Origin of the sequence: Kribbella koreensis, from assembly GCF_039525325.1 — a bacterium.
Lineage (GTDB): Bacteria > Actinomycetota > Actinomycetes > Propionibacteriales > Kribbellaceae > Kribbella > Kribbella koreensis.
This window is the reverse complement of the sequence record NZ_BAAAHK010000009.1, coordinates 434,335-490,095: the sequence shown is the minus strand read 5'-3', so window position 1 is coordinate 490,095 and position 55,761 is coordinate 434,335. Positions and strand designations below refer to the sequence as shown.

At 66.6% G+C, this 55,761-nt stretch carries 57 protein-coding genes and 2 pseudogenes (1 of these 59 only partly in view); 29 read left to right on the top strand and 30 right to left on the bottom strand.

Annotation, left to right across the window (positions count from 1 at the left end):
- From narY to ABD116_RS21785, 4 genes and pseudogenes are all read right to left on the bottom strand, one after another.
- A pseudogene (narY, locus tag ABD116_RS21800) lies at positions 1-454 on the bottom strand (nitrate reductase subunit beta); the annotation flags it as partial.
- Positions 454-4,170: a nitrate reductase subunit alpha gene (locus ABD116_RS21795; protein ID WP_343973094.1), complete on the bottom strand. Its 3,717-nt coding sequence runs from the start codon at positions 4,168-4,170 to the stop codon at positions 454-456. The gene ABD116_RS21795 and the pseudogene narY, both read right to left, overlap by 1 nt.
- 35 nt (positions 4,171-4,205) lie before the next feature.
- Entirely contained in the window at positions 4,206-5,441 is a 1,236-nt protein-coding gene (locus ABD116_RS21790; protein ID WP_343973067.1) for an MFS transporter, read from the bottom strand.
- Between the two features lie 261 nt (positions 5,442-5,702).
- Positions 5,703-6,026 (bottom strand): ArsR/SmtB family transcription factor, encoded by a 324-nt coding sequence (locus tag ABD116_RS21785; protein WP_343973064.1) that lies wholly within the window; start codon positions 6,024-6,026, stop codon positions 5,703-5,705.
- An 81-nt stretch (positions 6,027-6,107) separates the two neighbouring features.
- Between ABD116_RS21785 and ABD116_RS21780 the strand changes: the two genes are divergently transcribed.
- Complete coding sequence (locus ABD116_RS21780) at positions 6,108-6,338, top strand: CBS domain-containing protein (RefSeq protein WP_343973062.1); 231 nt, start codon at positions 6,108-6,110, stop codon at positions 6,336-6,338.
- On the opposite strand, the gene ABD116_RS21775 is transcribed toward ABD116_RS21780, so the two are convergent.
- The 10 genes from ABD116_RS21775 to ABD116_RS21730 form a co-directional block, all read right to left on the bottom strand.
- Positions 6,316-6,750 carry a pyridoxamine 5'-phosphate oxidase family protein gene (locus ABD116_RS21775; RefSeq protein ID WP_343973059.1) on the bottom strand — a complete coding sequence of 145 codons (435 nt, stop codon included), beginning with the start codon at positions 6,748-6,750 and terminating at the stop codon, positions 6,316-6,318. The two genes, ABD116_RS21780 and ABD116_RS21775, sit on opposite strands and share 23 nt — an antisense overlap.
- Before the next feature lie 6 nt (positions 6,751-6,756).
- Complete coding sequence (locus tag ABD116_RS21770; RefSeq protein WP_343973057.1) at positions 6,757-7,020, bottom strand: hypothetical protein; 264 nt, start codon at positions 7,018-7,020, stop codon at positions 6,757-6,759.
- 71 nt (positions 7,021-7,091) lie between these two features.
- Positions 7,092-8,621, bottom strand: coding sequence for a hydrogenase large subunit (locus ABD116_RS21765; protein ID WP_343973054.1), 1,530 nt, complete (start codon positions 8,619-8,621; stop codon positions 7,092-7,094).
- Positions 8,618-10,135, bottom strand: coding sequence for a proton-conducting transporter transmembrane domain-containing protein (locus ABD116_RS21760; RefSeq protein WP_343973051.1), 1,518 nt, complete (start codon positions 10,133-10,135; stop codon positions 8,618-8,620). Before ABD116_RS21760 ends, ABD116_RS21765 begins: the two co-directional genes overlap by 4 nt.
- 24 nt (positions 10,136-10,159) lie before the next feature.
- Positions 10,160-10,819, bottom strand: coding sequence for a hypothetical protein (locus ABD116_RS21755; protein ID WP_343973048.1), 660 nt, complete (start codon positions 10,817-10,819; stop codon positions 10,160-10,162).
- Between the two features lie 11 nt (positions 10,820-10,830).
- Positions 10,831-11,787, bottom strand: a complete 957-nt coding sequence (locus ABD116_RS21750; RefSeq protein ID WP_343973045.1) for a respiratory chain complex I subunit 1 family protein — start codon at positions 11,785-11,787, stop codon at positions 10,831-10,833.
- Complete coding sequence (locus tag ABD116_RS21745) at positions 11,784-13,844, bottom strand: proton-conducting transporter transmembrane domain-containing protein (RefSeq protein ID WP_343973042.1); 2,061 nt, start codon at positions 13,842-13,844, stop codon at positions 11,784-11,786. Before ABD116_RS21745 ends, ABD116_RS21750 begins: the two co-directional genes overlap by 4 nt.
- Entirely contained in the window at positions 13,841-14,326 is a 486-nt protein-coding gene (locus tag ABD116_RS21740; protein WP_343973039.1) for an NADH-quinone oxidoreductase subunit B family protein, read from the bottom strand. The genes ABD116_RS21745 and ABD116_RS21740 overlap by 4 nt, the downstream gene beginning before the upstream one ends.
- The gene (locus tag ABD116_RS21735) at positions 14,323-14,691 is read right to left on the bottom strand and encodes an ArsR/SmtB family transcription factor (protein ID WP_343973036.1); all 369 of its coding nucleotides are present in this window, start codon (positions 14,689-14,691) and stop codon (positions 14,323-14,325) included. Before ABD116_RS21735 ends, ABD116_RS21740 begins: the two co-directional genes overlap by 4 nt.
- A 10-nt stretch (positions 14,692-14,701) precedes the next feature.
- Positions 14,702-15,157: a GAF domain-containing protein gene (locus ABD116_RS21730; RefSeq protein ID WP_343973033.1), complete on the bottom strand. Its 456-nt coding sequence runs from the start codon at positions 15,155-15,157 to the stop codon at positions 14,702-14,704.
- A gap of 158 nt (positions 15,158-15,315) precedes the next feature.
- Here ABD116_RS21730 and ABD116_RS21725 point away from each other — a divergent pair, with 158 nt between their 5' ends.
- The 3 genes from ABD116_RS21725 to ABD116_RS41835 all read left to right on the top strand — a co-directional run bounded on the left by ABD116_RS21725 (position 15,316) and on the right by ABD116_RS41835 (position 16,227).
- Positions 15,316-15,510, top strand: coding sequence for a hypothetical protein (locus tag ABD116_RS21725; protein WP_343973030.1), 195 nt, complete (start codon positions 15,316-15,318; stop codon positions 15,508-15,510).
- A 54-nt stretch (positions 15,511-15,564) separates the two neighbouring features.
- Positions 15,565-15,756: a hypothetical protein gene (locus tag ABD116_RS21720; protein WP_343973027.1), complete on the top strand. Its 192-nt coding sequence runs from the start codon at positions 15,565-15,567 to the stop codon at positions 15,754-15,756.
- Positions 15,757-16,050: 294 nt separating this feature from the next.
- The gene (locus tag ABD116_RS41835; protein WP_425552111.1) at positions 16,051-16,227 is read left to right on the top strand and encodes a pyridoxamine 5'-phosphate oxidase family protein; all 177 of its coding nucleotides are present in this window, start codon (positions 16,051-16,053) and stop codon (positions 16,225-16,227) included.
- Here ABD116_RS41835 and ABD116_RS21715 read toward each other — a convergent pair.
- Positions 16,145-17,068: a DUF389 domain-containing protein gene (locus ABD116_RS21715; protein ID WP_343973091.1), complete on the bottom strand. Its 924-nt coding sequence runs from the start codon at positions 17,066-17,068 to the stop codon at positions 16,145-16,147. The genes ABD116_RS41835 and ABD116_RS21715 overlap by 83 nt on opposite strands.
- A gap of 30 nt (positions 17,069-17,098) precedes the next feature.
- Complete coding sequence (locus ABD116_RS21710) at positions 17,099-17,293, bottom strand: hypothetical protein (protein ID WP_343973023.1); 195 nt, start codon at positions 17,291-17,293, stop codon at positions 17,099-17,101.
- Between ABD116_RS21710 and ABD116_RS21705 the strand changes: the two genes are divergently transcribed.
- The 3 genes and pseudogenes from ABD116_RS21705 to ABD116_RS21700 all read left to right on the top strand — a co-directional run bounded on the left by ABD116_RS21705 (position 17,280) and on the right by ABD116_RS21700 (position 17,952).
- The gene (locus tag ABD116_RS21705) at positions 17,280-17,612 is read left to right on the top strand and encodes a hypothetical protein (RefSeq protein ID WP_343973020.1); all 333 of its coding nucleotides are present in this window, start codon (positions 17,280-17,282) and stop codon (positions 17,610-17,612) included. The genes ABD116_RS21710 and ABD116_RS21705 overlap by 14 nt on opposite strands.
- A pseudogene (locus ABD116_RS41830) lies at positions 17,557-17,694 on the top strand (recombinase zinc ribbon domain-containing protein); the annotation flags it as partial. The gene ABD116_RS21705 and the pseudogene ABD116_RS41830, both read left to right, overlap by 56 nt.
- Before the next feature lie 6 nt (positions 17,695-17,700).
- Positions 17,701-17,952: a hypothetical protein gene (locus ABD116_RS21700; protein WP_343973017.1), complete on the top strand. Its 252-nt coding sequence runs from the start codon at positions 17,701-17,703 to the stop codon at positions 17,950-17,952.
- 600 nt (positions 17,953-18,552) lie between these two features.
- Here ABD116_RS21700 and ABD116_RS21695 read toward each other — a convergent pair.
- The gene (locus ABD116_RS21695; protein ID WP_343973014.1) at positions 18,553-18,690 is read right to left on the bottom strand and encodes a hypothetical protein; all 138 of its coding nucleotides are present in this window, start codon (positions 18,688-18,690) and stop codon (positions 18,553-18,555) included.
- A gap of 118 nt (positions 18,691-18,808) precedes the next feature.
- Here ABD116_RS21695 and ABD116_RS21690 point away from each other — a divergent pair, with 118 nt between their 5' ends.
- The 4 genes from ABD116_RS21690 to ABD116_RS21675 all read left to right on the top strand — a co-directional run bounded on the left by ABD116_RS21690 (position 18,809) and on the right by ABD116_RS21675 (position 26,924).
- Positions 18,809-21,802, top strand: a complete 2,994-nt coding sequence (locus ABD116_RS21690) for a DEAD/DEAH box helicase (protein WP_343973011.1) — start codon at positions 18,809-18,811, stop codon at positions 21,800-21,802.
- A gap of 184 nt (positions 21,803-21,986) precedes the next feature.
- Positions 21,987-23,225, top strand: a complete 1,239-nt coding sequence (locus ABD116_RS21685) for a hypothetical protein (RefSeq protein WP_343973008.1) — start codon at positions 21,987-21,989, stop codon at positions 23,223-23,225.
- Between the two features lie 422 nt (positions 23,226-23,647).
- Positions 23,648-24,613: an MGR2/ROMO1 family protein gene (locus ABD116_RS21680; protein ID WP_343973005.1), complete on the top strand. Its 966-nt coding sequence runs from the start codon at positions 23,648-23,650 to the stop codon at positions 24,611-24,613.
- Between the two features lie 127 nt (positions 24,614-24,740).
- Positions 24,741-26,924 (top strand): SGNH/GDSL hydrolase family protein, encoded by a 2,184-nt coding sequence (locus ABD116_RS21675; protein ID WP_343973002.1) that lies wholly within the window; start codon positions 24,741-24,743, stop codon positions 26,922-26,924.
- A gap of 189 nt (positions 26,925-27,113) precedes the next feature.
- On the opposite strand, the gene ABD116_RS21670 is transcribed toward ABD116_RS21675, so the two are convergent.
- Genes ABD116_RS21670 through ABD116_RS21660 form a run of 3 tightly spaced genes read right to left on the bottom strand, consistent with a single transcriptional unit; the run spans position 27,114 to position 29,337 of the window.
- Positions 27,114-27,548, bottom strand: coding sequence for a hypothetical protein (locus tag ABD116_RS21670; RefSeq protein WP_343973000.1), 435 nt, complete (start codon positions 27,546-27,548; stop codon positions 27,114-27,116).
- Positions 27,549-27,571: 23 nt separating this feature from the next.
- The gene (locus ABD116_RS21665; protein ID WP_343972997.1) at positions 27,572-28,396 is read right to left on the bottom strand and encodes an ABC transporter permease; all 825 of its coding nucleotides are present in this window, start codon (positions 28,394-28,396) and stop codon (positions 27,572-27,574) included.
- Positions 28,393-29,337, bottom strand: a complete 945-nt coding sequence (locus ABD116_RS21660; RefSeq protein WP_343972994.1) for an ABC transporter ATP-binding protein — start codon at positions 29,335-29,337, stop codon at positions 28,393-28,395. The genes ABD116_RS21665 and ABD116_RS21660 overlap by 4 nt, the downstream gene beginning before the upstream one ends.
- Positions 29,338-29,436: 99 nt before the next feature.
- Here ABD116_RS21660 and ABD116_RS21655 point away from each other — a divergent pair, with 99 nt between their 5' ends.
- The 3 genes from ABD116_RS21655 to ABD116_RS21645 are packed head-to-tail and all read left to right on the top strand — an operon-like array spanning position 29,437 to position 32,309.
- Entirely contained in the window at positions 29,437-30,114 is a 678-nt protein-coding gene (locus ABD116_RS21655) for a response regulator transcription factor (RefSeq protein ID WP_343972991.1), read from the top strand.
- A gap of 12 nt (positions 30,115-30,126) precedes the next feature.
- Entirely contained in the window at positions 30,127-31,464 is a 1,338-nt protein-coding gene (locus tag ABD116_RS21650) for a sensor histidine kinase (RefSeq protein ID WP_343972988.1), read from the top strand.
- Positions 31,465-31,520: 56 nt separating this feature from the next.
- Positions 31,521-32,309, top strand: coding sequence for a hypothetical protein (locus ABD116_RS21645; protein WP_343972985.1), 789 nt, complete (start codon positions 31,521-31,523; stop codon positions 32,307-32,309).
- A gap of 158 nt (positions 32,310-32,467) precedes the next feature.
- On the opposite strand, the gene ABD116_RS21640 is transcribed toward ABD116_RS21645, so the two are convergent.
- Positions 32,468-33,793 carry a sensor histidine kinase gene (locus ABD116_RS21640; protein WP_343972982.1) on the bottom strand — a complete coding sequence of 442 codons (1,326 nt, stop codon included), beginning with the start codon at positions 33,791-33,793 and terminating at the stop codon, positions 32,468-32,470.
- Positions 33,794-33,931: 138 nt separating this feature from the next.
- Between ABD116_RS21640 and ABD116_RS21635 the strand changes: the two genes are divergently transcribed.
- The 5 genes from ABD116_RS21635 to ABD116_RS21615 are packed head-to-tail and all read left to right on the top strand — an operon-like array spanning position 33,932 to position 39,452.
- A complete protein-coding gene (locus ABD116_RS21635) occupies positions 33,932-34,603 on the top strand; it encodes a hypothetical protein (protein ID WP_343972979.1) in 672 nt (223 codons plus the stop codon).
- Positions 34,567-35,307, top strand: a complete 741-nt coding sequence (locus ABD116_RS21630) for an ABC transporter ATP-binding protein (protein WP_343972976.1) — start codon at positions 34,567-34,569, stop codon at positions 35,305-35,307. The genes ABD116_RS21635 and ABD116_RS21630 overlap by 37 nt, the downstream gene beginning before the upstream one ends.
- On the top strand, positions 35,304-35,975 hold the full coding sequence (locus tag ABD116_RS21625; RefSeq protein WP_343972973.1) for an ABC transporter ATP-binding protein: 672 nt from the start codon (positions 35,304-35,306) through the stop codon (positions 35,973-35,975). Before ABD116_RS21630 ends, ABD116_RS21625 begins: the two co-directional genes overlap by 4 nt.
- Positions 35,972-38,632, top strand: a complete 2,661-nt coding sequence (locus tag ABD116_RS21620; RefSeq protein WP_343972970.1) for an FtsX-like permease family protein — start codon at positions 35,972-35,974, stop codon at positions 38,630-38,632. The genes ABD116_RS21625 and ABD116_RS21620 overlap by 4 nt, the downstream gene beginning before the upstream one ends.
- 40 nt (positions 38,633-38,672) lie before the next feature.
- Positions 38,673-39,452 carry a response regulator transcription factor gene (locus ABD116_RS21615; RefSeq protein ID WP_343972967.1) on the top strand — a complete coding sequence of 260 codons (780 nt, stop codon included), beginning with the start codon at positions 38,673-38,675 and terminating at the stop codon, positions 39,450-39,452.
- Here ABD116_RS21615 and ABD116_RS21610 read toward each other — a convergent pair.
- Positions 39,397-40,440, bottom strand: coding sequence for a hypothetical protein (locus ABD116_RS21610; protein WP_343972964.1), 1,044 nt, complete (start codon positions 40,438-40,440; stop codon positions 39,397-39,399). The two genes, ABD116_RS21615 and ABD116_RS21610, sit on opposite strands and share 56 nt — an antisense overlap.
- On the opposite strand from ABD116_RS21610, the gene ABD116_RS21605 reads away from it, so the two are divergent.
- From ABD116_RS21605 to ABD116_RS21585, 5 genes are all read left to right on the top strand, one after another.
- Positions 40,414-40,866, top strand: a complete 453-nt coding sequence (locus tag ABD116_RS21605; RefSeq protein WP_343972961.1) for a hypothetical protein — start codon at positions 40,414-40,416, stop codon at positions 40,864-40,866. The genes ABD116_RS21610 and ABD116_RS21605 overlap by 27 nt on opposite strands.
- 337 nt (positions 40,867-41,203) lie before the next feature.
- Positions 41,204-41,497, top strand: a complete 294-nt coding sequence (locus ABD116_RS21600; RefSeq protein WP_343972958.1) for a hypothetical protein — start codon at positions 41,204-41,206, stop codon at positions 41,495-41,497.
- A gap of 68 nt (positions 41,498-41,565) precedes the next feature.
- Positions 41,566-41,976 carry a GntR family transcriptional regulator gene (locus tag ABD116_RS21595; protein ID WP_343972955.1) on the top strand — a complete coding sequence of 137 codons (411 nt, stop codon included), beginning with the start codon at positions 41,566-41,568 and terminating at the stop codon, positions 41,974-41,976.
- The gene (locus ABD116_RS21590; protein ID WP_343972952.1) at positions 41,960-42,850 is read left to right on the top strand and encodes an ABC transporter ATP-binding protein; all 891 of its coding nucleotides are present in this window, start codon (positions 41,960-41,962) and stop codon (positions 42,848-42,850) included. The genes ABD116_RS21595 and ABD116_RS21590 overlap by 17 nt, the downstream gene beginning before the upstream one ends.
- On the top strand, positions 42,847-43,797 hold the full coding sequence (locus ABD116_RS21585; RefSeq protein ID WP_343972949.1) for a hypothetical protein: 951 nt from the start codon (positions 42,847-42,849) through the stop codon (positions 43,795-43,797). The genes ABD116_RS21590 and ABD116_RS21585 overlap by 4 nt, the downstream gene beginning before the upstream one ends.
- A 21-nt stretch (positions 43,798-43,818) precedes the next feature.
- Here ABD116_RS21585 and ABD116_RS21580 read toward each other — a convergent pair whose 3' ends face one another.
- Complete coding sequence (locus ABD116_RS21580; protein ID WP_343972946.1) at positions 43,819-44,490, bottom strand: DedA family protein; 672 nt, start codon at positions 44,488-44,490, stop codon at positions 43,819-43,821.
- A 680-nt stretch (positions 44,491-45,170) separates the two neighbouring features.
- Between ABD116_RS21580 and ABD116_RS21575 the strand changes: the two genes are divergently transcribed.
- Positions 45,171-45,908 carry a NucA/NucB deoxyribonuclease domain-containing protein gene (locus ABD116_RS21575; protein ID WP_343972943.1) on the top strand — a complete coding sequence of 246 codons (738 nt, stop codon included), beginning with the start codon at positions 45,171-45,173 and terminating at the stop codon, positions 45,906-45,908.
- A 46-nt stretch (positions 45,909-45,954) separates the two neighbouring features.
- Here the strand turns inward: ABD116_RS21575 and ABD116_RS21570 are convergent, their stop codons facing one another.
- The 5 genes from ABD116_RS21570 to efeO are packed head-to-tail and all read right to left on the bottom strand — an operon-like array spanning position 45,955 to position 51,111.
- Positions 45,955-47,208 (bottom strand): COG4705 family protein, encoded by a 1,254-nt coding sequence (locus ABD116_RS21570; protein WP_343972940.1) that lies wholly within the window; start codon positions 47,206-47,208, stop codon positions 45,955-45,957.
- A 49-nt stretch (positions 47,209-47,257) separates the two neighbouring features.
- A complete protein-coding gene (locus ABD116_RS21565; RefSeq protein WP_343972937.1) occupies positions 47,258-48,505 on the bottom strand; it encodes a sensor histidine kinase in 1,248 nt (415 codons plus the stop codon).
- On the bottom strand, positions 48,496-49,149 hold the full coding sequence (locus tag ABD116_RS21560; protein WP_343972935.1) for a response regulator transcription factor: 654 nt from the start codon (positions 49,147-49,149) through the stop codon (positions 48,496-48,498). The genes ABD116_RS21565 and ABD116_RS21560 overlap by 10 nt, the downstream gene beginning before the upstream one ends.
- A gap of 46 nt (positions 49,150-49,195) precedes the next feature.
- The gene (locus tag ABD116_RS21555; RefSeq protein WP_343972932.1) at positions 49,196-49,972 is read right to left on the bottom strand and encodes a GntR family transcriptional regulator; all 777 of its coding nucleotides are present in this window, start codon (positions 49,970-49,972) and stop codon (positions 49,196-49,198) included.
- Complete coding sequence (efeO, locus tag ABD116_RS21550; RefSeq protein ID WP_343972929.1) at positions 49,969-51,111, bottom strand: iron uptake system protein EfeO; 1,143 nt, start codon at positions 51,109-51,111, stop codon at positions 49,969-49,971. The genes ABD116_RS21555 and efeO overlap by 4 nt, the downstream gene beginning before the upstream one ends.
- Before the next feature lie 124 nt (positions 51,112-51,235).
- Here efeO and efeU point away from each other — a divergent pair, with 124 nt between their 5' ends.
- Genes efeU through ABD116_RS21530 form a run of 4 tightly spaced genes read left to right on the top strand, consistent with a single transcriptional unit; the run spans position 51,236 to position 54,734 of the window.
- Positions 51,236-52,075 carry an iron uptake transporter permease EfeU gene (efeU, locus tag ABD116_RS21545; protein ID WP_343972926.1) on the top strand — a complete coding sequence of 280 codons (840 nt, stop codon included), beginning with the start codon at positions 51,236-51,238 and terminating at the stop codon, positions 52,073-52,075.
- Positions 52,076-52,084: 9 nt separating this feature from the next.
- Positions 52,085-52,462 carry a BlaI/MecI/CopY family transcriptional regulator gene (locus ABD116_RS21540; RefSeq protein ID WP_343972923.1) on the top strand — a complete coding sequence of 126 codons (378 nt, stop codon included), beginning with the start codon at positions 52,085-52,087 and terminating at the stop codon, positions 52,460-52,462.
- Entirely contained in the window at positions 52,459-53,355 is an 897-nt protein-coding gene (locus ABD116_RS21535) for a M56 family metallopeptidase (protein WP_343972920.1), read from the top strand. Before ABD116_RS21540 ends, ABD116_RS21535 begins: the two co-directional genes overlap by 4 nt.
- Complete coding sequence (locus tag ABD116_RS21530) at positions 53,355-54,734, top strand: sensor histidine kinase (protein WP_343972917.1); 1,380 nt, start codon at positions 53,355-53,357, stop codon at positions 54,732-54,734. Before ABD116_RS21535 ends, ABD116_RS21530 begins: the two co-directional genes overlap by 1 nt.
- On the opposite strand, the gene ABD116_RS21525 is transcribed toward ABD116_RS21530, so the two are convergent.
- Together ABD116_RS21525 and ABD116_RS21520 are read right to left on the bottom strand one after the other, a co-directional pair.
- The gene (locus ABD116_RS21525; protein WP_343972914.1) at positions 54,712-55,392 is read right to left on the bottom strand and encodes a phosphatase PAP2 family protein; all 681 of its coding nucleotides are present in this window, start codon (positions 55,390-55,392) and stop codon (positions 54,712-54,714) included. The genes ABD116_RS21530 and ABD116_RS21525 overlap by 23 nt on opposite strands.
- On the bottom strand, positions 55,392-55,761 hold the 3' portion of the coding sequence (locus ABD116_RS21520) for a response regulator transcription factor (protein WP_343972911.1). The gene runs 308 nt beyond the window's last position; only the last 370 of its 678 coding nucleotides appear in the window; its start codon lies beyond the right edge, outside the window; it ends in the stop codon at positions 55,392-55,394. The genes ABD116_RS21525 and ABD116_RS21520 overlap by 1 nt, the downstream gene beginning before the upstream one ends.

Genomic DNA, 55,761 nt, shown 5'->3' with positions numbered 1-55,761 from the left:
TGGCGGTCGAGCCGCCGAGGTCGTCGTCCCAGTTGGCCGACCACTCGATCTTCAGGTTCTTGCCACTGATCAGCGACTTGGGCCGGGCGACCGGGGTGTGCTCCTGGGCCGGGGCGTCGGTGAGGGTGGAGTAGTCGTAGGTCCACGGCTCGTAGTACTCGTTGATCGAGGGCAGCTTGGGGTTGGAGAAGATCGTCAGCAGGTTCTTCAGCCGGCCGCCGCCCTTGAGCTTCATCCGGCCCCGCTTGGTGAGCTCCCAGCCGCCCTGCCACTTCTCCTGGTCCTCATAGGTGCGTGGGTAGCCGAGCCCGGGCCTGGTCTCGACATTGTTGAACCAGACGTACTCGGTGCCGGAGCGATTGGTCCAAGCCTGCTTACACGTGACGGAGCAGGTGTGACACCCGATGCATTTGTCGAGGTTCATCACCATCGCCATCTGCGCCATGACCTTCATCAGTACGTCACGTCCTGACTGCGCTTGCGGATGATGGTGACCTCGTCACGCTGGTTGCCGGTGGGCCCGAGGTAGTTGAAGGCGAAGGTCAGCTGGGCGTATCCGCCGATGAGGTGGGACGGCTTCACCAGCAGCCGGGTCAGCGAGTTGTGGATTCCTCCGCGCTTTCCGGAGGTCTCAGCCAGCGGTACGTCGATCAGCCGGTCCTGGGCGTGGTACATGTAGACCGTCCCCTCGGGCATCCGGTGCGAGACGATCGCCCGGGCCACCACGACGCCGTTGCGGTTGACCGCCTCGATCCAGTCGTTGTCCGCGATGCCGACCTTGGCCGCGTCGCGGTCGCTCATCCAGATGTTCTGGCCACCGCGGGACAGCGAGAGCATGAAGAGGTTGTCCTGGTACTCCGAGTGGATCGACCACTTGTTGTGCGGGGTCAGGTACCGCACCGTCAGCCCCTCGACCTGACCGGCCGACCCGTCGGAGAGGTTGCCGAGGGCCGGCTCCGCGAACAACGCCGCCATGTTCAGAGGCGGACGGTAGACGGGCAGGCCTTCGCCTAGTTCCGTCATCCAGTCATGGTCGAGGTAGAAGTGCATCCGCCCGGTGAGCGTGTGCCAGGGTTTCTTGCGCTCCACGTTGATGGTGAAGGGCGAGTAGCGTCGTCCGCCGGTCTCGGAGCCCGACCATTCCGGTGAGGTGATCACCGGGACGGGTGGGCCTTGGGTGTCGGCGAAGGTGATCTGCTTGCCCTGGTGTTCCTCGGCCAGGTCGGCCAGCCGGACGCCGGTGCGCTTCTCGAGAGTCTTGAAGCCCTGGGTCGCCAACTGCCCGTTGGTGGTGCCGGACATCGCCAGGATCGCTTCGCACACGTTGACGTCCTTCTTCAGTGACGGCCGGCCGTCGGCCACGCCGCCCCGGACGGCTCCGTTCTTGGCGCGCAGGTAGTCGACCTGCTTGCTCAGCTCGAAGGTGACGCCCTTGGTGGTCGCGCCGAGTGTGTCGACCAGTGGACCGAGGGAATTCATCTTCTCGGCGACCGCGCCGTAGTCACGGACGACCTCGACGAGTTTGGGCATCGTCACGCCCGGGATCGGCTCGCACTCGCCCTTCTTCCAGTCGCGGACGACGCCGTGCGGGGTGGCCATCGCGTCCGGGGTGTCGTGGGTGAGGGGTACCGCGACGACGTCCGTGCGGACGCCGAGATGGGTGGCGGCGAGCTCGCTGAACTTCGCCGCGATCGTCTGCCAGGCATCCCAGTCGGTCCGGGTCTGCCACGGTGGCGCGATGGCCGGATTGAAGGAGTGCACGAAGGGGTGCATGTCGGTGGTGTTGAGGTCGTGCTTCTCGTACCAGGTCGCGGCCGGCAGGACGACGTCGGAGAAGATCGTCGTACTGGTCTGGCGGAAGTCGATCGTCATCAGCAGGTCGAGCTTGCCCTCGGGTGCTTCGTCGCGCCAGGTGACGTCGACCGGCCGCTGCGCCGGCGGCGTCTCGGTGGCCCGGACCGAGGAGTCGGTGCCGAGCAGGTGCTTGAGGAAGTACTCGTTGCCTTTGCCGGACGAGCCGAGCAGGTTGGCCCGCCAGATCGACAGGATCCGCGGATAGTTGCCGGGGGCATCGGGATCCTCGCCGGCAAACGCGAGCTCACCGGACTTGAGTTGGTCGACGACGTACTCGCCGACCGGCCGGCCCGCTGCGGCCGCGTCGTCGCTGAGCTCGAGTGGGTTGCGATCGAAGGTCGGGTACGACGGCATCCAGCCCATCCGGGCGCTCTGCGCGATGACGTCGGCGGTCGACTTGCCCGCGAGTTGTCCCTTCCCTGTCGTGGCCGACAGCGTGTCGGCGCCGAACTGGTCGTAGCGGAACTGGTTGGTGTGGAGGTACCAGTAGGCGGTCTGGACCATGTTGCGCGGAGGCCGGTTCCAGTCGAGCGCGTTGGCGATCTGGGTGTACCCGGTGATCGGCCGGACCTTCTCCTGACCGACGTAGTGCGCCCAGCCGCCGCCGTTGACACCTTGGCAGCCGGTGAGGTTGGTGAGGGTGAGGAAGGAACGATAGATCGTGTCGGAGTGGAACCAGTGGTTCGTGCCCGCACCCATGACGATCATGGACCGGCCCTTGGAGTCCTCGGCGTTCTGGGCGAACTCGCGGCCGATCCGGGCGGCGGTAGCGGCCGGTACGCCGGTGATCATTTCCTGCCAGGCCGGTGTGTACGGCGATTGCGCGTCGTCGTAGCCCTTGTTGTCCCCGGTTGGCCAGCTCCCGGGGAGTGGTTGGCCTTGGTGGGTGCGGCTGACGCCGTACTGGGCCAGCAGGAGGTCGAAGACGGTGGTGACCAGGTGGCCGTCGATGCGACGCACGGGCACGCCTCGGGGGAGGTCGGCGGCGGCGCCGTCGGGAGTGTCGAAGCGTGGCATCCGGACGCTGACCGAGGCAGTCGCGGTGTCGAGGAGCGAGAGAACCGGGTCCACCTCGCCGAGGTCGAGGTTCCAGTTGCCGACCCCGGCCTCGCCGTACCGATGCCCCAGGCAACCATTGGGAACGACGGCGGCGCCGGTGCGGGAATCGATCAGGACGGTCTTGAAAGCGGCGTTCTCGTCAGCGGAATGGTCCGCGAGATCGGCGGCGGTGAGGAACTTGCCGGCCGTGTACTCGCCGTCGGCGGCCTCCTCCAAGCGGACCAGGTGCGGAAGATCGGTGTAGGTCTTCACGTACTCGGTGAAGTAGGGCGTCTGCCGGTCGACGAAGAACTCCCGGAGCACGACATGCCCCATCGCCATCGCGAGGGCGGCGTCGGTCCCGGGCTTGGCGGGCAGCCACTCGTCGGCGAACTTGACGTTGTCGGCAGAGTCCGGAGCGACCGCGACGACCTTCTGGCCGCGGTACCTCGCCTCGGTCATCCAGTGCGCGTCCGGCGTCCGGGTGACCGGCAGGTTGGAGCCCCACATGATGAGGTAGCCGGCGTTCCACCAGTCGCCGGACTCGGGCACGTCGGTCTGGTCGCCGAAGACCTGCGGGGAGGCGACCGGCAGATCGGCGTACCAGTCGTAGAAACTCAGCATCGAGCCGCCGATCAGGTTGACGAACCTGGCGCCGGAGGCGTGCGAGACCATCGACATCGCGGGGATCGGCGAGAAGCCGGCGACCCGGTCGGGACCGTACTTCTTGATCGTGTGGACATGGGCCGCGGCGACGATCTCGCTGGCCTCGTCCCAGCCGGCCCGGACCAGGCCACCTTTCCCGCGGGCGGATTTGTAGGCCTTGGCGCGCAGCGGATTCTCGACGATGTGCTCCCAGGCCTTCACCGGGTCGCCACCGTGCTGGGCCTTGGCCTCGCGGAACATCTCGAGCAGGACACCGCGCACATAGGGATAGCGCACCCGGGTGGGGGAGTAGGTGTACCAGGAGAACGCCGCGCCGCGAGGGCAGCCCCGCGGCTCATACTCCGGGGAGTCCGGGCCGACCGAGGGATAGTCGGTCTGCTGGGTCTCCCAGGTGATGATGCCGTCCTTGACGTACACCTTCCACGAGCACGAACCGGTGCAGTTCACCCCGTGCGTGGACCGCACCACCTTGTCGTGGCTCCAGCGGTCGCGGTAGAAGTCGTCGGCCTCGCGTCCGCCGGCCTTGGTGAGGGTTCGCAGGTCGTCGGAGACGGTCCCCCGGGTGAAGAACCTCCGGCTCCGGACGAGCGCTTCCGTGAGGGAGCCGTCCATCCCGGGAGCTGCCGTGGACTTCTTCCGCGAGGGGATCAATGTGACTCCTGTTTCCGAGGTTCGGTACGCCGGACGACGGTGAGCGTGAGGACCAGGGCCAGTACCGCGGTACCGCTGAGCAGCCACAGGCCGATGGCGTAGGACTCGGTACGGCCGTAGACGTAGCCCATGATCAGTGGCGGAACGAAGCCGCCCAGCCCGCCGGCGGCGCCGACGAGTCCGGTCACCCCGCCGACGCGGGACGGCTCGGTGACCTGGGCGATCAGGGCGAAGGTGGCACCGCTGCCAGAGCCGAGGGCCGCGGCCATCGCCAGGAACGCGACTGTTCCGACACCGTGCAGTGGCGGCGTGCCCGCCGAGATGCCGGCGCAGACGACGACCACTCCGAAGCCGGTGGCCAGTACCGGGATCGCGCCCAGCTTGTCCGCGAGCCAGCCGCCGACCGGGCGCATGATGACGGCGATGACCACAAAACCGGCCATCCGGTTGGCCGCGTCCGCGGGGGTGAGGTGGTGGGCGGTCTTGAGGTACGCCGGCAGATAGACCGAGAACGCGACGTATCCACCGAAGGCGACCGCGTACAGCAGGCACGCCTGCCAGGTGATCGGCAGCCGGGCGTTGGCCGAGATCCGTGACGCCAGCGAGGTGGTGGGCACGACTCTGCCCGGTGCGTCGCGAAGGATCAGCCAGGACCCGGCGGCATAGCAGGCCAGCACGGCGCCGGTGATGAGGAAGGGGGCCTTGGCGCCCAGGTGATCGGTGAGCTTGACCGTGGTCAGGGCGCTGATCGCGGTGCCGCCCATACCCGCGCCGAAGATGCCGATGGCGAGGCCGCGCTTGTCGGGCGGGAACCACGCGTTCACGAACGGGACGCCGACGGCGAACGCGGTACCGGCGATACCCAGGAAGAAGCCTCCGACCAGCAGCAGGGGGTAGGAGTCCAGGGCGAAGAAGGCGAGGAACAGGATCGGCACGACGGTGACGCCCGAGATGATCGGGAACATCACCCGGCCGCCGAACCTGTCGGTCAGCCCACCCACGACGATCCGGCCGAGCGATCCCACGACCACGGGAACGGCGACCATCAGGGCGACATCGGATTCGGTCAGCGCGCCGAGCGTGCCGGTGGTCCGGTACAACGGACCGAGCGGGCTGATCAGCGCCCAGGTCCAGAAGTTGACCGCGAACCCGATGGTCGCGACGGCCAGCATCAGCCAGGGGGATCGCGTGGCCGCGCGCGCCCGGCGCTCCGGGGTCAACGGAGTCGTCACTTTCGCGCCCGTTCCACGGGACTCACGGTCCTCACGATGGGCCCTGCTGGGGCCTTTTGGCAATGAAGTGCTCATGGCGCAGGACCTTTCGGCGATCGCAGATCGTGTCCGCTCCAGTAGAGACGATCCGGCCGACGATGGTGAGGGCCGAAGGTCCTCTCTCCGGGTGCACTCGTCTGCTTGCCGGCCCGCGCCAGGACTGGGACCGTGGTGCCGTCCGGCCTTCTCGTCACGGGGTCACGCGGCAACGCCGGCAGACGGTCAGCTCCGCAGGTCGTCCAGGAGGCCGACTTGTTCGGTCAGGACGCCGGTCAGGATTCGTCGGGCAACGCTGAGGAGTTCTGCGACGTCCGGCGAGGTCAGGGTGTAAGTGACGGCTGATTCCTCTTTGCGGGACGTGATGAGGCCTTCGCGGCGTAGCACCGCGAGGTGCTGGGAGAGGTTCGAGGGGCCGACGCCGACCTCGGGCAGCAGCTCGGCCACGGTGTGGTCGCGCCGGCTGAGCAGTTCGAGGACCCGGATCCGCGCCGGGTGGGCCAGCGTCTTGAAGAACTCTGCCTTCAGTTGGTAGAGCGGCCTGCTCATCGTGAGCTCCTTGCGGATGATCTTTACTGCGGGTCTGCTCAATTGCCAATCTTAGCAATTCTGAAACCAGGTAGGCGTGGGATGCGCGAAACAGTCGTCGGCGCGGTCATGACCCGGTCGCCGGTCACGGTCACTCCGGGCCTGCCGTTCAAGCCGGTCGCCTGCGCGCTGCTGGCGTCGGACGCCGGCGCCGTGCCCGTCGCGGCGGCCGATCGGCGGTGGTCGCTCTGCGTCCTCGACGACATGATGGTCACCGGCTTCGAAGTCCACAGCGTCGGCCTGGCTGGGGTCAGCCGGCGCCGCCGAACCTGATGCCGGTGACGAGGTCGGCCTGGATGCCGACGGCAACGTCCATGGCGAGATCGACCCAGGGCGTCAGGAGCTTTTCGTAGCGGGCCAGGCGGTCCGGTTCGATGATCTGCCGGGCGGTTCCGGTGACGACCACGCTCCAACCGAGCCGCTGGACCGGGTCGATCTGGTCGACCTCGTAGGCGACGACGGTGCCGGGGTCGACGGCGATGGCGACCTTGGCCGACAGCCTGGTACGGATGATGATCTCGTCCCCGTCGAGGAGATGCGTGACCGGGCGGATCGCGGGGAGTGCGTTGCGCGTGAACACGACTCGTCCGTAGCTGACGGTCGACAACAGGTGGAGTGCCTCGGCCCGGGTCAGGTCGACCGGCGTCTGTGCGCCGGGCCGGTTCTCGTCGGTGCTGGAGTTCATTGCGGCTCAGAAGACGTAGAAGGCTGAGACGGTCATCGGGAGTATTCCGAGGATCAGCCAGGGGGACAGGAGGGAGCGTTGGTGGACGAGCAGGACGCCTGCGGTGGTGGCGAGCCCGACGACGCCGGACATGATCCAGAGGCCTACTCCGGAGGAGTGTTTGATCTGTTCCATGTGGGGGCTGTAGGCCGCGAGGGCGAGGGTGGGGGATCCGCCGATGTGGATGAGGATGACCGCGAAGACCCACCGTTGGACGGTTTCGATCTTCATTCCCCGGCGTTTCGACGGGTGGCTGCGCAGGGTCCGGCGGGGTGGTTGCGGGCGGGGTTCGAGTTCGGGTTTCACAAGTCGTTCCCTGCGTAGGAGAGGTTGAAGCTCTTGTTGGTGAGGGGGAAGTCGGGGACGATCGTGTCCTTGAGAGCGACGGGTAGGGCCGGCCAGTTGAAGAAGGACGGGTCGACGATCTTGAGCCGGGCGACGGTTCCGTCGGGTGCCATTTCGAGGCGGTGGGCGATGGTGCCGCGCCATCCTTCGACGAGTCCGACACCGGAGGTTCGTCCGGCCGCGAGCCAGGTTGGTTTGGAGGTGTCGGCGCTGGTCGGCGGGTTGGTGCTGAGCAGGTGGTCGATCAGCGCGATGGATGCTCGCGCTTCTGTCGCGCGGGTGAGGAAGCGTGCCAGGACGTCTCCTTCGGCGTGTTCCGGGACTTCGGCGGCCGCGGTCGGAGCGAATGGATGGTCCGAGCGGGCGTCCTGCAGGAGGCCGCTGGCTCGCGCGACATAGCCGAGGGTGCCGATGTCGCGGGCCTGTTCGCTGGTCAGGATGGAGGTTCCGGTCATCCGGTCGACGACGACGCTGTTGTGCAGGGCGATGTCGACGATCTGCTGGAGGTCGGAGCCGATGGCTTTGAGTTCGTCGATCTGGGGGAGGGCGTGGAGCCGGGCACCACCGGGTACGACCGCGCCGCGCAGCAGCCGGTGGCCGGTGACGTGTTTGTTGATCCGCAGCAGTTGTTCCCTGATTCGTTGTGCGTGGGCGTTGACGATGCCGTAGCCGACGTCGTTGCAGAGGGCCCCGATGTCGGCGACATGGTTGTAGAGCCGTTCGAGTTCGAGCAGGATCGCGCGAAGTATCGCTGCCTGACGCGGTACGGGCCAGTCCCGGGCTTCCTCGACGGCCAGGCAGAACGCCAGGGCATGTCCGACGGCGGTGTCGCCGGAGATGCGTTCGGCCAGCGGCAGTACGTCGGCCAGCAGCCGTCCCTCGGCGAGCTTCTCGATGCCCTTGTGGGTGAACCACAGACGGGCTTTGAGTTTGAGAATGGTCTCCCCGACCACCGAGAAGCGGAAGTGGCCGGGTTCGATCAGCCCGGCATGGATCGGGCCGACCGGTATCTCGTACACGCCGGATCCGCCGACGGCGAGGAACGGGTACGGCTCGTCGGGTGAACCGAATGCGGGTGGGGGGCCGGCATCGTGGCGCATCGGATGCCAGCCGTCAGGCCAGTGCTGGTGCAGTACGAGACGCCTGGGCAGTGGGTGATTCTGTACGTCGACGCCGTACAGGTCGGCCAGTTCGCGTTCGAACCGTCCAGCGGGGAATGACAGACCGGCCAGGCTGGGGATCTGCGGCGTGGCAAGGTCGGTGCGGAGGATCAGTTCGACCCGGCGGTCGGGTTGGCCTGCCGTGAACAGGTAGACGACGCGAAGGCTGTCGAGATCGTCGTGGCCGGCGATCAGCGCCAGTCTGTAGCCGTCGTCGAGCAGGCTGCCGGCCCGTTGTGGCAGTTCGGTGGCGGAGACGGGGATCTGCCGGCGGTTGGGGTAGGAGCGTTGGTCTGCGAGCTGCTGCGGTGAGGGAGTCTCGGTCATGGGGTGCCTGCAATCATGCTGGCGCTGTGCAGCAGCGGGCCGAGTGGCCAGTCTGCGATGCCGAGCGCGGCGACCACGCACAGGCCGGTGATCACAGGCCCTGCGATGGTGAACGGCAGGGCAGCGAGCACTGGTCCGGGAGCGGATGGGCGGTCGGTAGGGGCGCCGAACAACATCGTGCTGCCTTTGACGGCGATGGCGACGAACACGGCCAGCAACAGCACGAGCATCGCGGCGACGACCCAGCCGAGGCCGGCTTCGAGGCCCGCTCGTACCAGTGCGATCTCGCTGAAGAAGAGGCTGAAGGGCGGCAGGCCGAGCAGCGCCGCCAGACCGAGGCCGAAGACGCCGCCCAGGACGGGAGCACGGGTGAGCAGACTGCGGACGTCGGTGATGACGGTCGTTCCGGTGCGGGCCAGGATCTCGCCGGCGCCGCAGAACAGGACGGCCTTGCTGAGTCCGTGTCCGACGATGTGCAGCAGGGCGGCAGCGAGTGCGAGTGGTGTCCCGGCAGCCACGCCGATCATCACCAGTGCCATGTGTTCGATGCTGGAGTAGGCCAGCAGGCGTTTGTAGTCGCGTTGGGTGAGCAGCAATGAGGTTGCCAGCAGCAACGAGGCGATCGCGATGGTGAGCAGCAGGGCGCGGACGAAGGTCGCGTCGATGCTGGCAACGGCGATCACGCGGTAGCGCAGCAACGCGTAGACGGCGACTGGGAGCAGGACGCCGGACATCAGTGCGGATACCGGGGCCGGCGCCTGGCTGTGAGCATCGGGCAGCCAGCTGTGCAGGGGAATCATCCCCGCCTTGGCGCCGAAGCCGAGTACCAGCAGCGCGAACGCGAGCCGCATCACCCCAGGGTCGAGTTCACCGGCGCGGGCCGACAGTTGGGTCCAGTCGAGGGTGCCGTGCTCGGCGATACCTGCTTGCTGTGCGGCGTAGTTGACCAGGACGGTGCCGAGGTAGGCCAGCGCGATTCCGACGGAGCAGATGATCACGTACTTCCAGGTCGCCTCGAGCGCACCGCGGGTGCGGCGATGCCCGACCAGGAACGCGGTCACGATGGTTGTCGTTTCGATGGCCGCCCAGAGCAGGCCCAGGTTGTTCGCCAGCACGGCGAGCACCATCGCGGCCAGGAACAGGGGCACCAGTACGCCGTACAGCCGAGCGCCGCGCTCGTCGATGCGGCCGTTGTCGAGGTCGCTGTCGAGGTGGGTGAGGCCGGCGAACGTCGCGATCAGTCCAACGGCGCCGATGACGATCAGCATCAGCGCGGACAGAGCATCGACGCGCAACCAGCCACCGATGGCCAGGGCGGTGCCATCGGTGGTCCGGACGGCGGTCACGACGCCGGCGGTCAGGATGACGGCGGCCGCGCCGACTGTGGTGAGCCCGGTGGCACGGCGCCATCCCATGACCGCGGCTGCTGCCGCGGCCGCCAACGGACCGAGTAAGGGCACGACGACCACCAGGGCGGCGGCCGAACCGGTGCCGGTGGTGAGTGCGGGGATCATCAGGAGCTCGTCTCGTTCAGAGTGTCAGTCGCGGAGTTCGCGGAGTTCGTCGATATCGGTGCCGCCGAAGGCCAGCTGTACTCTGCTGGTCAGGACCTGCAGAACGAGCACGATCAGCAGTACGTCGAGTGACACGGCCAGTTCGACCACGCCCGGAACTCCGCCGGTGAGCAGGAACGCGGTGGTCGCGATCCCGTTGTCCAGCAAGAGGAAACCGACGATCTGCGACAGGGCGCGGCGTCGTGTGACCAGGACGAAGAAGCCGATCAGCACCATGGCCAGTCCCACCGGCACGGCCTGGGTCTCGGTCGACGGCGCCAGCCGGACCAGCGGCCGGCTGATGCCGTAGGCAACGAGAATGAGGACGGCCGCGGTGAGGATGGAGGCAGCGACGTTCATCAGCGGCGCGGTCTCACGTGCCTCCGCGCTGTCGCGCAGTACTCGCCGCAGGACAGCGGGGATCAGTACGGCCTTGAGCACGACTACCTCAGCGGCGACCACGCCCAGTTCGATGCTGTCGCGCTGGACGGCGAGCAGCAGAGCCACGCACGCCATCAGCGCGCCTTGCACGACCAGGAGCCGCACGATGGCCGACAACTCACGTCGCCACAGCACCAGGACCGATGAGAGCAGGAGCCCGCCGACGGCCAGGTAGAGGAGTTGCACGTAGAGGCTGTTGTTCACGGGAATACTCCTCAGGCGAGGAAGAAGGACGACGACACGGCCAGGACTCCGAACAGGAAGGATCCGGCGAGCAGCTCCGGAACGCGGAAGAGCCGCAACTTCGCCATGAACACCTCTGCTGCCGCCACGCCGACGGCCAGGACGGTCACCTTGACGGCGAACACGACCGCGCCGAGCCCCAGCGCCAGTGGCGAGGCGCTGGTCACCACACCCCAAGGCAGGAAGAGATTCGCCCAGAGCCCGAGCAGGACGGTGAGTCGCAGGCCGGCGGCGAACTCGACCATGGCGAGGTCCCGGCCGGAGTACTCCAGCACCATCGCCTCGTGGATCATGGTCAGCTCGAGGTGCGTGGACGGGTTGTCCACCGGGAGACGGCCGGCCTCGGCGATCACGACAACCGCCAGCGCGACCGCGGCGAGCAGACTGGCGGGGGACAGGACCTCGGCGGGACTGTGCTGGATGCGCTCCACGATCGCGGCGAGATTGGACGAGTCGACCCGGGCCGAGACGGCGAAGCCGACCAGCAGGATCGTCGGTTCGGCCAGCGCCGCGATCGTGATCTCCCGGCTGGCTCCCATGCCGCCGAACGCTGTGCCGGTGTCCAGCCCGGCCAGTGCGAGGGCGACCGTTCCGAGCAGGAGCAAGGCGACGATCGCGAACAGGTCCGCAACCCGGTCCAGCGGCGACTTCGTGCTGACGAAGGGGGCGACGGCAGCGATCACCAGAGTGGACGCCAGCAGAACCGGGGGCGCGGCGGTGAAGATCCAGCTAGGCCCCTCAGGGCTGATCGGCTCCTTGGCGAGTTGTTTGCGCAGGTCACGCCAGGGCTGCCCGATTCCTGCTCCGGCACGGCCTTCCATCCGGGCCCTGACCTGGCGCATCACCCCCACCAGGTACGGCGCGACGAGGATCAGGAGCGCGAGCTGGAGCGCCAGACCGGCCAGCGTGCCGGGGCTCAGTTGGGTCACGACGTCACCCCCACCACGATCAGGACGGTCAACAGGCCCACGAGCCCGAACGCCAGGTACCTGTGCACGCTGCCGTTCTGCAGCCGGCCGGCCAACCGGCCCCACCTGGCCATGACGCCGAGCAGTGGCGGGTACAAGGCGGTCTCGATCCGGTCGGCGACCTGCTGGCGGTACTGGACGCTCTCGATCAGGTACTGCGACTCGGCATAGTGCGTGACGTTGACGTCCTGCTCAGGAGCGAGGACATCGTCGAAGACCCGGGTGAGTGGTTCGGCGAACGAGGTCGCTGTGTATTCCATCCGCGGGTCGAGCCGGGTGCCTCCGCAGCCCCAGACCAATGCCTTGCGTCTGGGCAGCCCACGGCCGGCGTACCGGAGTACCGCAATGGCGCCGAATGCTGCTGCCAGCAGCCCGCACAGGATCAGCAGCGGTGACATGGAGCCGCTGATTCCGTTCAGCCGCAGGGTCACCCCGCCCTGCAGCGGGGCGCCGTCGTGGACCGTGGGAAGGATCGTGAGGACCCGGTTCAGCGACGGGCCCAGAGCGGCGGGTGCGATCGCGAGCGCGGCACATCCGACGGCGGCGAACACCATCGCGGCGCGCATGATGGCCGGGCTCTCGGTAGCACGTTCGGCGGCGGCAGACCGGGGCCGGGCCAGGAATCCCACGCCGAACGCCTTCACGAACGTCGCTACGCCCAGGCCCGCTGTCAGCGCGACCACACCGACCGCGAGCGGCATCGTCACCGCGACCAGAACAGATGGAGACCCAGCAGCGGGCAGGCTGTGAATCAGGCCCTGTAACAGCAGCCACTCCGACACGAATCCGTTGCCCGGTGGCAACGCGGCCGCAGCGAGCGCGCCGATCCCGAACAGCGCGGTGGTGACAGGCATCCTCGAGGCCAGGCCACCCAGGCTGTCGAGATCGCGCGAGCCGGTCGACCGCAGTACCGACCCGGCGCCGAGGAAGAGCAGCGTCTTGAACCCGGCATGGTTGATCGCATGCAGCACGGCAGCGGCCAGCAAGAGGCTCGCGAGCAGCCGGTTGCCGTCGACGGCGAAAATGCCCGCCGCGCCGACTCCCATCATGACCAGGCCCATGTTCTCGGTGGTCGAGTAGCCGAGCAGCCGTTTCAGATCCACGGCGACGCTCGCCTGCAGTACGCCGTACAAGGCCGAGACGGCGCCGGTGACCAGCACGAGGACCCACCACCAGCGTTGCCCGCCACCGAGCAGATCGAACCCCACCCGCAAGATCCCGTAGAGACCGAGCTTCACCATCGCCGCAGACATCAGCGCCGAGACGTGGCTAGGTGCTTCCGGATGCGCTCTGGGCAGCCAGACGTGTAGCGGCACGAGACCGGCCTTCGAACCGAACCCGATGAAGACCAGCACGAAGATCAGCGATCTCGACCAGGACGGCAAGCCGGCAGCGCCGGATCTCAATGCCGTGAACGAGTCGCCACCGGCCCGCGCCGAGAACAGGAGCAACCCGAGCACGATGGCAGCGAACCCGGCGTGCGTCATCGATGCGTACCAGGCGCCGGCAGTCCGGACCTCCTGACGGGCCTGATGCTCGGCCAGTACCAGCACCAGTGAGGTCAGTGCCATCAGCTCCCAGACCACCAGGAACGCGGTGACATTGCCGGCTACAGGCACCCAGATCATCGCGGCGACGAAAAGCGGAAGAGTTGCCTGGACAGTCCGTGACGATGCTCCAGACCCCGGCCCGTGATCGGTCTGCGGGGCCGGCTGGGTGTAGCCGATGCTGTAGAGCCCGGCGACCACCGCGACCGCTCCCACCAAGGCCAGGAAGACGCCTGACAGGGCGTCGCCTGATATGGCAGCAGTACCGAGCGGCAACAGACCGGGCGCCGTTGCAGAGTAGGTCTGTCCAGTCAGTAGAGCGATGCCGGCTATCAGGCCGCCAGCGCCGCACGTGGCGGTCGAGCCGCCGGCGACGACCGCGCGCAGCTTCGGACCGGATACGGCGGCGCCCACTGCTCCGGACACGGCGACGGTACTGGCACCGAGCTGTGCCTGCTGGATCAAGCTCATCGATCAGTCAGATCCCGCAGCGCAGCGATGATCACATCCGGCTCCGGAGGGCACCCCTTGATCTCCACGTCCACCGGAACCACATCGCTGACCGCTCCGACGACCCCGTAGCCACCCGCGAACACGCCACAGTTGCGGGCGCAATCGCCCACTGCCACAACGCGCTTCGGGGCCGGGGTCGCCTCATAGGCCTTACGCAGCGGATCTTCCATGTTGCGAGTCACCGGCCCGGTCACCAGCAGTACGTCCGCATGCCTCGGAGATGCGACCAGCCTCACCCCATAGCGTTCGGCGTCGTAGACCGGGCCGAACGCCGAGGCGATCTCGAGCTCGCAGCCGTTGCAGGATCCGGCGTCGACGTGGCGTACCTGGACCGAGCCGCGCAGTACGCCCGGGTCTGCTGCCTTGTGCGCGGCGTCCCGGACCGGTGCGGGCTCGGCGACCCGACCGGTGGCGAGGATCTTGCGCAGCAGACTTCTCACTTCGTTCCGCGCAGAACCCGTGCTCGGCCGCTCGCTTGGGCGTCGGCCTTCAGGCCGTCGAGCAGCTCGGTCCGATCCGTCAGCACGCTGGTCAGGATCCTGCGGGCGACAGCCAGCAGCTCGGCCACCTGCTCGCTGGTCAGCGAGTAGAAGACGACCGATCCTTCTTTGCGAGTGGTGACCAGCCCGGCCCGTCGTAGTACGGCCAACTGCTGGGACAGGTTCGAGGCTTCGAGACGTAGCTCGGGCAGCAGCTCTCCTACCGCCATCTCACGTTCACTCAGCAGCTCGAGGATCCGGATCCGGGCCGGATGCCCCAACGTCTTGAAGAACTCCGCCTTGAGCTGGTGCAACGGTGTGGTCATGTTCCTGTCCTCAGCCCTTCACCGCTGAACGGGCGGCCGCCGGCCGCTGGTCGACGAGGAGCCGGACGACTTCCAGTACTTCGGCATCCGCAGCGATGGCTTCGACCTCGGCGCTGAACGCATCCGGCTCGGAGCTGTAGAAACCCAGCACGCCGACGATCCGACCGCCGACCCGCAGCGGGGCCTGCAGAACGCTCCGCACGCCGGTCGCCGCGATCCGCTCGCTCCAGATCGGCCAGCGTGGATCGGTTCCGACATCGCGGACCCGGACGATCGTGTCGTAGGTGAAAGCCGTGACGAGGGGACCCTCGCCGGTGGCGAACTTGAAGCGGTAGATCGGCTCGAGCCGCGGATCGGTCACTGCCGCGAGTTGCAGAGCGCCCTGGCGGTTCAGCGCGAGACCCGCCGACGTGCAGCCGGCCGTCTCGGCCGCGAACCGCACGAGTGATTCTGCCGTCCCGTCCACCTGCTCACCTTTCGACCTGGGTAAGGCGCACGCCTTCACAGCGCGCACAATGGATGGCATCATGAATTGAAGAATTCTGCAAGTCACTAGACTGTCAGGTAACCGCGGTCCGGCACCGGCCAGGACGCGCCGGACAACAACCTTCGAGGAGTGGATCCGTGAGTTCGTTCGATGACGAGTTGCTGCACCGGATCAGTGCGGCGAGGCAGGCGTTGTCCGCTGCGCGTGACGCCGGTGAACTGGACAGCGAGCGCGTCTACGCCGGCGAACTCGACAGCCTGCTCCGGCTGGCGATGGACAACGGCGTGACCGTACCGCCGGAGGCGCCCAGCCTGCCGAGGCCCTTGGGCTGACCCAGCACGAACCCGACGGTCCCACCGCTCACTCGATAGTCAACGGAGACAGCGATGCGCTACGAAGTAACCCGGTTCCCGCCGGACCACGACGCCGAGACCCCCGTCATCACCGACGCCGCAGGCGTCCCCGAACTGGTCCGCGAAGCTGCCCAGAGCGGCCGCCGAGTCCACATCCGCCCAATCACCAACCGAGCGGCCCCAGCCCCCGTACACCCCCACACCAGAGAACACACCCACCCATAGCGCAGCGCATCACCACAACCAAAGGGACTGCCCGCGCATCGGCAGGTGCGTATGTTGGCCGGCGTCCAGGTGGTCGCCAGGCTTCTGGCCTGTCGCGGATCAGCCCTGTTCGAGCAGCACGCGGTGCGGCACCTTCGAGAGGTCGCCCTCGGCTGTTCGAAGTAACAGATAGCGCCGAGGTCGACTGAACAGCGATCACCGGCAAGGCGGCGAAGACCGACGAGCAGCCTCAGTCCGGAAAGCAGCCAGCCGGCGAGAAAGCTGCACGAGCTGACTCCGGCCGAGGCGATTCACTTGCTGTCCACAGTCAAGTACGGACGCCTCGTTTTCACTCGCAACGCGCTCCCAGCCGTACGTCCGGTCAACCACCTCCTCGATGAGGACGAGATCAGCCTGTTCGGGTCCAGCGCCAGAGCAATCGCTGGACGAGGAGGGTGGCGACGCCGGCGCAGGTCATGCCGGCCAGGTTGATGCCTAGTTGGGCGGCTGAGCCGCCGACCTGGGATGGTGCCCAGACGGCAGTTGAGAGGGCTAGGTCGCCTGCGGCTGGGACTGTCGTGACGGAGATGAAGACGCCGACCAAGGCGTTGGATCGGCCGGCGGTCTGGGACAGTACGCCGGCGCAACCGGCCAGTACCGCGACCACCGCGGACCACCTGTCCGGCCGCCAGATGAATCCGGTCAGCGGACGCGCGGCGGTCACGTCGCCGACATCGATCCAGCCGGCCGCCCGGGCCAGCAGGGCCGCCCCGATGGTGAGCAGGATCGCGACCAGGAACCCTTTGGCGAGCAGGATCAGTGATTGCGCCGCGAGCTTGCGCCGCCCCAGCGCCAGCCCGAGGGCGAGCGCCGCCACCACCCCGAACTCGGGACCGACGACCATGGCGCCGACCACCAGGATCGCCGAGTCCGTGACGACCGCGATCGCGGCGATCATGGTGGCCAGTGTCAGGAACGCGTAGAACGCCCAGGACCCGCGCGCTTCGGCGTATCCCTGATCCACCACCGCGTCCCACACGACCGCGTCGTCGGGTGCGCCGGGAGCCGCTTCCTCCGTGTGCCAGGCGTTCCGGGACGGAGCGGCGTCGACGCCGGAAAGCGCGACCGCGCCGTCGTCGTACAGGCCCTGGGTCTTCAGCCAGCTGAGGATGTCGGAAGTTGCCTCCCGGGTTACGTCGCACTGGACGACATCGCCGGCGGGTCGCTTCGCGGCGCCCCGTAGTACGACGACGTTGGTGACCCGGGCGTCGCCGACGAGGGTGTCCACCACGAGGTCGGTCCGGTCGGTCGGCACGATGAGCCGCAGATGCATCACGCAGCCATGATGCCCGTACCAACGTATTTATCGCTCGTCGCGCAATGACTTCCGCGTGAAGTCGGCTGCTTTGGTGAGTAGGTCGCGCCAGAGCTGCGGATCGACCGCAGGGATCGAGACCCACTCACGGAAGACTTTGCCTGCGGGCGCGAACGGGTCGCCGTGGCCGTCGCCGACGAGTTCGGTCGCTCGCTCCCGAGGCAGATGGATGGGTGACAGCACTCGTCTGTGGTGGCGATTCTGGAGAACCCTCGGTACACGGGGGTATGCGATCTACGGGCGGTGGCAGAAGGCCGAGGAGTTGCTGGATCCGGAAGATGTTGCCGCCGGCTACATCGCGCGGTTCAGGCGGCCGCCGCTGGCGAAGATCGTGCGGTCGCGGGAGCCTGCACATCCGGCGATCGTGTCAGTGGAGACGTTCACCGCGGCTCAGCTGGAGAAACGGAAGAGGCGGACCGGTGGGGTCGTCGAGGAGCCGGCAGCGGATTTCGACGAAGCGGACGTACGAGCTTCGAGGGCGGATCAGGTGTGGGATCTGTGACAGGAAGATTGAGGGCGCGGCGCGGCACCAGGAGGTCAAGTACTACCGGTGCAATGCGCGGATCTTGGTGCCGGAATCGGCTACCGCCTTGGCGCATCCGCCGCAGATCTACCTTCGGGAGGACTTGGTCACGCAGGCGATCTATCGGTGGATCGGGGAGCTGTTTGGGCCGTTGAATCGGCAGGTAACGATTGACTTACTTCTGGAGGGCGACGACAGTTCGGCGCGTCGCGACGAGCAGGTGGCGCAGTTGCGGGATCGGGTGGCGGCGGCCGACATGGTGATGGGGCGGTTGCAGCGGGCGTTGGATGCGGGGGTGAGATCCGGCGGCGCTGCGTGAGCAGTACAACGCTGCTGTGGCGGAGAAGCGGCTGCTGAGACGGGCATCACACAGATGGCTCCCGAGACGCGGAGGAGCAGCAGGGGAAAGGGCCACATCGAAGGGGTCCTGATGGAGTGCGGGAAACAAAGAAGCCGCTGACCCTTAGGTCTGCGGCTGTTTGTGTCCGAGGAGCAACACGCACCTTAACCACACGCCTGGCTCTAGATCAGATTGTCGTCAGTCAATCTCAGGAGCCACTCATCTAGCCCGTTTGGGCGGCGGTGTGGCTCAAAGACTTGATGGTGATTGCGGCTAGCTGTTCGGCGGAAGCAGGGTGGGCTGCGTCGGTCGCGACGACTAGCTGGGCGGGGATTGTGGAGGCGGTTGCTTCGCGGGGTTGGGGCGGGTCGTCGGACGCCGGCGAGTGTCAGGGCGCAGGCCGTGATCTTGGGCAAGTCGGTGCGGAGGCGGAGCTGCGAACGCACTATTCACCGTCCCCTGCGTCGTTACCTTCTGCACGCCCTTGATTGGCATCCGGCCCATGGTGACGACCGCGTCGCAGCAGGCGGCGTAACCCTCGGGGATGTTGACGCAGGTCATGCGGAACTGGCGGGTTTATCACGCAAGTGTAGGAAAATCACCAAACAGCGGACAGTGAGGGTCTAATGTTTCAGGGATTTCATGCGGCGTGTCGCTGTGATGTTGATCGCTTGCTCTGTCACCGTTCTTCTCGGTCGAGGCGTCGGCGACGGTCATCGCTGTCATCTGCCAGAGCAACCGCTGATATTCGCCGCGGACAGAGTCCCCGTGCTTGGGCCGACCACTGGATCGGCCATGGCCCGCTAGCGGGCGACGCAGTGCAGGGAGACCGATCATGACGTGGTTCGAGGACGTCGCGCCGGATGTGCGACTAAAGCTTGCGACCGACTCTGAGCCCGGACTCCGCCGGGCGCAACTCGGCGCGGCCTGGGCCCTCGGCGCTGCGTTCATGTCAGGCCGCCCAACTGCGGCCATGGCCGTCCTACCTACTGGCACGGGCAAGTCCGCGGTGCTTGGTCTCGTGCCGCTCTTGGTCCCCACTGACCGGCCGGTTCTGTTGGCAGCACCCAACCGCCTCGTACGCGACCAGCTCGCCACCGCGTTGAGCAGCCAGGAGGTGTTACGACGGGTCGGCGTTGTGCCGGACGACGCTCCGAACCCAAGGGTTCATGTGGTCGAACACCGGCTCGCCACGCCGGATGACTGGATCGAGGCCGCGCGAGACGCCGACATTGTCGTCGGCACGATGGGGGTCCTCTCGCCGTCCTACAGCGAAGTCGCCGAGCCCCCACGTGGGCTGTTCCGAATGGCGCTCGTCGACGAAGCACACCATGTTCCCGCCAAGACCTGGGCGGCTCTTCTCGACGCGCTCCCCGGGACCCACAGGGCGCTGGTGACGGCGACTCCGGTGAGGTCCGACGGCCAGGAGATCCAAGCGGAGCTCGTCTACTCTTATGCGTTGTCCGATGCGCTGCGCGACGGCGTCATCGCACCCGTCCAGTTCAAACCCGTCACTCCGAAGCCGGGTCAAGGGCGAGATGAAGCACTCGCCGAAGCCGCCATTGACCGGTTGCGCGATCCCGAACACATCGCTGGGCGGAGCCTGCTCATCGTGCGTGCCGGCGGAATCACCGAGGCGAAAACGCTGATTGACGTCTACAAGGCCGCGGGTGCGGAGCTGGCACTCGTCACCGGCACAACCACTCCGCGGCAGCTCAGGAAGATTCTCGCCCGGCTCGACGCAGATGAGCTGCACGGGCTGGCGAGCGTCGGCGTTCTCGGAGAAGGTTTCGACTATCCCCGGCTCAAGATTGCCGTCTATCACCGCAAACACCAGACTCTTGGGCCGACGCTCCAGTTCGCTGGCCGAGTCAGCCGTACCGCCGCCGGACTTGGACCGGCTGAGCTCCTCGCGGTTCCGGGTGAAGACATCGCGGCTGAGACACGCCAGCTGTATGAGTCCGATTCCGATTGGAGCCGGATCCTGGCCGGACTGGCCGACGCCGCTGTCCAAGACGAGCGCGACCGCCGCCAGTTTCTCGACTCTCTCGGCGACCTCCGCGTCCGTCCCGTCCTTCCTGAGCCGCTGTCACCGGCAGCACTGCGGCCAGCCAAGGAGGTCCAGGTCATCCGCATCACCGCATCCGATGCGGCCACGATTGACCTCGGAGGCGCACAACTCAGCGCACTACGAGGCGACGTCGTCATGGACCGTCTCACTCAGGACCACCGGATGCGCGTCATCGTCACCGCTAGTGAGAGTCGCCCGGCATGGGTCTCCAGTGACGCTCTGGACATCGAGGAACATGAGCTCTTCGTCATCGTCAAGGACAGCGTCGAGCCCCTTCTCTACGTGCACGCGCCCAGCGATTCGGCGGCCTACCTCTTGGTCCAGTCCTTGGGGTTCACAGGCTTCGCTACGGAGGAAACCGGCTGGATCGCGAGATTCCTCAACGGTCTCGACGTCATCTCGTATTTCTCTGTCGGAATGCGCGCCACTCGTCTGCCCGGCGGCACGCTTGCTACCTACCGCACCCTGGCCGGAACCTCGGTCGGAACCGCCGTGTCGGCGACGGACAGCATTGCGTACGCCGCAGGTCACCTGATCCTCCAAGCCAACGATCCCTTCAGAGACGGCGCGCTGTCCGCCGCAGTCGGCGTCAGCATGGGTCGCGCCAAGGTCTGGAACTCGGGTCGCACCGACCTCAACGGCTTCTACCGATGGTGCAACGAGGTCGGCCGGCTCGGCCGCACCGCCACCGGGGACCCTCTCGCCGCGCCTAGGCTAGGGCTCCGCATCCCACAGACCCTGCGTGAGTTCCCCCAGAACCCTCTCGCAGTGAATGTCGACAGCCGAATGCTTTATACGGCCGCCTATGTCGAGCTTGGCGCACGCCGCATCCCCTTGGTTGAGATCGAGCTCACACCCGAGCGGATGAGCACAACCAGCATTGAAGTCACCGGTCACGCAGGCGCCGACGTCGTGCTCCGAGCCGAACTGGACACCACAGGTTCGCTGCGGCCGCTGCATGGGGACCCGGGACTTCTGTGCTACTTCGACGGCGCCCATCTAGGGGTGCCGCTGCACCACGCGCTCGAAGAGCGCTCCAGCCTCACCGTGTACTACGCCGACGCTTCCAGCAGTTCGGGTAGCCGCCTCTACACGCCGCCCACCGCGCACCTCACCTTCCCGCCGGAGCTCCTTGTCCGAGCTGACTGGACGGATGTCGACATCCGCCGCGAGAGCAAGCCCGGGCGCAGCGGTAAGAGAAACGTCCAAGAGGCGATGGCCGAATGGCACACCGACATCAGCACCGGCAACCCGTATGCCCGCGTCCTCAACGATGACGGCGCCGGAGAGATCGCCGACCTAATCGTCATCAACTTTCCCAACTCATGGCTCGACCAGAACGGCGCCGTGACCATGCCGCTCGGCGACCTTCCCGTCGACCCCGTTCGCGTGACCTTGAGTCACTGCAAGTGGGCCGGCGACGACAAGCCCCGTCGGGACCTACGCGATCTGGACCAACTGGTCGGCCAAGCCCACCGGTCTGTGCGGTGGCTGGCTAATCCCCCAGCTTTCTGGGAAACACTCGCGTCTCGTTCGACCGGCCGCGCCAAGACTCTCGTTGGCGATGTCGCCGAAGTCCGAACGGTCCTCCGCCACCTGGCAGCCAACCCACCCAACACCGAGTTCAGCATCCAAATCGTTCAACCCGGACTCGACTCAGCCCAGGTTCCCGGGTGGGAGGCGGGGGAGACCCTCCTGTCATTCCTCGTCGACGCAGCTGGCACCGTGGGCGCGCAGGTCTCCGTCGTCGCCGCCTAGCGCCTTTCAAGCCATACAGAAGCTTGCGGAGCGTCGAGCGTGCTCTACACATCGGAACTCGACCCCCGCTGAACTCGAGCCGAGTCATGCGCAATTCGCTCCTCGACGGAGATCGCTTCACATGTGCCTTCTCGTGTGGAGCGGCGGGCTAACAGAAAGGTGCGTTTGGGCGGAGAATGATGTGGTGACTAGCGATGACCTTCTGTTTTCAGTGCCGGATCTGCGAACTGCTTTGGATCAGCAGCGGGCTGCAGCGCTAAACGAGATCATGACGATGTCGGCTGCCGAGTTCTTGGCTTGGCGCGAGGCTGAGCTGAATGAGGAGCTCGTCAGCAAGTATTCCGTGAGCCTGCCGGTTCTCGGTCGGGATGGAGCGCATCTGGCTTCCGGTGTCGAGGACACGGTGGTGACAATGCGCGGCTTTAGACCGCAGTACGGGTATGAAGAGGTTTCGACCACAGTTGTACTGGTGGTTCCATTCGAGGGTGACGCTCCGGTTTTGAAGTACCGGGCAACTACCTACACCGCTAACCCGCCGTTCGGCGAGTACAAGGTGGGTGAACTCCGCCTGACATGGAGTGGCGCGCACGCCGGCGCTCCGGCGGCCGCTGCAATCAGAAACCACTTCGATGAGCGACTCGATCGAATCCAGGAGCACCTGATCTGGTCACGCTCGGACATCAATCAGCATCATGATCGGCTTCGGCATGTCGTCGCTGAAGCGGTTGCGACGCGAAGGTCGAAGCTCCTGGCTGACCGGGCGCTTGAGTCTGCGCTGGGCTATCCACTCCGCAAGCGGATCGACGCGGCCGCATACGAGTCGCCGATCAAACGGCGCCAGGTAACACCCGCCTACTCCCCACGGGCTCGTAAGGCCTCACGACCGGAGCCTTTCCTTGCCGATGAGCAGTACGAGGATGCGCTGAGTGTGCTTCGCAACGGACGCAACCTGCTGGAGCGCAGTCCAAGCTTGACGGTCACCTTGGGCGAGGAGCGGATCCGAGACATCCTCCTGCTCCTCCTGAACGCTCAGTTCGAGGGTAAGGCAGTTGGCGAGGCCTTCAATCGCGAAGGCAAGACCGACATCCTCATCCGTAGTGAGGACCGCAACGTGTTCATCGCTGAGTGCAAGATCTGGGACGGCCCGAAAACCGTCCGGGACGGGCTTGATCAGCTCCTCAGCTACCTGGCCTGGCGCGACACCAAGGCAGCGCTGGTGTTGTTCATCCGCCACGGCGAGCCGAGCGTAGTCATCGAGAAGGCGATAGCCGTGATCAAGAAGCACCCCAACTTCAAAGCCGTCCGGACTGCTGAGGGGGGCGAGCGGTACGACTTTGTCATGCATGCGACTGGCGACAGCCATCGGGAAATCCGATTGGCTTTCCTGCCGTTCGCGCTACAAGATCGGCCGATGTCCTCGTAGGCAACTCTTTCTACTTTCTCGGTGGTTAAACGGGTGTTTGTCTTTCGCGCCCGACGCGGGCTGTCCTCTCCGTCCGCGGGCGGACGTGGCGGGCAGCGGTCCTAGTCGGTACTCAAGGGCTTTCAAGGCTCCGGCCAAGGCGAAGAGGCTAAGGCCGAAGGTGTCGAGGACGTCTACTGCTCCTTGCCTGCGCGCAACTGCGGGGTGAAACCAGAAGATGGTCAGGCGGACGATGGCAGGTACGACGAGATAGCGCCAGTCGGCCAGAGCGGGTAGTTGATGCGGACGCAGCCGAGGGTGACGCCTTCGATCTCAGCCAGGAGACTTCACGCCGACGGTTCCTGAAGCACCTGGCCTGGATCGCCGCCAGCCTCGACACCTGGCAGAGGTACTACTTCTATGACTGGGTCGACGGCTTTTGGTTGCCCGAGCGCAGCCCGGCAAAGATCAGGATCGCCATCGGCATGGGGCTGGCGGTCGGCGGTGTGTCCGGACTGGTCCTGGGCTCTGCTGTGGGCATCGGCTACGGCGCTCCTGCCGCGTACGTGATCGGGACACTGGCGTCGATTGTGATCGCCTTCGGTTACGCATTCGGGCTTCTCGCCGGCGGCGCCGGGATCGACGCAGCGGTGCGCAAGCCTCGGCTGATGCGGGGGCACTTCTCCTTCGCCGCGCTGAAGCTCCAGCTCACGCCAGTGGACGGCCTCGTATTGGCGGGAGAGACCGTACTCCTGAGCTACGTCGTTTACCGCTTCCTCCAGCCCGCCTTTGTGGCCTGGATGACGCTGAGCACTCGTCAGCACGCCACGGCGGTAACACTGATGGCAACGATTCCGCTGTTGATCGCCGGGCAGCTCTGGGTCGTCGGCCACAATGCCGAGGTGGTGGATACGGATCGCTCATTGGAAGGCCATTCCCCCTCTACGGCAAGGCGTCGGCCGCTTGGTCGCCAGCTGCGGCTTTCGCCCATCGTGGTGTCTGTAGTCATAGCTCCTGTGGCACTGCTCGAGATAGTTCGCTTCTGGCTCGAGTGGTTGCCGACCGACCGGTCCGGTGCGCGGACGCGCAGTCTGATCAGCGCTGCTCTGCCGAACGTACTGGCGCCGGCAGCCGGTGTCTGGCTGGTATGGATGCTCGGCGCGCTCGGATACCTCATACAGGCACGGCTGGCTGCCGCAGCACTGCGCCGCGGCGGCTTCATCCCCGACGACTTCGCAACCTCCGTTCATCAGGCGGCCCGGCTCTCCTTGTTGCAGCCGTACGGCGGCAATGATTTCGCCTTCTGCCACTCGATCGTCCGGGAGCGACTCGCCAGCCTCGCCGGTAACTCGTCTTCGGCGAACCGTCCGGTGATCGCAACTGATCAACCAGATCCGAAGCCTGGCTGAAGATCCAGACAGCTGTTACGGTCCGTGATGTTCAATGGCCGCGTTGGGGGGAACTAATGCGCCGGTGTAATGCATTGCTTTGTCATGCCTGTGCTCGAGTGGTTCGGCGAGAGCCGGGGAGAGTGCGGTGAGGCGCCGTCGTGGGGTGATGGTGGTTGCGGTGATGGTGTTGCTCGCCGCGGGGGCTGCGGGTGGGGCGTATGCGTCGGGCAGTGTGCCGTATGCCTTGATGTCTGATGGGGTGCGGAACGACGCTTGGGTCAAGAAGCACTGTGCCGGGCCGGCGTTGGGGCGGCCGGAGAAGTGTCCGCAGCCTGGTCATCCGGGGCCTGGGCCGTTGCCGGTTGGCGACGGGGGAACGATGGTCAGCTTCGGGGACTCGTTCTCAGCTGGTGAGGGAGCTCCGAGTACGGATCAGTACAAGATCATCACCCGTGGACAGTTCGATCTGCGGCTGGCTGATTGCAATGCGTTCGAGCGGTCTTGTCTCCGGGTGGGTACGAGTAAGGATCGGGTCTGGGATGGTGCGTCGGGCTACTACGCCGGCACGGACGGCGGCGATGGGAACACCTGCCACCGGTCACCGGAGGCCTATGCGCCCAGGGTCGCCCGGGAACTGAAGCTGACGCTGGAGTTCCGCGCCTGCAGTGGCGCGGTCAGCGGCGACTATGCGAACAGTCAGGATGGCCGCACCTTCGCTCAGCAATGTGCGACCGCACAGTGTCCTGAGTTCGGCGAGGCACCGCAGTTTCCGGCCGATACGAAGTTGGTGACCGCGGGATTCGGTGGGAACAACGCCCTCTTCGCGCAGGTCGTGAAGGTCTGTATCGCCACTGGGCGGTCGATGCAGCAGTTCCTGCGGGAGCTGAAGGTCGATCAGGAGACGCAGGCCGATCTGCTCGCGCTGAAGGAGGTCACGAACAGCGATTGGACCAGCTGTACGCCGTACACGCGCAAGCTGATCGAGGTGGCCGCCAAACGGCTAGGCACCGAGCTGGACAAGAGCGGCCATCTCCAGCCGGGGGTCGCCGACGTGGTCCGCGACCTGAAGAGGCGTACTCCGGCAGGCGGGCGAGTGATCCTGACGTCGTACCCGCATCTGTTCCCGGACGGCAATCCGAAGGCCTGCGGTGTCGGCACCGGCGAGGCGAGCATGGGGAAGACGGAACAGGCGGCGATCAACACTCTGGTCGACACGATCAACGGGGTACTGCGGGTCGCGGCCGCGAAGGAGGGCGTCGACTTCGTGGACATGACGTATGCGTTCGTCGGCCGGGGCGTGAAGGCCGGGAGCCGGGAGGACCACGGGCTGTGCCAGGACCAGGGCCCGGACGACAAGGCGGGCAATGCCGAACGCTGGGTCAACAGGTTCCGGTTCTGGAACGACTGGACCGACGCCAAGGCGAAGGAGGGCAGCATGCATCCGAACGTTCAGGGACAAGCGGCGTACGCCGAACGCTTGCTGGCCTGCTACAACGACCGGACGGCCTGCGACGGCACGCTCGATGCGGATCGCTGGCGGGACCAGGCGCTGCGCGCGATCGGCTGCACCCTGCCGCCCGACGAGCCCGACTTCAAGACGAACGTCTGGGACAAGGCCGCAGTGGTACCACGCCGCCTGGACGTGACCGGGGACGGCGAGCCCGAGGTGGTGGTGGAGGCGCAGTGTCCGTCGACGACCTCGTCGAATCCGACAGAGTACGCGGTCTTCGACGACTCGACCGCGACGCCGCGGGTGCTGGGCGCGCTGGGAGAGGAACACTACTACCGTCAGGCGACCTTGACGGTAGTGGGCAAGACCGTCGTGGTGGCAGGAACCAGCGTCGGCGGAAAGGATCCGTTGTGTTGCGCTGACCACGTCGCCCGCGACGTCTATCAGTGGGACGGTTCCAAGTTCCGCAATCTCAGCAGCACCGAGACCTATCCCAAGGAGGCGCCCGAGAAGGCGGCACCCGGCCCGGTGGTCGATGCCCTGATCACCTCGGTCGACGCGGGACGGCGGGTGGTGACGTACGACGTCGTCCAATGGTTCAGTGGCAAGGCGGCCGAGAAGGCTTGTAAGGAAGACCTCGTCAGCAGCGAGTCGGAATGGTGCCACGACTACTACTGGCGCAATGCCAACGATCTGCTCCGGATCAACTCCGTACTTTCCGTCGCCAAGCTGGAGGTCGTCAACCAGTTCGGCGGATCAACCTGGCGCCCGACGACGCTCCAAGAACTCGCCACCTATGCTCCAGCGTCCGGCGCAATCTACACGCTGCACATCGCCAATAACCAGATCATCTCCATTCAGGAGCGCTTCACCCCGTGATGGGAGCCGCGGCCCCAACACGGGGCTGGAGTAGCTAGAGGGTCTTACATCGGCCTGACTTCGGGCCGGAGGTGGTGTTCGGGTGGCCAGCGTTCTGCGTTTCGGCCACCATCCGGATTTCGAGGCCATCCTGTTCACGGCTAGGCGCACCGCAATGGTAGAGCCGCCACGGCCCGGTCGAGCGGCGCGTTACGTCGAGCGTCGGAGGCGTGTTCCGATGGCGGCCAGGCCTAGGAGCACGGGGATTGTGATCGCGACGGGTAGGGCTCCGCCTGTGCTCAGGGTTTGCCGGGTGGCTACGGTGATGTGTACTGGTGGGCTGACGATCAGTGGGCCGTCTTTGGGGATCACTACGACGTACACGGCGAAGTGGCCGCTGTTGACTGCCTGGAATTCCCAGTCGAGTTGAGCCTGTGGCTCGGCCGGTACGGGCTGGGTGACGTCTTGGGTCCAGTCCTCCAGGTCGACGTAGACGCCGTCCAGGCTGGTCACGTTGAGATGGGCGATCGAGTCTGCCGGCGCAATGACCTGCGATTCGAGATTCAGCGTCTGGCCGGTGGCGGCGTTGAGTTGGTCCTGGTTCATCGTGATGGCGGGGGATGGGGGTGCCATGAGAATCAGCAAGGAGGCGAGTGTGTGCAGGGGAATCATGATGAGCTCGCTCCCGCAGTCAGCTTGATGATGGTGGGACCGGCGACGATCAGGACCGCGAGCGTTGCGGCGGTGAGGACGCCCGGAGCGGCCAGGTAGCTGAGGTTGTCGGTCCAACTGCGGTGGCCAACCAGAACCTGGGTGATGTAGTGCAGTGCGGACCCGATCGGGTTGACTCTGGTGAGCAGGTCACCGATGCCGGTCTTCGGCAGCGCCGGTATCTGGGTCGGCGCGAAGAAGATCAGCAACACCAGCAGGCTGATCGCAAGGCTGGTCTTGTTGGAGTTGGTACAGGCGCTGATCAGCAAACCCAGACTGCCAAGGCCCGCCGCGACCAAGGTGCCGACGCAGAGCGCCAGCAATGCGGCGGATCCGGCAACAGCGACTCCGCGACCCAAGACCCACAAGTAGGGGAGGGCGACGACCAAGCACGCGAGCCACAAGGTCATCGCCGCGGCCAACTTGCCCACCGCGATGGCACGCCTGCCCACTGGGGTGAGTAGTAGGGCCTCGAGCGTGCCACGTTCGCGCTCACCGCTGATCGCGTCAGCACTGACGAGCAGGGTGAGCAGTACGCCGACCGACAGTGCCACTTGCAGGGTGAGGTTGACAGCTTCTCGTTGTTCGAGGAAGTTCATCGCTCGATTGGTCGCCGCCAGATAGGTCATGGCGCTGAGCAGGACACTGAAGGTGAGCAGGAGCAATGGTCCGCGGCCGCCGATCCACAGGTCTCTGCATTCCTGGCCGGCCACGACTTGCCAGCCGCCCGACTGGGCCTCGCCACGCCGGACGTCGTGTTCCTCGTCTGTGCGTACGGTCATGGCTGGTCCTCCTCGGTGAGGCTGAGGAACGCGTCGCTCAGTCTGGTCGCGTCGGTGTCGAACGCGAGCACCGCGATCCGTGCATCGAGCAGTGCACGCAACGCGTTGTCCCACGGCTCCTGGGCACTGCTGGTCGCATCCAGCTTGAGTTCGCCTGGATGGTCCGTGTCTCCGGTGAATTCAAGGCCGCTCACCCTGGCGAGTGCGGCTTGTGCGCGCGGAATCAGGCCGGGTGCTACTCGCAGTCGGCCGGAGCGTTGAGCGCCCACTGTGGCGATGACGTCGGAAACGGTGCCTGCGGCAAGCAGTTTGCCTCGGCGGAGGATGAGCAGGCTGGTGCAGACCTGCTCGACCTCAGTCAGGGTGTGCGTGGACAACACCACGGTCGCCCCTCGCCGCTGCGCGATGTCCCGGACGGTGACCAGCACTTCGCGTTGCCCGGCCGGGTCGAGGCCGAGCGTCGGCTCGTCCAGGAACACGACCGCCGGATCGTTGACGAGGGCCCGGGCGATCCCCAGTCGTTGCCGCATGCCACGGCTGTACGTCGAGATCCGCGCCCCGGCCCGATCGCTCAGGCCCACATCGGCCAGCAGTCGGTCGGTGACCCTCGTGGCCTCGGCCCGCGAGAGACCGAACAGCCGGGCCGAGTAGCGCAGATACTCCCGGCCTGTCTGACGTACCGGGTAGCCGGCGCTCTCGGGGAGGACACCGATGCGTTGCCGGATCGCTGAATGCTGGTCCCCGGGGATACCGGTGACGGAGAAGGCCCCCGCGCTGGGTCGCAGGATCGTTGTCAGCAGGCGGATCGTGGTGGTCTTGCCGCCGCCGTTGGGGCCCAGCAGGCCGATGATGTCGCCCTGGTGCGCGGTGAAAGTCAGCTCGTCCACGGCGGTCCGTACGCCGAACCGCTTGCTCAGCCCGACCACTTCGAGACTCGACATGTGCCGAGGCTAGGACCGCGGCGCTGAACCCCGGCTGAACGTCTCGTTCAGCCCCCATTCAGCCAGAATGGACGACAATCACCTCCAAGGAGGTAGCGAGTGCGGGCACTGGTGGTCGAGGACGAGCTCCGGCTGGCTGCCGGTCTGCGGACCGGGCTCGAGGCGGAAGGCTTCGCCGTCGACGTCGCACTGACCGGTACGGACGGGCTCTGGCTCGCCCGCGAGCAGAGCTACGACGTGATGGTGCTCGACCTGATGCTCCCGGAGATCGACGGTTTCGAGATCTGCGCCCGGCTGCGCAGTGAGAAGGTCTGGACCCCGATCCTGATCCTGACGGCCAGGGACGCCGACACCGACCAGGTCAAGGCTCTCGACACCGGCGCCGACGACTACCTGACCAAGCCCTTCGCGTACGCCGTACTGGTCGCCAGACTGCGCGCACTTGTACGCCGTGGCGCGGCCGAACGGCCAGTCGTCATCGGAGCCGGCGATCTGCGACTCGATCCCGCCGCGCGACGGGCCTGGCGCGGCGAGACCGAACTCCAGTTGACCGCGCGGGAACTGTCGCTGCTGGAGTTCCTGATCCGGCGCCAAGGAGTGGTGGTGTCGAAGCGGACCATCCTCGAACATGTCTGGGACTACGACTTCGACGGTGATCCGAACATCATCGAGGTCTACGTGCGGCGGCTGCGCAACAAGCTCGACCGGCCGTACGGACGATCCTCCATCACGACGCTGCGCGGTTCGGGGTATCGGTTGACAGCGGATGACGACTAGCGAGCCGGTGCGATGACGGTGCGGGTGCGGGTCACGCTCGCCGCGGTACTGGTGGTCGGCCTGGCGCTGGTCGCGGGAGCGCTTGTCCTGGTCGCGTTGCTCGGATCTGTACTGACTGATCAGGTCTGCGCCGATGCTCGTGAGCGGGCGTCACAACTGGCCATGGGGGACGGCGCGGTGAACAGTTCGCGGCCGGGTGAGATTGTTCAGTGGGCCGACCGTTCAGGCGCTGTCGTGGGCACGCCCGCTGGTCCCCAGCTGGCCGATCCGGGACCGCGCTGTGTGAAGGTCGAACCGGCGGGCTACAACGAGGATTTTGTGTTCGCTGCAAGTCCCACCCGCGGGTCCGGTCAAGAGGCGGCGCGAGTGATCGTGGGTCGTCCGCTCGTCGATGTCGGTGACTCGACGGGTTTCGTCACCCGGGCGTTAGCGGTGGGGCTGCCAGTGATGCTGCTGATCGTCGGGGGAGTGACCTGGGTGGTCGCCGGCAGGACTCTGGCCCCGGTGGCAGCGATCCGCCGCGAGGTCGACGAGATCTCCGCGGCCGAGCTGCACCGGCGGGTTCCCGCGGTGCACAGCGGCGACGAGATCGGCCGGCTGGCCGCCACGATGAACCGGATGCTCGACCGGCTGGAGCAGGCGCAGGACAGCCAGCGGCGGTTCGTCTCCCACGCGTCGCACGAACTCCGCTCGCCGATCGCGTCGATCCGCCAGCACGTCGAGGTCGCGCTGGCACATCCCGACCGGTCGTCGCTGGCCGAGCTGGCCGGGACCGTACTCGCGGAGAATCTCCGGATCCAGCGCCTGGTCGACGATCTGCTGCTGCTCGCGCGGGCGGACGAGCAGGTTCTCCAGCTGCACAGGGGCCCGGTCGACCTCGACGACCTGTTGTTCGACGAGGCCAGACGGTTGCGGACGGCAACAAAGCTGGAGATCGACAGCACGGCAGTGTCGGCGATCCAGATGCTGGGCGACGAGGCGTCGTTGCGGCGGTTGATTCTCAACCTCGGCGAGAACGCGGCCCGGTACGCCGAGAGCCGCATCAGCCTCGGCCTGCAGTACTCGAGCAGAGCCGATGTCCCGATGCCCGCCTCGGACGGCAGCCACGTCCTGCTCACCGTCGCCGACGACGGGCCGGGCATCCCGGCACCGGATCGCGTCCGCGTTTTCGACCGGTTCGTCCGGCTCACCACCGCGCGGACCCGCGACGAGGGTGGCAGCGGACTCGGCCTCGCGATCGTCGCCGAGATCGTCCGGGCTCACGACGGGACCGTGCGGATCACCGAGACACCGTCCGGCGGTACGACCGTACAAGTACGCCTTCCGGTTGATTCAGCGTCGGTTCAGTAGCGCGCTGGCAGGGTTTGAGCGGGGTCGATCCGACCCGCGAACCCCAGGAGGCAAGGATGAAACCCCGACACCCCTCCGCACGACGAACAGCAACGCTCACCGCCGCACTCACGGCCGCCATGCTCCTGCCCGGCCCACCGGCGACGGCATCAGTGCCCAGTACAGGCCTGTCTGCCGGGCGGAATTGCCCACTGCCGACCTTCGGGCCGGGAGCCACGTACCGGCCGCGGATCTCGCCCGGACAGTTCAGCCCGCACGTCACCAACCGGTACTTCCCGCTCAAGGTCGGGCGCACCCTGATCTACACGGGAGTCAAGGACGGCAAGAAGGCGCTCAACCTCACAACCACCACCTCTCGCACCAAGCTGGTCGACGGGGTCAGGACCCGGGTGGTCGAAGACCGGCTCTACCTGGACAACGTGCTGGAAGAGCGCACCAGCGACTACTACGCCCAGGACCGCTGCGGCAACGTCTGGTACTTCGGTGAGGACACCGCGACTCTGGATGCCCGCGGCCGGGTCGTCAGCACCGAAGGCAGTTTCCACGCCGGCATCGACGGTGCCCAGCCCGGCGTCTTCATGCAAGCGCACCCGCAACTGTCCCGCTGGTTCCGCCAGGAGTGGTACGCCGGCCAGGCCGAGGACACCTTCCGCGTGATCGACCGCTCAGCGCGGATCCGGGTCCCCTACGGATCGTTCCGGCACGCCCTGCTTACCGAAGAGAAGACCGCCCTCGAACCAGGCGTCCTGGACAACAAGTACTACGTCCCCGGCATCGGCGAAATCTTCGAAGGCTCCGTCAAAGGACCACGCGAGGCGCTTCGACTGGTCGAAATCATCTCCTGACCACACTCCGCCCGGCCTGCGGGGCGGGACGGTTCGCTAGCGGTGACTCAGTTGTCCCAGCGGGCCGTCACTGGCGATCGTGCTAGCCGATGGTGTGGGATGCGGATTGAGATCTCGCTGTCCTGAGGTTGCTACTTCACAGCATGTACCGCGCGGCTCTATTGCTCCTGGACTCCTGACGATGGCGTCGAGCACTTGATGGGCGCCGAATCGCGGATCGGGTTTTGGGCGGGTAGGAGGAGGGCGAAGGCGGTGGGGGTTCTGCTTGTGAGCCGTAGTCGGGCGCCTTGGGATTCAGCGATGGCGCGGGCAACGGCGAGGCCGAGGCCGGTGCCTGGGGCGGTGGTTGTGCCTCGTCGGAAGAGGTCGATGGATTGGGTTTCGAGGTGGCCTTCGTCGGAGACCTCTATGGCTACTGCGCCGAGGGTGTCGCGGGAGGTTACCTGGATGGTGCCGTGGCCGTGGGTTTGGGCGTTGTGGATCAGGACGTCGAGGATCTGACGGCAGGTGTGGAGGGGGACTTGGCGAGAGGCCGTGGTGTGGGTGGTGACGAAGTCGATTCGGCGGCCGTCGGTGGCCAGGAGGCCGTGCCAGTGGTGGTGGGTGGTGGCGAGGAGTTCTTCGATGGTGCCGAAGGATTCGGGACTCGTGGGCGAGAGTTGAGACAGGGACAGGACCTGGTCGACAGTTAGTCGGAGTTCGTCGGTTCGGTCGAGGGCTTCTTTCAGGGCGGTGCGCGGGTCATCGGCGTCGTGGAGGGCGGTTTCGAGGATCAGGCGGAGGCCTGTCAGCGGGGTTCGCAGTTGGTGGGAGGCGTCGGCGGTGAAGTGTCTCGCGTGATCCAAGGTGGTCGAGAGGCGCGCGACCATGGCGTTCTGGGCGGTTGCGGCGGTGTCGATCTCGGGGATGCCGCTGGGCGTCGCGCGGGCGGTGAGGTCGCCGGCGGTGACTGAGCGGGCTACCGACGCGAGGGATTCGAGGGGTTTGGCGAGTCGGCTGGCTTGGCGGACGGCGACTGCTAAGCCGACCAGCAGAGCGAAGATGGTCACGGCGGCGACGCCGAGCCAGGCGAGCAGGACGCGCGTCCAGACCGCGGTCGTGGGGGAGGCTGAACGGACTACGCCGATGACTTGCTCTGCGGCGAAAACCGGTACAGCGACCACGAGTTCGCCGTCGACGCGGCCTTGGACCACCTTGCCTGCACGGGCTCTCTGGGTCAGGTCGTCGATGGCTGAAGGGCCGGCGCCGGCGCGCAGTTTGCCGAGGTTGTCGTAGACGGCGACTCGTCCGTCGGTGAGCGGCGTGGGTAGTTCGACGGGATCGCCCGCGGTGAAGTCGGGTCCTACCTGCACGGCCGCTGCCAGTGCCGCGCGTTCGAGTTCGGTCGCCTCATCGCTGAAGAACGAGAGCTTGATCCCGATCGCGAACGGGACGGCGAGCAGGAGGAGCGCCACGCAGACAGCGGCGAGGGCCACCCTGCTCACCCGTCGCCTCATTCGGCCATCATGCCGCGTCGAACGACCGGCCGGTCAGAAGTTTTGCCGTCCTCTAACCCGCACCTGAGCACCGGCTAACCCGCGGCTTTCTAGCGTCGAAGAGCATCCGAGACGAGGAGAGAGTCCATGAAGCATTGGCATCTGCTGACTGCCGCTGCCATCGCGGTGGTTGCGGCGGGTTGCAGCAGCGGCGGGTCGACGAGTTCCGCTCCTACGAGCTCAGCATCTGTCCCAACCGGTACTACGAGCAGCCAACCGAACTCAACCACCCCACCGCCCACGACCGAGCAGCCGTCGTCGGCCCCACCTGCCCCGGTCGCGACCGAGTCGAATCCGCCCGGTGACATCCCCGATAACCAAGCCTTCGTGGTCTTCCATCCGCCGGCGGCCGGCTACTCGGTCAAGGTGCCCGAGGGATGGGCTCGGAGTACTGCGGGAGCCGCAACCTCCTTCACGGACAAGCTCAACCGCATCCAGGTGCGGCTCACGACAACCGCGACACCGGTGACCGAGCAGACCGCTGACAGCAAGCTGGTACCGGAGTTGCAGCGGCAGGTGCCCAAGTTCGCGATGGGCAAAGTCAGTGAGGTGTCGCGTGCTGCGGGCAAGGCGGTACTGGTGACCTACCAAGGCGACTCGAGCGCGGACCCGGTGACGGGCAAGGTCGTCCGGGACGCCTTCGAGCTCTACCTGTTCCATCAAGGCAGCAAGGAGCTCGCCCTGACCCTGTCCGGGCCGACCAACGCCGACAACGTGGATCCGTGGAAGATCGTCTCCGACTCGGTGAGGTGGCAGTGAGCACCGCCGACGCCTTGCAGTGCACGGACCTGTACCGCTTCTTCCGGGCCGGTGACGAGGAGACTCTCGCGTTGCGAGGGGTCAGCCTCCGCGTCGGCAGGGGAGAGACGGTCGCGGTGGCCGGCCCGTCGGGATCGGGCAAGTCGACTCTGCTCAACTGCCTGGCGGGGCTGGACGAACCCGCCGGGGGAGCGGTCGTCGTCGGTGGCGAGCAGATCAGTCATCGTCCGGAGAGCCGCCGCGCGCGGATCCGCAGCCAACGCCTGGGGATCCTGCTGCAATCCGGAAACCTGGTCGCCCACCTGAGCGTGCGCGACAACATCCGGCTTGCTCAAGCCGCGGCGCGCCGGCGGTCCGCGAATACGCAGGATCAATCACACCCAGCGGGATGCCGATCGCGGACTCCCGAGGAGTTGCTCGACCAGGTCGGACTGACCAGCCGTGCCACCGCGATACCGACTGAGCTCTCCGGCGGAGAGCTGGCCCGAGCAGGACTTGCAGTTGCTGTGAGCAACAACCCGGACGCGTTGCTGGCAGACGAACCGACCGGAGAGCTTGACGGTACGACGGAGCGGCTCGTACTCGAGCTGATCCGGGATCGCGCGGCCCGTGGTACCGGCGTCCTGATCGTCACCCACAGCTCGGTCGTGATGCGAATCGCCGACCGGGTGATCCGGTTGCACGACGGAAGGATCGTGGCGTGAGTCTGGTGCGGTGCGTCGAGGTCGCCCGGACCTTCGGACAGGGTGATCGGGCGGTAGTCGCGGTGCATGGGTGCAGTTGCGACGTCGAGGCTGGAGCGCGGATCGCGATCAGGGGCGCGTCGGGCTCGGGCAAGTCGACGCTGTTGCACTTGATGGCCGGGCTCGAGGTGCCGACGAGCGGCTCGGTGAGCTGGCCCGAGTTCGGTGAGAGTCCGGCCGATCGTGCGAGGCAGATCGCGGTCGTGTTCCAGGGGCCGAGTCTGCTGCCGGCTCTCGACGTACTGGAGAACACGATGATGGCGGCGGTACTGACCGGCACCGATGAGGCAGAGGCGACCGAGCGCGCATTGGCGGCCTTGAAGACAGTCGGTGTGACCGGGCTGGTCAATCAGCTGCCTGAGACGTTGTCGGGCGGTCAGGCCCAGCGCATCGCGGTAGCTCGCGCCTTGACGTTGCGTCCGCGCTTGTTGCTCGCGGATGAGCCGACCGGGCAGTTGGACGAACTGACCGGCCGGCACGTGATGGACGTGTTGCTCGCGGCTGCCGACGAGCTTGGTGCGGCGCTGGTCGTGAGTACGCATGATCCAACGGTTGGCGACCGGATGACCGAGCACTGGGAGATGCATGACGGTCGGCTGCTGGTCCCGGCTCGGGGCGGTGTCGGATGATCGGCCTCTGGCTGCGCGGACTCATCCGGCACCGCGGCGGGCGTTTGCTGGCCATCGCGGTCGGGGTGTCGCTGTCGGTTGCGTTGATTGCCGCGCTGGGCGCCTTCCTGACGGCGTCCAAGGCGACCATGACCACCCGGGCTGCTTCATCGGTAGCGATCGATTGGCAGGTGGAGGTCCAGACCGGTGGTGACGCGGCGGCGGTCCTCGAGGCGACACGTACTGCCGCAGGCGTGGGTGCCGCTGAGGCTGTCGCCTTCGGTCGAAGTACTGGGTTCGAGGCAACCATCGCGGGGTCGACCCAGACCACAGGGCCGGGTGTAGTGCTCGGGCTGCCGGCGGACTACCGCTCCACCTTCCCGGGCGAGATCCGGACGCTGACCGGTGGGTCGGACGGCGTACTGCTGGCCCAGCAGACCGCGGCCAACCTGCATGCGGCTCCTGGCGACTCCATTTCCATCGGCCGGCCCGGATCGACGCCGGTCGCGGTGCGGGTGGCGGGAATCATCGACCTGCCTCAGGCGGATTCGCTGTTTCAGAAGGTCGGCGCTCCGCCGCAGTCGCAGCCGTCGGCTCCACCGGACAACGTGGTGCTGCTGCCGCGGCAACAGTTCGGCCAGGTCTTCGGGCCGGTGATCGCGTCTGATCCGGAGGCGGTGAAGACTCAGATCCACGTACGCCGTACTGCGGTCCTTCCGCCCGACCCGGCAGGCGCGTTCACTCAGGTTGTCGCCGCGGCGCACAACCTCGAAGCAACACTTGCCGGGGCCGGGCTGGTCGGCAACAACCTCGGAGCCGCGCTGGATGCGGCTCGCGGCGATGCGTCGTACGCGCAGATCCTGTTTCTTTTCCTCGGCGTTCCCGGGGCCCTGCTCGCGGCTTTGTTGACTGCCGCTCTCGCCGGATCGGGAGCGACCCGTCGGCGCAGAGAACAAGCCCTGCTGAGGGTGCGAGGTCTGGCGGCCCGTCAGGTCACCCGGCTGGCTGCCCTGGAGGCCGCACTCGTGGGCGTTGCCGGAGGCGTACTAGGGCTGGTGATTGCGGCGATAGTCGGGCAGGTGAGCTTCGGAGCGGCGTCGTTCGGCGCCAACGGCGGTGCCGCGGCGGGTTGGTTCGCGATCGCGTTTGCCGCCGGTTTGCTGGGCGCGGCCGCGACGGTACTGATTCCGGCCGTACGAGACCTGAGGACCGCAATGATCAGCCAGGCGAGGCAGCAGATCGGTCAGAACCGGTCTCCGTTGTGGATGCGATGCGGCGTCGACTTCATCCTGCTGGCGATCGCTCTGCTCGTCTTCCGGGCCTCGAGCAACAACAACTATTCGCTGGTGCTCGCCCCCGAAGGTGTGCCGACCATCTCCGTTTCGTACTGGGCGTTCTTCGGCCCCGCGCTGCTCTGGGTCGGTGGCGCGTTGCTCTTGTGGAGGATCGCTGCGCTCGTCCTCACTTATGGCCGCCGGCCGCTCACCAGGTTGGTCCGGCCACTGATAGGCACTCTCGCGACCAGTACGGCCGCAGGTATGTCCCGGCAAGGTCGGCCGCTGATCCGTTCGGTCGTGCTGCTTGCCTTGGCGGCTTCGTTCGCGGTGTCGACGGCGACCTTCAATGCGACGTACCGGCAACAGGCAGAGGTCGACGCGTTGCTGACCAATGGCGCAGATGTGACCGTTACCGAATCGCCGGGAGTGGTCGTCGGCCCGGAGGCCGGGAATCAGTTGGCGGCGACCGCCGGCGTACGGAAGGTCGAGCCGATTCAGCATCGGTTCGCCTACGTCGGTTCGGATCTTCAGGACCTGTACGGCGTGCGGCCGTCAACGATCGCCGCGGCGACCGCGTTGCAGGACGCGTACTTCGTGGGCGGTACGGCGCGGCAGTTGATGGACACCCTGGCGAATCGGCCGGACTCGATCCTGGTCAGCGACGAGACGGTGAAGGACTTCCAGTTGGCGCCTGGCGACCTGTTGAGACTCCGGCTGCAGGACAGCCGGACGAAGGCGTTCCGCGAGGTTCCCTTTCACTACGCGGGGATCGTGAAGGAGTTCCCGACGGCTCCGCACGACAGCTTCTTCGTCGCCAATGCGGAGTACGTCGCGAAGGCCACCGGGAGCAACGCGGTCGGGGCGTTCCTGCTGGACACCGGTGGTACCGGCCAGCAGCAGGTTGGTGCCGCATTGCGGCAGCAGTTGGGCGCATCGGCGAAGGTCACTGACCTGACGCAGAGCCGTTCGCAGGTCGGTTCGTCCTTGACGTCGGTGGACCTGGCTGGGTTGACGAGGTTTGAGCTCGCGTTCGCCGTACTGATCGCCGCGGGAGCAGGAGGGCTGGTACTCGCGCTGGGGCTTGCCGAGCGTCGACGGGCCTTCGCCATCGCGGCAGTGCTGGGCGCTGGTCGTCGCCAACTGCGGGGACTGGTGCTGAGCGAGGCAGTCGTGGTCACGATCGGCGGACTGGTCGGCGGTGCTCTGATCGCGTGGGCTCTGACGGGGATGCTGGTCAAGGTACTCACTGGAGTCTTCGACCCACCGCCGTCGGTCATCGCCGTGCCTTGGCCGTATCTGAGCCTTACCGTCGTCGTTGCGCTGGTGGCGATCCTGGGCGGGGCGCTGATCAGTGCGAGGGGATCGACCCGGCCGCCGGTGGAAGAACTCCGGGAGCTGTGACTCAGGTTTCTCTCAGCGAGACCGCAGTAGCTTCGGCAAGGTGAGGACCAGGACGGATCCCGGCGTGGCCGTCGTGATCGAGGACGACGACACGATCGGCCGGCTGCTCGACCGCGCATTGCGCGGCAACGGGTACCGGTCGTCCTGGTACCGCACCGGCCACTCCGGCCTGGCGGGGGCGCGTCGCGAGCAGGCCGAGGTCGTCCTCCTGGACCTCGGCCTGCCCGACATCGACGGCGTCGAGCTGGCCCGGCAGTTGCGCGCGGAGCTGCCAGAACTGCTACTCATCATGCTGACGGCCCGAGGCGAGGAGATAGACATCGTCTCCGGCCTCGACGCCGGCGCCGACGACTACCTGGTGAAGCCATTCAGCCTGACGGTCCTGCTGGCCAGACTCCGCGCCCACCTACGCCGCAGACCGTCACCAGACACCGGTACGCCGCTGACGATCGCTGACCTCACCGTCGACCCAGCCGCCCGCCGCTGCACAGTCGCCGGCCACGAGCTACTCCTGCGCCCCAAGGAATACGAACTTCTCGAAACGCTCGTCCTCAACTCAGGCGCCGCCGTCTCCCGCGAAGACCTGATGGCCAAGGTCTGGGACGAGAACTGGTTCGGCTCAACCAAGACCCTCGACGTCACGATCGCATCCCTGCGCCGTCGCCTCCAGCTCGCGAGCGAGACCAGTGGCGCCACCCGCCTGCCCACTTTGCAGACCCTCCGCGGCCACGGCTACCGCCTTGACCCACCTGACGATCGCGAAGTCACCACTGCACGAGATCAGGCCGGTCAAAGCCCGAGTCCTCAGCCAATCGACTGAGTGCTTGCCGGAGGACAACTCGCGCATCCGGCTCAGATAACTGTCCACGACCGAGTACGGCGATCGAGAGTTGTGAGAGGCGCTGCTTGTTGGTGGTGCCGAACGGACTCAGGTCGACGAGATCAGTCAGGCGGAAGGTTCGGTCTCCGCCGCTGTTCGGCGGACGCTCGCTGATGAGGTGGAGACCTACCCGAGGCCGACCGGCCAGCTCGACGTCGGCCAGGCCGTCGTGGAGGGCGAGCGGGAGGATGTCGAACGCGATCGCCCAGGCCGTCGTGAAGAACTCGACCACCTCGGAAAGGGAGAGCCGGCTGTGCGCGGGGGTGTCCGATGGACACGGCTGGGGTTGGCAACCATCGAAGTCAATCTCGAGGTCGACGATCGCCACGATGGTCGAGAACGTGTGTTGCGGCATGAGGAACTTAAGCGAACTGCGGAGTGCGGGATCTCCATTGGAGCCGCTGACAGAGGCCTCGTACGATGCGCCCCAGCTGTCGTTGCGACCGTACTGATCGTCCATCAAGCACCATTCGGGTTCGATCGGAGCGTCAACCCGGCCGCAGGCCAAAGATGACAACAGATCATGACCACCCGACTCGCTCAGCGCGGCTGTCAGTCTCCGGCGTCCGGCCGCTGTGATGCGTAGATCATCACCAGCGAGTGGGATGTGGGCGATTAGTCGCAATCGCAGATCCAGCGGTTGCCTCGAACCGAAGGCGATCTCTGCGTCGCTGGCCGAGTTCGCGTCGAAGGCGAGGTGCGGCTTCCACCTCCAGCCCGCGTCGCCATCGCGAGTCATGGTGCCGCCGGACCAGGAGCCGCCAGCGGTTGGGACTTCATCATTCTCGGGTCCGACGTACGGGTGGTTGCTGCCCTTCGGGCTGATGGGGAATCCGACCGCGTGCACTCCACTGCCGATTCGTGAGATCGCGTTCCACAGGTCAGCGGAGACTATGACGGCGTGGCCGCCATTCAGTGCGCAGATCACGGCTGGGTGACCGCAACTGCCCCCTCGGAGGTGCTGGACGTAGCCGGGACCAACCTCGAAGGCCTCGCCGGCGGCGAGCCCGAGAAATGCGGCGCCTCCAACTGCGTCGTACGCATCTTCAAAAGCTTGCTTGACCGCTGGAACTCCGTCACCGACAGCAGGACCGGAGGCGGTGGTCACCTCGCTGAACGCGTCGGCGATCAGTCCAGGAAGTTGAGCTGCGAGATCCGGGAGCTGTCGGACCTCGGCCAGAAGTGCGTTGTCGAAATGAGCCTCGCGCTCAAGCTTCCAACCTCTCAATACCTCGACGGGGTACCGGGCGCTGGTTCGTTCATCATCGATGACCCTGTGATGCCGTCCGCACAGCAGAAGAAGGTTGTCGAAGCCCTCTCGGTCGTCGATCTCATGATCTCCGCGAGGACCTGACTTCACAGCCGCGACGATATGTGCGACCTCGCCCACAGCGACTGGCTCATCCCCGTCGAGTACGACCATAGGTTGGTCGCAGTCGGGTGCGTAGCAACGCCCGTGGCTCAGTCCGTAGAGAGCCTGCCGAAGTCGTGGGGAGATGTTCCCTCGTGATGTTGCCACCGAGGCAGGATAGGGCTTGTCCTTCTTGTGGAAGGGTATCGACGTGAGGCCGGCTGTCAGATACGACCCGAAGGACGGAACCTGGTACTTCGGGGAATAGAGACGGCGGTGGAATGATGCCGACTCACTGGTCCTACCGACGCGGAATCGGACACCGCAGGATCTCCATGACGTGGCCGAGAGTGTCGGCACCCTGTTCGATGCAGCTTCGACAGGCGAGCTCACTCGTGCGACCACAGCCGGTCTCATCACGGGTGGTCGCGTCGACTTGCTGATCGGCCAGCCTGAAGGTGCTTGGCTGGATGTGAAGTCCGTCGAGACCGATGAAGGCGACGGCCTGGTCATCATCTCCCTACCTGCTCAGGAGGAGGACCTGAAACCGTTCCTGGTTCATGGCGCCATCGTGAACGGGAAGATCGAGGGGCGGGCGCTCCTACGCCGCGACCACATCCCGCCGGAGCCATAGCCTCCGGTGTTGACAGGAGGGGCGCGAAGTAACACTCTTTCACTAAGTACTTAGTGGAATGAGGCTTTATGATCGACTTTCAGCTCGACGATCGATCGGGAGTGGCCACCTATCTGCAGTTGGCGCTGCAGGTGAGGCATGCGTTGCGGCTGGGACTGCTGCAGCCGGGGGACAAGTTGCCGACCGCGAAAGAGGTGGTCGCCAAGCTGGCGATCAACCCGAATACGGTGCTGAAGGCTTATCGCGAGCTGGAGCGGGAAGGGCTGGTCGGGGCACGGCCGGGATTGGGGACGTTCGTGCTCAAGACCTTGTCGGACCACGATCCGGCCGAGCAGACGGAGTTGCGGGATCGGCTTGCCGGCTGGGTGGTCGATGCTCGGCGGGCTGGGCTCGTCGACGAGGACATCGACGCGATCTATCACGCGGTGATGCGGCAAGGGATCGGTGGATCGGGGGCGCTGCATGGCACTCGCGCTTGAGGCTTTGGGGCTGGGGCGCCGGTACGGCAGGAAATGGGCGCTGCGGGATTGCTCGCTGAGTCTGCCTACCGAGCGGGTGATCGGGCTGGTGGGGCCGAACGGAGCGGGCAAGACGACGCTGCTCAGTCTCGCCGTCGGGCTGCTGAGGCCGAGTGCGGGCGAGGTACGGGTGCTCGGCAGGTCGCCGCGGGCGGCCCTGGCCGATGTCGGCTTCGTCGCTCAGGACAAGCCTCTGTACCGCGGACTGACCGTCGCCGAGACGTTGCGAATGGGCGGCTGGCTCAACCCGAGTTGGGATCCGGTACTGGCTCGGCAGCGGATGGATCGGGCCGGGATTCCCCTGCAGCAGAAGGTCGGCAGTCTCTCCGGTGGTCAGCGGTCGCAGCTCGCTCTCGCGATGGCACTCGGCAAGCGGCCCAAGCTGCTGCTCCTCGATGAGCCGGTGGCGGACCTCGATCCGCTCGCGCGCCGGGAGTTCCTCAAAGTCCTGATGGAGGAGGTCGCCGACTCAGGGGTGAGCGTGGTCCTTTCCTCGCATCTTCTCGCCGATGTCGAACGCACCTGTGAGTACCTCGTGCTGATGTCGGCCTCGCAGGTCCAGGTCGCGGACGACACCGAGGCGCTGCTCGGCCACCATCGGATGATCACCGGCCCTCGCGCCAAGGCCGGCGACCTGCTCGCGGACCACCAGGTGATCAACGCCGAGTACACCGAGCGGCAGGCCAGCCTGCTCGTCCGTACCAACGGACCGATCACCGATCCGGTATGGACCGTACGCCCGGCCACCTTGGAAGAACTCGCCCTCGCCTACATGTCCGCTCCTATGACCGGCGCGAACACCGTCGCGGCGCCGTCGCAGGAGATCCCGGCATGACCCGGCTCACCCTCCGACTGGCCCGGCCCAACGTGCTGGCCTCGCTCGCCTTGCTGGCCGCGCTGACCCTGTACGCCGTACTGACCCGGCGTGCGATGGTCGCCGATCTCGACTCTTCCGGACTGAGCGGCTGTCTCGGGTCGGGCGCTGACTGCGCGACCCTGATCCGCGGCTTCACCGACAAGTTCGATGTGGTGATCAACTCGCACAGGCTCATCATCTTGGTGCCATTGGTCACCGGGATGTTCTGGGGCGGCCCCCTGGTGGCGCGCGAGGCCGAGCAAGGCACCCATCGGTTCGCCTGGACCCAGTCCGTCAGCCGTGGTCGCTGGCTTGCCGTCAAGCTGGGTGTCCATCTGCTCGGCGCCGCCGTCGTGGCGGCCGCGCTGACTCAATTGATGACGTGGTGGTTCACTCCGCTGGAGCGGGTCCAGGACGACTTCGCCCGCTTGAGCCCGGATGTGTTCGACTTCCGGGGCATCGTGCCGATCGCCTACACCGTCTTCGCTATCGCGCTCGGCGCGGCCGCCGGAGCGATCTTCAAGCGAACTGTGCCGGCGATGCTGATCACCCTCGTGGCCTATCTGCCGATCAAGATCGCGGTCCAAGCGCTCCGCGGGCACTACCTGGCACCGCTGGATGTCTCCTACGCGTTCGGTACCACCAGTCCGCGGCTGGGCTACGGGGATTGGATCCTTGGCAGCGAGATGATCAACCGCGGTGGTCAGATCCTCGGTACGCCGGGCGTCGCGGACCCATGCCAGGCACTGGCCGGTAAGGCTGCTGCCGAGGCCTGTTCGGTGACCAACGGCTACCGGTTCGTGGACACCTATCAACCGGTCGGCCGCTTCTGGCCGTTCCAGCTCATCGAGTCCGGCATCTTCATCGGCCTGTCGGTCATCACGCTCGCCGTCGCCGCCTGGTGGGTCCTCCGCCGGACAGCCTGACGGGTCCGAAACGCGGCTGCGTCACGCCTCGGACCGCCTGGCTCGCACCTTGTTGACGATGAACCAGGTGACGGCTGCTGCTGCCAGGGCGAGGACGATCCACTGGAAGATTCCGACGTACGACTGGACGACCGTCCATCGCTGGCCGAGGAAGTAGCCGGCCAGGATCAAGGCGGAGTTCCAGACCAGGCTGCCACCGGTGGTCAAGAGGACGAACAGCAGGATCGGCATCCGCTGAACGCCGGCGGGGATGGAGATCAGGCTCCGTACGACGGGAATGACGCGGCCGATCAGGACAGCCTTGGAGCCGTGGCGGTCGAACCACTGGTCGGCCTTGTCGACGTCCTCCAGCTTCACCAGCGGGATCTTGGCTGCGAGCGAGCGGGTGCGGTCACGTCCGAGGATCGCACCGATGGCGTACAGGACCACGGCGCCGACCACGGAGCCGAGGGTGGTGAAGATGATCGCGCTGACGAGCCCGAGGTCACCACGGCTGGCAGCGAAGCCGGCCAGCGGCAGGATCACCTCGCTGGGCAGCGGCGGAAAGAGATTCTCGAGCGCGACGGCGAGCCCGGCCCCAGGTGCACCCAACTGCTCCATCAAGGAGACCGCCCAGCCGGCTATGCCCCCGGTCGGTTCCTGGGTTGCCGGCGCGACATCGGTGAGCATCATGAAGCGGACCGTGGGCGACATGCGATCGATAGTACCTACACGCTGTAGGAGAAGGGTTTGGCTGCATCCGGCTGCTCTGGGTGGATGTGATGCGGATTTCAGTGGGATTTCATTGCCGATGGTTACGGTCCTGCCACCAACAGTGATCAATCACTTGTTCTGTCGGAAGGACCGCCCCCATGCGACAGCGAAAGACTCTGTCGGTGCTGGTCGCGGTGCTGGTTGCCGCGACCACCCTGCCTCTGCTCGGTTCCACTGCCGAAGCATCCACGACGGCGAATCCGCCGGCGTCTGTCACGGAGACCCCACGATCGGCCAATCCCTCCGCGGCGCGATCCAAGCCGTTGCCCTCACGCTCGGGATTACAGGACTGTGAGGTGGTCAAGCGGGCACTCGCCAAGGCTCCCCGGAAGAGCGGCCTTGTGACCTGTGCGCACCGGTCGAATCCGATCCTTTCGAAGTCGCGCACGGCGGCTGTGCTTCCGCCGCTGTGCGAGTTCGCGGTTGCTCATCCGAGCCCCGGTTTCTGGTGGCGTCGGCGGGAGGCGTGCAGCGTCCAGCGTGCGGGTTTGAGTTGGCTCAACGGCGACGGGACGCCGTTCGGGGACATCTTTTGGACGACTCGGGTCTATCTGACCCTGGGGAACACGAATGCGATCGTCACAAGTCTCACATTGAACGATTTCACCATCACACCATCAATGGCGGGGGCTACGGTCACTCAGCACGTCACCTGCCAGGACACCTGTGCGTTCCCCATCGCTACCGCGCCTTTGACCAAGCTGGTGACCCCCTCGACCATCCTGGAAGCGGAGGCGTCGTACAAGACGACCCTCACTGCCGGCGGCACCAGAGGTACGACGTTCACCACGACCAAATGGGGCATCGAGTTCGGTGGTCCGAATCCGTCGGCCATCAACTGGGACGATGTCTACAACATGTTCTCGCCGTGGGCCCGGTGCGACAACATGACGCCCGGGATCACCAGCGTGGGATGTGTCGTGTGGGCCTCTGTGCCGACCATCGGGTACGCGCTGTCAGGCCCGTACCCCGAGCTCGCAAGCCACATCCAGCGGGCCCAGCAGTCAGGGCTGCCCGGCGCGCCCGGCGGGACTCCGTTGACCCGCATCTTCACGGGAGACGACTCCCAGGACAACCGGACCGCTGCCTGCCCGGGTAGTTTCACCAGACCATCGGGCAAGTCCTGCGACGAATACCCGTTCGCCTCCAGCGACGAAGGGGCCAGGAACTCGAGCAACGGCCGAACGTTCGCCGATTGCTCGATCCCGCAGCTTCCGATCGGCATCACCGGTCCCGGCTTCAGCGCGTGCATGATCAACGCCCAGCAGAACAGCGGCGGAGGGTCCGTTCTGGGTGGCTTCTACCGCACCAACCGGCTCCTTCAGGGTGACAAGTTCAACGTCAGTATCACCGCGTAGCAGCGAACGGCCCCTGCCTCGGCAGGGGCCGTTGGCTGTCTTCGTTTTAGCCGCCGAGGGTTTTGAGGAGGGTCTGGACGGCCTTCTTCTCGGTGTCGGGGTTCTTGGTCTCGCGGACCGAGGTGAAGACGGCGTCGTTCTGGCTGTCGATGAAGCCCCAGGCCTTCTTGTCCAGCTTCTCGAGCTTGGGCTGGTCGTCGTCCCAGGCCTTCTCGTAGCTGTCGACGGCGGTGTTGAGGGCGGACTGGTCGTTCTTGGCCAGGGCGGCGTCCATGCTCGCCACAATGCTACGGAACTGGGTGACGTCTTCCTTGGGGAAGTTGGCTGTGGATTGGGCGGGGGTGAGGTTGGCGTTGGCCGCGGGGTTGGGGCCTTCTTTCTCCGCGGCGGCGTTGGTGTGGGGTTGCGCTGAGGCCCAGCTGAGGAGGGAACCGGCGGCGATGGCCGCGACCGCCATGACGGCGATCAGAGGCAGCTCACGGGCTCGGCGATGGTACTTCGCCGTACGGCCGGCCCGGTGTCCCTCGATCACGTCGCTCTTGGTGAAGGTCAGGTAGACGACAGTCGCGAGGATCGCGCTCAGGAAGATCAGGCTGGTGACGAGAGTGCCGAGGCCAAGGCCCTGGTCAGGGACCTTCGGAGCGGCCAACCAGTCGCCGAGATTCGCGCCGAGCGGGCGGGTGAGGATGTAGACGAGCCAGAAGGCGAGGACCGGGTTCGCCCCGAGGCGCCAGCAGGCAGTAATGATCGCGATGAGGGCGAGGGGGAGGAGGACCGAGGTGCCGGGGCTCCAGCCGGTGAGTTCGAGGGTCCAGTCGCCGGTTGCGGTGCCGAGGGCAAAGGTGACCAGCACGGCGAGCCAGTAGAAGGCTTCACGGGGCAGGCTGACGATGCTGTGGATCGAGAGGGTACGTTCGCGGGCCCACCAGATGCCGAACACGGCGGCCAGCGCAACGGCGAAGACCGAAGAGCTGAGCCACAGCGGCACGCCGAGTTGGTCGGTGAGGATGTCGGTGTAGAGCGTGCCGGTGACGCTGACCACCACGACGGTGAGCCAGTAGGCGGCCGGCTTGTACTGCCTCGTGCTCAGCTGCCAGCCGAGAACGATGACGAAGACCACGGTGAAGATGACCGCGGTCGCGATGAGGCCGACTCCGAGCTGCATGTTGATCCAGTCGGCAAAGCTCTCACCGACCGTCGTGCAGAGGATCTTGATCAGCCAGAACCAGATGGTTACCTCGGGCACCTTGTTCAGCAGCGCCCGCGGTACTGCTGAACGGGTCGCGGTATTGGTAGTCATGCCGGCAACCCTTGCGCGGATCACCTGCAGACAACCTGACTGCGATCGGTCAGGCCAACGGGAAGCGCACCTCGACATGACCCTGGCCGTCGGCGATTGCCCGTACGCCGAGACCGGTGGCGTTCGCGATCCGGCGTACGACTGCAAGGCCGAGGCCATGTCCGTCCGAGGAACTGTGCCCGGCCTCGAAGACGCGCTCCAGGTCGTCCGGACGGAAACCTGGCCCGTCGTCGAGCACATGGACGAGGACGCAGTCGCCGTTGGTCTCGACCTGCAGGGAGGCTGCCGTCCGGGCGTGGCGTACGGCGTTATCCAGCAGCGGAGTCAGGACCGAGGCAACGACATCGAGGGGGATGGCCAGGTCGACCTCGGGTGGGCTGCCGATGGGCAGGCCATGGCGTTGGGTGACCTGTCGCAGGGCCACTTCCAGCCCGCAGGTCTCCGCGCTACGTAGGCGAGAGCGGGCGGCGTCGAGGATTGTGCTCACGGCGGTGTCGAGCCGATCGGCCTCGGTGAGGACGACCTGCGGCTCCACCAGCAGACACGAAAGTTCGGCGAGTTGAGCTTCGCCGCGGAGTACAGCGATCGGGGTCCGCAGCTCGTGAGCGATCTCGTCGGTGAGCCGGCGTTCGTCGGCGATGGTGTTCGAGACGCGGTCGAGGAGGCGATCGAAGGTCCGGGCCAGCTCGCCGAACTCGTCGTGAGACGCGAGTGCGAACCGGCGGTCAGGGTCGTGGTCTCCCCACTCGTCGGCCAGGGCCGACATACGGTGGACGACACGCAGAGAACGGTTGACGCCGAGGTACGCGATGAAGCCCGCGAGCGCTACGGCGAGGGCGCCGAGGGCGAGCGACATCATCAGGTTGCGCTGCTCCGAGTGCTCGTACGGTGTGAGGTCGACGGTGACGACGATGGTGACCCGATGGGCCTGCACTGGCAGCGGTTCGGCGTACAGCAGATACCGATCGGCGATCATGAATTGGTCTCGGCCGACGGTGGCGAGTCGGCTGACGGCGTCGGCTGGGTGCGCGGCGCCGTCGATCAGGCGTCCGTCCTCGAAGACCCAAGCGACTGTGTCGAAGGCGTCACCGGTTCCTTCGACCAGCTGTACCTTTCCGTCGTGCACCTGGACCGTGCCGGCGACCGCCTCGACCCGGGTACGGGCGAGTGTCCGGGTGTCGGCGTCCGTCGACCGTGTGAGCAGGACGTGGCTGAGCACCACGAAAACCGCGACGACCAGCGTCGCGGTGAGAACCGCCAGCGAGACGATCCGGCCCCGGAAGCCGCTCAGTCCCATCGGTAGCCAACGCCGCGGACGGTCGCGACCCGGTCGGCGATCCCGAGCCGATCGAGCTTGACCCGGAGCCGTCGCAGGTAGGAGTCGAGGGTGTTCTCGCTGACCGAGGCGCCGTGCGGCCAGCCGGCGGCGACCAGTGAATGCCGCCGGACGACCTCGCCCGGTACCGAGATCAGTCGCCCGAGCAGGCGGAACTCCGTCGGCGTGAGTGCCTCGCCGGCCTCGCCGCGGCGTACCTCGTGACTGGTCGGGTCGAGCGCCACCTCGTCGACAGTCGTCGAGACCGTCACGCGGCGCAGCAGCGCACGAATGCGCACAAGTAACTCGGGCAGGTCGAAAGGCTTCGTGAGGTAGTCGTCGGCACCGGCCTCGAAGCCTCTGACCGTGTGGTGCATTCCGCCCAGCGCCGTCAGCATCAGAACCGGTGCGTCCACCCCGAGGGCCCGCAACGCCAGGCAGACGTCGCGCCCGTCCGCATCCGGCAGTCCGACATCGAGAATCACCACGTGGGGAGCCGGATCCAGCTGCCCGAGAAACTCGGCGGCGGTCGCCGCGGCGACAACCGAATGCCCATCGGCGGCCAGGGCCCGCCGCAGCAGACCACGCAGCGCGCGGTCGTCTTCGCATACCGCGATCCGAGCCACACCGAGACGGTATGGAACCTCCGCTGAGAGTCCGCTGAGAGTCGTGTCAAGATCCTCGACCGGTGGGCAGGGCATACACGAAGCGGATGTCGTCGGCGCTGCGAAGAGTTTCTTCGAGCGCGAGCGCAAGACCGTGGTTGTTGATGGTGAGACGGTGCGTGAGCAGGACCGGAGTCGATCGCGGTACGGCGAGGGCACGGTCTTCCTCCGGAGTGGGGAGGCGAGCCGCCACTGCCTCGGTCCACTGCGGGCGCTGGTCTGTGGTCCGCAGGAACTGGTAGAACTCACCGCCGACGGGCATCGGGGTGCGAGGTCGAGGCACAAGATCCAGCGGCACATAGAGCTGGTGGACCAGTCGTCGGCCGCTGATGCTGTTGCGCAGGATCCTGCTGACGTGGATCACCTCGGCACCGGGCGGCAGGTCCATCAGGAGGGCGACCTGTTGGGGTGGGGCCGCCTTGCCGTCGGCTCGGTGTAGTTCGTCCAAGGCAGGGTCGTCGAGATCCGGGTCGTACAAGACGTTGTCGAGAACTTCGATTCTGCGCGCGCTGGACTGCCGGGGATCTCCGCCGGCAGGCCGAACATAGACACCGCTGCCGTTGGCGGTCATCACCAGTCCCTGGTTGCGCAGGGCTGTGATGGCGTTGCGGATGGTCGTCTGTGAGACGGCGTACTTCTCCTGGAGTTTGGGTGCCGAGGGGAGTCTCGCGTTGGGCCGCAGCCGACCGCTCTCGATCTGCTGACGGAGATCGAGAGCGATGTACTCATAAGCGGGAAGCCCGGCGATCTCCCATCGGGCTCGCCGGGCATTCTGCGCCGTCATTTCCTCGCGATCACTCGGGCGACCTTGCTGACCGGCTCGGCCAGCGCGTCGACGATCGAACCGAGTTGTTTCTTCTCGGCTTCGGTTGCGGTGTAGGGCTTGAAGCCGTCGCCGACGCGGTACTTGTCGAGGGCTGCGAGGACGGTCTTGAAGTTCTCGTCCACCTTGGCGACCAGCGCTGGGTCCCGTTGCTGAAGCGTCGGCCGGAGAGCCTGGATCGCCGCCTGGGACCCCTGCACATTGGCCTGGAAGTCCCACAGGTCGGTGTGCGAGTAGCGGTCTTCGTCACCGGTGACCTTGCCGGTGGCGACCTCGTCCAGCAGTCCCTTGGCACCGTTCGCCAGCTGCAGCGGATTGAGCTTCACGACCTTGACCTTGCCGACCAGGGTGGTGACGTCGGCCAGCAGTTGGTCGGCGTACTTCGCCATGCCCGCGGTGCTGTTCTTCTCCCACAGGGCTTGCTCGATCCGGTGGAACCCGGTCCACTCGGTGCCGGCCTCGACGTCGTTGACCCGGGCATCGATCTTCGGATCGAGATCACCGAACGAGCTCGCGACCGGCTCGATCCGCTCCCAATAGGTGCGCGCGACCGGGAACAGCGCCTTCGCCTTGGCGACATCGCCCGCTTTCACTGCGGCGACGAACACGCCGGTCTGCTCGAGGAACGCGGTCGCCTGCGATCCAACGTACCGCTGATAGTCGACCGTGGCCTGCTTGAGTGCGGTGTCCGCATCGGCCTGGGGAGCGGCGTCGCCGGTGACAGTGAGGTCGCCACGGATGCCGTCCCCGACCATGCCCGGCTTGCAGACCGCCTGGTACTTACCGGTCGGCAGCTCGACGATCAGCTCCCGCTTGAGGCCGGGGCCGATGTTCTCGACCTCACCCATGACGCGGTCGCCCTCGGCGTACACGTAGAACTCGGTGACCTTGCTGCCGCCGTTGGAGACCGAGAAGGTGCTCGTGCCCGACTTCACGTCGGTACGGCTCAGGCCGCACTCGGAGTCGGTTGCCTGGACCGCAACCGGACCCGTGGTGTCACCGGGTGCGGCGGCCGGAGTCTCCTTCGCGCAGGCAGACAATGTGGCGGTCATAAGCGCGACAGCGGCCACCCCGCAGACGCGGTGGGAGGTGGTTGGCATGCGGGTTCTCCTGAGGGCTGGCGGCAGTGGATCGATACCTACACGGTGTAGGAGTCGAGCGTATCTTAGGTTAGCCTTGGCTGTCTCCGAGATGTCCGGATCGTCCAGTCGGGAGTACCGCCACATGCTTGCCAACTTTCTGATCGGCCTGCGCGAGGGGCTCGAAGCTTCCCTGGTGGTGAGCATCCTGGCCACCTTCCTGGTGAAGTCGGGCCATCGAGAACGGCTCCGGCAGGTGTGGATCGGCGTCGCCGCGGCGGTCGGAGCGGCGGTGCTGGGCTGGGCGGTGCTGCAGTTCATCACCTCGCTGACCGCACGGTCGTTCACTGCCAAGGAGACGATCGGCGGGGTGATGTCGATCATCTCGGTCGGTTTCGTCACCTGGATGATCTTCTGGATGCGCAAGGCGTCGCGCAGCATCGCAGGCGAGCTGCGGGAGCGGCTCGGCCAGGCGCTCGAGGTCGGGCCGAGCGCGGTCGTGTTGCTCGCCTTCCTCGCGGTCTTCCGGGAAGGTATCGAGACGGCCTTCATCGTCTACGCTTCGGCTGCCACGGCCACGACGGCCGGACCCTTCGTCGGCGTCCTGCTCGGGTTGTTGGCGTCTGTTGCCGGCGGGATCGCGATCTACCGGGGTGCGGTGAAGATCAATCTGGGCAAGTTCTTCCGGTGGACCGGTGCGCTGCTGGTTCTGGTCGCGGCCGGCATCCTGGCCTACGGTTTCCACGATCTGCAGGAGGCCAGCATCTTGCCCGGGCTGCGCACGCTGGCCTTCGACATCTCGCACGTGATTCCGCCGGCCAGCTGGTACGGCGTACTGCTGAAGGGCATCTTCAACTTCAACCCGTCCCCGACCGTGGTCGAGGCCTGCGTCTGGCTCGTCTACCTGGTACCGGTCCTGGTTCTGTACTTCCGCCCGCTGCAGTCGCGCCAGTCGCTCAGCCCGGCCTCGCCACCGGCTGGTTAGGCTGCAGGTGTGAAGGATCGAGGCGGACGACGCGGTGCCGGTGAGCTGGAGGCTCAGGTGATGGCCGCGCTGTGGTCGGCCGAGCAGCCGCTGACGACGGCCGAGGTGCACGCGAAACTCGGCGACGAGCTCGCCTACAACACCGTCCAGACGATCCTGACCCGCCTGGCAGCCAAGAGCCTCGTCCAGCGCGCTACCCGCGGCCGCGCGCACGTCTACTGGCCGACCAAGAACGAGGCTGCCTCGATCGCCGACCAGCTGCGGACGACGCTGAGCGGGGTCGAGAATCGCGCGCTGGTACTCCGCGAGTTCGCTGCCACCCTTGACGATGACGAAGCCGAAACTCTGCAACGCTGGTTGTCAGCGCGGTCCGGGGACGAGTCATGACGTTCTTCGTCTACCTCCCGTTGCTGTTCAGCCTCGTGGTCGCAGTGGTGGCGACGAGGATGGCGCGTTGGCTGCCTCCCGATCTGGCTGCGCGGACCGCGACAGCCGGCGCGGCTGTCTCGGCGCTGACTTTAACTGCCAGCCTGACTATGTTGTCCTTGACTCTGTTCGACGATCTGCCGCCCTTGTCGGCCTTCGATCACCGTCCCGAGCTCGGGCTGCCGAAGCCGGTGCCAGGCTGGTTGGCGGCGATCGCGGCGCTCGTGCTCTTGGTCGGCGTCGGCCGGGTCGTTCTTGACCTCGTACGGCGTACGCGGCTGCGGCGTGACCTGAAGGCGATGGGGACCTCTCGGGCCGGGATCGCGGTGGCTGATGTGGCCGAGCCCTTCGCAGTGGCCGTTCCTGGTCGCCCCGGGCACGTGCTCGTGACGTCAGGAATGCTGCGCTTGCTGGACGACCGGGAGCGACGTGTGCTGCTGGCCCACGAACGCTCCCATCTGATCCGCCACCATCACCGGCTCGTCGCCATCGCCGGGTGCGCGACGGCGATCAACCCGCTGCTCTACCCAATGCCGACCCTGGTCGCCTACCTCGTGGAACGGTGGGCTGACGAGGACGCGGCAGCCAGGACCGGAGACCGGGAGCTCGTCGCGAAGACTGTGGCGAAGGCATCCCTTGCGACCCGGGGCCAGCGCCTTGTTCCGGCAATGGGACTGCACAGCTCAAGCGCGGTCGATCGGGTCGCCGCGATGGCCGAGCCGGCTCGTCAGCGACGGTGGGGCGGTATCGCCGGGGTGGCAGCGCTGACCGTGGCCCAGGTTCTAGCTACCGGCTTGGCCGTGGTGGAGTTCGTCTCGGACGCCGGTGCCTGGCTGGGTATGGTTCTCGGCTGATGAAGCTGCCGGCGTTCGTCGGTCGGCCCGGGGTGCGGGCGCGCTCGACCTGGGCCGCGTTGTTCGTGGTCGCTGCCGCGCTGGCGATCGGGGCGGCTGTGTTGCTGCTGTTGCTGCAGCGCACGCTGATCACGAGCGTTGCCGATCAGGCGGAGTCGCGGGCGTTTGACGTCGCTGGCCAGGTCTCTGAGGAGGGCGAGGTGGGGCTGGCCAAGGAGCTGGTCGAGAACACTCGCGCGACGCAGTTGATCCAGGTGGTGAATGCGCAGGACAAAGTGGTCGCGGTCTCGTCGCCGACGGCCGCCGGTGAGCCGTTGACGGATACCAGGCCTGCGGTTGGTCAGTGGGTCCGTGACGATGTCGGCCGGATGCCGTTGCTGGATGACGACAGCCCCTACATAATCATTGCCCGCGGCACCGAGTTTCAAGGGGCCCGGTACACGGTGGTGGTGGCGTCGTCGGTGGAGACCCAGCGCGACACGGTGACCACAGTCACGACGTACCTGCTGATCGGCTTCCCGCTGTTGCTCGTGCTCGTCGGTGCCGCGACCTGGATGCTCGTCGGGAGAGCGCTGCGTCCGGTAGAGCGGATCCGGTCGCGGGTGCATGGGATCGGGGTCGGGCAGTTGGCCGAGCGGGTGCCGGTGCCGGCCGCGGAGGATGAGATCGCGCGGCTGGCGGTGACGATGAACGAGATGCTCGATCGGTTGCAGTCGGGGCAGGAGACGCAGCGGCGATTCGTCGCGGACGCCAGTCACGAGCTGCGGTCGCCGATCGCCAGCTTGATGGCGGCGCTGGACGTGATCGTCGCGGACGAGTCCGGCGAATCCGCACCGGAGTTGCATCAGGTGATGCAGGCGGAGACCGAGCGGATGCGGCGGCTGGTCGAGGACTTGTTGCTGCTTGCGAAGGCCGACGACACCGGCCTGCAGATCCAGCGGACCGACGTCGACCTGGATGACCTGGTGGGTGTCGAGTTGCGTCGCTTGCGGACAGCCAACGGTGTTGCGGTGGAAGGTGTCGTACCGCCCGTCCGGGTCACGGGCGACGCGGCCAAGCTCAGTCAGGTACTGCGCAATCTCGCCGACAACGCCGTCCAGGCGGCTCACGGCAAGGTGCGATTCACCCTCGCGGAGGAGGCCGGTACCGCGACCGTGACCGTTGAGGACGACGGTGACGGCATCCCGGCGGAGGAGCGGTCGCGGGTGTTCGAGCGATTCGTCCGGCTGGATGCGAGCCGGGCTCGTGGCAGCGGCGGGTCCGGACTCGGGCTGGCGATCGTCCGGGAAGTCGTGCGCGGGCACGGCGGGACGGTCGAGGTGAGCGAGTCGCCGCTGGGTGGGGCCCGGTTCGTCGTCAGGCTTCCCGTGGCCGGGTGAAGTAGGCCACCAGCGAGACGAGTGCGAGCCAGGTGACGGCGACCGTCCAGCCCGCGAGGACGTCCGTGGCCCAGTGATACCCGAGGTAGATGCGGCTCAGCCCGATTCCGGCGCTCATCAGAACAGCCGCGACCGCCAGCGCGGTTCTCGCGCCGTACGAGCGGAGGCCGACCCACAGCAATGCGGCGAGCGTGACGAAGAAGACCGTCGAGTTCAAGGTGTGACCGGAGGGGAAGGCGAAGCCGGTGTCGACCGGGCCGAGAACGAAGGTGACTCCAGGGCGCTTGCGTTCGATCAGCGCCTTCAAGCCGGCCGTCAGCGCGGCGGACCCGGCCATGGCGAACAGCAACAACGCGGGCGCTCGCAGCCCGCGAGTCCATCTCCACAGCAGGAACGCCGCGATCAGCATCAGGGTGACGAGGACGGGCACGTCGCCGACGAAGGTGAGGGCCCGCGCCAGCACCGTCAGGACCGGAGTGCGATCGGACACGGCATCGGCGGTGAACTGGGGATCGAGAGCTGCCAGGCCATCCGACTCGGTCGCCGCGTCGGCCAGGCCGATCACGCCGATCGTGCCGGCCACCGCGATCGCGGCGCTCAGCGCCGGTACTGCGTACCGGCGGATGGCAGGCTTCGTCTCTTCCATGATCGTTGCCATCAGCCACCGTCCGGGTCGAGGCGGTAGCCCATGCCGCGGACTGTCTCGATGGCCCGGCGGCCGAAGGGTGCGTCGAGTTTGAGGCGGAGGTAGCGGATGTAGACCTCGACGACGTTGGGGTCGCCGTCGAAGGCCGGGTCCCAGACGCTTTCGAGGATCTCGACCTTGCTGACGGTGTCGCCGCGGTGCCGCATCAGGAACTCGAGCAGGCCGTACTCGCGAGGGGTGAGGGTGACTTCGCGGCCGGCGCGCTCGACCCGGCGCCGGGCCGGGTCGAGCGTGAGGTCGCCGGCCACCAGCACGACGGGGCGTTCAGGGCCGCCCCGCCGGATCAGGGCCCGCAGCCGGGCGACCAGTACCAGGAAGCTG

Bases quoted from the DNA above. Each gene is read 5' to 3' on its own strand.
- ABD116_RS21795 (WP_343973094.1), bottom strand. From the start codon at position 4,170: ATGGACGGCTCCCTCACGGAAGCGCTCGTCCGGAGCCGGAGGTTCTTC.
- ABD116_RS21785 (WP_343973064.1), bottom strand. From the start codon at position 6,026: ATGAGCAGGCCGCTCTACCAACTGAAGGCAGAGTTCTTCAAGACGCTG.
- ABD116_RS21780 (WP_343973062.1), top strand. From the start codon at position 6,108: ATGCGCGAAACAGTCGTCGGCGCGGTCATGACCCGGTCGCCGGTCACG.
- ABD116_RS21775 (WP_343973059.1), bottom strand. From the start codon at position 6,750: ATGAACTCCAGCACCGACGAGAACCGGCCCGGCGCACAGACGCCGGTC.
- ABD116_RS21770 (WP_343973057.1), bottom strand. From the start codon at position 7,020: ATGAAGATCGAAACCGTCCAACGGTGGGTCTTCGCGGTCATCCTCATC.
- ABD116_RS21765 (WP_343973054.1), bottom strand. From the start codon at position 8,621: ATGACCGAGACTCCCTCACCGCAGCAGCTCGCAGACCAACGCTCCTAC.
- ABD116_RS21760 (WP_343973051.1), bottom strand. From the start codon at position 10,135: ATGATCCCCGCACTCACCACCGGCACCGGTTCGGCCGCCGCCCTGGTG.
- ABD116_RS21745 (WP_343973042.1), bottom strand. From the start codon at position 13,844: ATGAGCTTGATCCAGCAGGCACAGCTCGGTGCCAGTACCGTCGCCGTG.
- ABD116_RS21735 (WP_343973036.1), bottom strand. From the start codon at position 14,691: ATGACCACACCGTTGCACCAGCTCAAGGCGGAGTTCTTCAAGACGTTG.
- ABD116_RS21720 (WP_343973027.1), top strand. From the start codon at position 15,565: ATGCGCTACGAAGTAACCCGGTTCCCGCCGGACCACGACGCCGAGACC.
- ABD116_RS21715 (WP_343973091.1), bottom strand. From the start codon at position 17,068: ATGCATCTGCGGCTCATCGTGCCGACCGACCGGACCGACCTCGTGGTG.
- ABD116_RS21705 (WP_343973020.1), top strand. From the start codon at position 17,280: ATGGGTGACAGCACTCGTCTGTGGTGGCGATTCTGGAGAACCCTCGGT.
- ABD116_RS21695 (WP_343973014.1), bottom strand. From the start codon at position 18,690: ATGACCGTCGCCGACGCCTCGACCGAGAAGAACGGTGACAGAGCAAGC.
- ABD116_RS21690 (WP_343973011.1), top strand. From the start codon at position 18,809: ATGACGTGGTTCGAGGACGTCGCGCCGGATGTGCGACTAAAGCTTGCG.
- ABD116_RS21665 (WP_343972997.1), bottom strand. From the start codon at position 28,396: ATGACCGTACGCACAGACGAGGAACACGACGTCCGGCGTGGCGAGGCC.
- ABD116_RS21660 (WP_343972994.1), bottom strand. From the start codon at position 29,337: ATGTCGAGTCTCGAAGTGGTCGGGCTGAGCAAGCGGTTCGGCGTACGG.
- ABD116_RS21650 (WP_343972988.1), top strand. From the start codon at position 30,127: ATGACGGTGCGGGTGCGGGTCACGCTCGCCGCGGTACTGGTGGTCGGC.
- ABD116_RS21645 (WP_343972985.1), top strand. From the start codon at position 31,521: ATGAAACCCCGACACCCCTCCGCACGACGAACAGCAACGCTCACCGCC.
- ABD116_RS21635 (WP_343972979.1), top strand. From the start codon at position 33,932: ATGAAGCATTGGCATCTGCTGACTGCCGCTGCCATCGCGGTGGTTGCG.
- ABD116_RS21620 (WP_343972970.1), top strand. From the start codon at position 35,972: ATGATCGGCCTCTGGCTGCGCGGACTCATCCGGCACCGCGGCGGGCGT.
- ABD116_RS21595 (WP_343972955.1), top strand. From the start codon at position 41,566: ATGATCGACTTTCAGCTCGACGATCGATCGGGAGTGGCCACCTATCTG.
- ABD116_RS21590 (WP_343972952.1), top strand. From the start codon at position 41,960: ATGGCACTCGCGCTTGAGGCTTTGGGGCTGGGGCGCCGGTACGGCAGG.
- ABD116_RS21585 (WP_343972949.1), top strand. From the start codon at position 42,847: ATGACCCGGCTCACCCTCCGACTGGCCCGGCCCAACGTGCTGGCCTCG.
- ABD116_RS21580 (WP_343972946.1), bottom strand. From the start codon at position 44,490: ATGTCGCCCACGGTCCGCTTCATGATGCTCACCGATGTCGCGCCGGCA.
- ABD116_RS21575 (WP_343972943.1), top strand. From the start codon at position 45,171: ATGGCGGGGGCTACGGTCACTCAGCACGTCACCTGCCAGGACACCTGT.
- ABD116_RS21570 (WP_343972940.1), bottom strand. From the start codon at position 47,208: ATGACTACCAATACCGCGACCCGTTCAGCAGTACCGCGGGCGCTGCTG.
- ABD116_RS21565 (WP_343972937.1), bottom strand. From the start codon at position 48,505: ATGGGACTGAGCGGCTTCCGGGGCCGGATCGTCTCGCTGGCGGTTCTC.
- ABD116_RS21555 (WP_343972932.1), bottom strand. From the start codon at position 49,972: ATGACGGCGCAGAATGCCCGGCGAGCCCGATGGGAGATCGCCGGGCTT.
- efeO (WP_343972929.1), bottom strand. From the start codon at position 51,111: ATGCCAACCACCTCCCACCGCGTCTGCGGGGTGGCCGCTGTCGCGCTT.
- efeU (WP_343972926.1), top strand. From the start codon at position 51,236: ATGCTTGCCAACTTTCTGATCGGCCTGCGCGAGGGGCTCGAAGCTTCC.
- ABD116_RS21535 (WP_343972920.1), top strand. From the start codon at position 52,459: ATGACGTTCTTCGTCTACCTCCCGTTGCTGTTCAGCCTCGTGGTCGCA.
- ABD116_RS21530 (WP_343972917.1), top strand. From the start codon at position 53,355: ATGAAGCTGCCGGCGTTCGTCGGTCGGCCCGGGGTGCGGGCGCGCTCG.
- ABD116_RS21525 (WP_343972914.1), bottom strand. From the start codon at position 55,392: ATGGCAACGATCATGGAAGAGACGAAGCCTGCCATCCGCCGGTACGCA.